Source organism: Actinomyces sp., assembly GCF_030530635.1.
Lineage (GTDB): Bacteria > Actinomycetota > Actinomycetes > Actinomycetales > Actinomycetaceae > Actinomyces.
Map to the genome: position 1 here is coordinate 1 of NZ_JAUMUL010000011.1, position 57,671 is coordinate 57,671.

Genomic DNA, 57,671 nt, shown 5'->3' on the forward strand with positions numbered 1-57,671 from the left:
CCCCGGGGCTGGCACTACCCCCCCCCCAAACCCGGGCCGAGGCCGGGGGGCGGGGGCCGGATTGTGTGGCCCGGCGCCGCCGCCGTCGTTCAGCACCGCTTGTTCAGTGCCGCTTCGCTACCACCCAGTCAGGATTCGGATCCGAAGTACTCGGATGCCGCCTCATTCACAGACGCCCCGCGCGAAGCAATAACGCTCTCATACCAGTAGGAGGAGTCCTTACGTACTCGCCGCAGGTCCTTGAGGTCGAACTCGTCGCGGTTGACATAGATGAACCCGTAGCGCTTGCGGAAGCCCTGATGTGTTGAGACCAGGTCAATGGCCGACCAGGGGCAGTACCCGAGTATCTCCACGCCATCGGCCAGGGCCAGCCGCATCTGCTCAATGTGCCGGCGCAGGTAGTCGATGCGGTAGTCGTCGTGGACGCGGCCGTCATCGGCCAAGGTGTCGAACGCGCCCAGGCCGTTCTCGGTGACCAGCAGCGGAAGATGATAGCGGTCCCAAAGGGCCCGGAAGGTGGTGCGGAAACCGACCGGATCGATCTCCCAGCCGAAGGCGTTGCGGGGCAGGTTGGGGTTGTCCACGCCCTTGTACAGGCCGATCTCCCCACGGATCATCTGCTGGTCTCCCGGCCGTGTGGACTCATCCGAAGCGTCTCCGGTGGGGGCGGCCGCCGTGGCGGTGGTGTAGTAGTTGAAGGCCAGGAAGTCTGGTCTGGCCGCATCCAGGATCTCCATCTCTCCCGCTTGGATCTGAGGCGCCCAGCCCTTCTCCACCAGGTACGCCCACACGGTCGAGTTGTAGCGGCCCCTGACCGCCAGGTCGGTGTAGAGCCAGTTGCGGATGGCGTTGAGGTCGTCAGCGGCCAGAACATCCTCCGGTCTGCAGGAGGCGGGGTAGACGTAGGCGATGTTGGGGGCCGGCCCGATCTTCGCCTCGGGGAGCATCTCGTGGCACAGGATCATGACACGGGCCTGTGCCAGGAACATGCCGTGGTTCTGCTGGTACAGGTCGCGTCGGGCAGCATCGCCGTCCAACTGCGTGGTGCCGAGCATCTTGCCGTGCATGATCATCATGTTCTGCTCGTTGATGGTCAGCCAATAGCGCACCTTGGCCCCGTATTCGCTGAAAAGCACGCGGGCGAACTCGACGAAGCCGGTAACGGTTCTTGGGCTCGCCCAGCCGCCGAACTCCTGAAGAGCCTGTGGCAGGTCGAAGTGATACATGGTGACGATCGGCTCAATACCCGCATCGCGCAAGGCATCGATGAGACGGTGGTAGAAGGCGACCCCCGCCGGATTCACCCGGCCGTCGCCGTCGGGAATGATGCGGGTCCAGGCGATGGAGAAGCGGTAGGCCCGCAACCCCATCTGCTTCATCAGCGCCACGTCCTCCTCCACATGGTGGTAGTGGTCCGCGGTCACCTTGAAGTCGGTGGTGCCCTCGGGGTGTTCAATGACATCCTGTACTGACGGCCCTTTGCCATCCTCATCCCAGGCGCCCTCCACCTGGTAGGCGGAGGTCGAGGCCCCCCACAAGAACGTCTCGGGGAAGGGCGGCGGCTGTCTATACTGCATTCGTACTCCTTAGCTGTTTGTCGGGATTCGTGTCAGGCGGAGGAAGCGCGGCATAGGCGACGCGCGGGCGTCAACGGACCGCCATGAGCAGGGGGTCGCCGGCTTCCACCTGCCCGTCGGCCAGGGGATTAACCTTGGAGAAGGCGGTGGCGTCGGTGACGATGACGATCGTGGTCGGGTCCAATCCGGCGGCCCGGATCGCCTCCATGTCGGCAACGGCCAGGACGTCCCCGGCCTTGACCTGAGAACCCTGAGCTACCACCTGGGTGAAGGGCGCCCCCTCGAGCCTCACGGTGTCCAGGCCGATGTGCACCAGCACCTCGGCACCGGTGAATGCACGGATTCCGAAGGCATGTCCCATGGACACGATGACCTCCCCGCTGATGGGTGCGGTCACGGTGCCGTCAGCGGGGAGCACCGCCAGTCCCTGACCCATGGCGCCGGAGGAGAAGGCCGCATCTGCCACGTCCGACAGGGCCACGGCCCGTCCGGAAACCGGCGCGAGAATCTCCAAGTCCTCAACGATCGGCACGGCTCCGTCGGCAGCAGCCATCACCACTGTCCCCGCCGGTACGGGCTGCTCGTCCTCGGACTCGTCGAGTTCGGCCTCCCAGGCAGCAATGTCCTTGTCGCGCTCGGACTTGGACAAACCGAAGAAGAAGGTGCCGATCACGCCCACCAGGAAGCCGATCACGGTAGACAAGAGCAGCCACCGGAAAGTGGAGGGGCCGCCGTCGACACTGCCGAAGCCGATCGGGAGAGTCAGCACCGACGCCGCACCAGTGCCGTACACCAGCGTGTGGGTGGCACCGGCGAATGCGCCCCCGAGCGCTCCGCCGACACAACCGATGATGAATGGACGCTTGCGGGGCAGGTTGACGCCGTAGATGGCGGGCTCGGTGATGCCGAATATGCCGGCGACGGCGGCGGAACCCGCCAGCGCCTTGGTCCTGGCCGAGCGGGCACGCAGGAACACGCCGAGAGCAGCGCCGGCCTGGGCCAGAACAGGCGCGAAGATCAGGGCCTTGAGCGGGTCGTAGCCCTGAGTGGTCAGATTGTTGATGAACACCGGGGCCAGGCCCCAGTGCGCTCCGAAGATGACCAGGACCTGCCACAGTGCGCCCAGCACAATGCCCGCCAGCCACGGCGCGAAGTTGTAAATCGCCAGTAGTACGGCGGCGATGCCCTCACCGAGCCAGACCCCGGCCGGGCCTAGAGCTATGTGGGTGATCGGGACGATGACCACCAGTACCAGCAGCGGAGTCAGGAAGTTGCGCAGCGACTCGTGGAAGATCCGGTTGCCGAGCCGCTCCACATAACCGGCGAGCCATACTGCGATGATGATGGGGATGACCGTGGAGGTGTAGGACTGCAGATTGACGGGGATGAAGAAGAACTTGATCACGTTTCCCAGTTGCCCCCAGGCACGCAGATTGGTGTCGGCCAACTCGCCGTCGATCGGCATCTGGATGGTGCCGAACTGCGTGTAGAGCATCGCGGCGGCGATGGTGATCGCCGTCATCTGGTTGACGCGGAACTTCCTGGCGGAGGTGACGGCCAGGTAGACCGGCAGAAGCAGGAAGAAGCAGTCGGAGATGCCGTAGAAGATCTGGTAGGTGGTGGACGTGGCGGAGACCCAGTCCAGGGCGACCGTCATCAGCAGCAGGCCCTTGAGGATACCGACCGCGCACAGGGGCCCGAGGATCGGGGTGAACAGGGAGGACAGGATGTCGACGGCCCTGGACAGGATATTCCCACCGGCCCCGCCCACCTCGCCATCGTCGCGTTCGGATTCGCGCAGCGAGGCGGGCAGCCCGGCGAACACCTTGGGTACGGAATTGCCGATGACCACCTGGAACTGCCCACCCGACTCCACCACAGTCACCACGCCGGGCAGGGTGCTGATCGTCTCCCTGTCCGCCTTGGACGTATCCCTGAGATTGAAGCGGAGACGGGTGGCGCAGTGAACGACTTGAGCGACGTTCGCCTCGCCGCCGACCCGGTCCAGGATATCTACGGCCAACGCCTCGTAATCCACGGTTTTGGGCATGAATCCTCCTTGAGTCATGCAGATCCGCCTGCAACAGGTCCAACCGATCTGGTGGGCTGTTAGCGCGGCGGGGCGGGTAGGAGATGCCGAGCACATCACTGGGGCGCGGCCATTCCACGCTAGCAGGTCCGGCCAGGAAAGGGCAGCCCGAGTCTCGCAGACAATTCGTGTGTGGCACCCGGAACTCAGACGGCGGTGACATCCTCGGGACGGATGGGCCCGGGCACGGGCACCCCCAGCACGGCGGCGGTGTCGAGCACGTCCTGGCGCATCTGGGCCAGCAGTGGTTCCAGGCCGTCGAAGGCGAGCATGGGGCGCAGCCTCTCCACCAGCTCGATGACCACGACCTCCCCGTACAGGTTCAGGTCCGCACGACCGAGCACATGCGCCTCAACGGTACGGTCGGGTACGTCGTCGAAGGTTGGATTAGTGCCGATGGAGATGGCGGCCGGCAGCCGCTCCTCCCCCGCCGCCCCACCGACGACACCCGCCTTAGGGGATCGCACCAGCCAACCCGCGTAGACGCCGTCGGGCGGGACCACACCGGCGGTGGCCGCATCCAGGTTGGCCGTGGGGAAGCCGAGTTCGCGGCCACGGCGGTGCCCGTGAATGACCGTTCCCCGCAGGCGGTGAACGTGGCCGAGGACATGCGCGGCGCCGCGCAGATCACCTTCCTGCAGCAGCCGACGCACCCAGGTGGAGGACCAGCGGCGGCCTGAGGGGGCCAGTACATCGGCGACGATCTCCACATCAATGCCGTCGGCCCGCCCGATCTGCCGCAGGGTGTCGGCGTCCCCGCTGTTGCCGCGCCCGAAGCGCACGTCGTCGCCGACCACGATCGCCTTAGCCCCCAGCAGGCCCTCCAACCAGTCGCGCACGAACTCCTCCGGCTCCTGATCGGCGAACTCAAGGGTGTAATGCACCACGAGCACCGCGTCCAGGCCTGTGCCCGCCAGTGACTCCAGCCGGTCCGCGAGGGAGGCGATCATGGACAGCCGGGCCTGCGGACGATGCACCGCGGCCGGGTGCGGATCAAAGGTGACGGCAATGGCCCGAGGGCGCCGGCCCCCGGGACCGGCCGCAAGTCGAGTCCGCTCGACGACGCGAGCGAGAATCGCCTGGTGGCCGCGATGAACGCCGTCGAAGACGCCGACGGTGACCACGCTGCCGGGGCCGCCCGGGTCTTTCAGATCAGCGGGCACTTGCTCCGCGCCGTACCAGATCTCCACCGCGATACCCGTCTCAGTCCGCGGCCTCGAGGCCGTGCCAGGCACGGCCGCATATGGTCTGGTTCAAGGGTGTCTCCTGCAATTGGGCGCTCCGCCGCGTTCACGGCTGGTCATGATCTTATTCGGACGTATTTGTCGACGCTTCGGGAAGTACGAGTACGGGGCGGGTGCTTCCGCGCTTGAGAGTCAACAGTGCCACGAGCCCGCCCGCCGGGTCGAACCCGGCCGCCACGTGGGGCGCGCCCCCTCCCACAGCCTGGGGGCCGGCCGGTTGCTGCGGAACCCGCGCCCGGTCGAGCACCTCGGCGGGAAGCGCCTGCCCGAAGCGCAGTGCCCGGGCCTCATCCGCCTTCAGGGCGACAGCGGAGAAACAGCGCCGCGCAACCTCCACCAAGGGCATTACCGGCAGGCCCTGCCCAGCCCCGACTGTGGCGGCCAGGGACTCCACGGCAGCGGACTCAGCGACCGTGAAGGGCCCGACTCCGGTGCGCCGCAGGACAGTCAGGTGCGCACCGCAGCCCAGGGCGGCCCCGAGATCGCGGGCCAGAGCGCGCACGTAGGTGCCTGAGGAGCAGTGCACCTCCAGGTCGAGATCAACCACCGCGGTGCCGTCTACGGATGTGGCGGGCCGCGGATCACCGGTGCGGATGAGTCCATGGATGGTGACCGGGCGGGCCGGCAGAGTGACGTCCTCGCCGTCACGCACGCGCGCATAAGAACGCACGCCATCGACCTTGATAGCTGATACCGACGAGGGCACCTGCATGATCGGCCCGGTGAGTCCGGACAGGGCCGCATCGATCCGGGCGGTAAGGCCGGACTCGGCCGTGCAGCCGCAAGAACCGGTGATCTCGCCGTCGGCGTCCTCAGTGAGCGTGGTCTGCCCCAGGCGGACGGTGGCTCCATAGGTCTTGTCCGCACCGACCAGGTGAGTCAGGAAGCGGGTGGCACGGCCGATGCCGAGCAGCAGGAGGCCGGTGGCCATGGGGTCCAGGGTGCCGGCATGGCCGACTTTACGGGTGGCGGCCAGGCGCCGGGTCATGGCGACCGCGTCGTGGCTGGTGATGCCGGCCGGCTTGTCGAGTAGAAGCAGTCCGTCGGGGGCTGTGACGAGGCCGCGCGGGACGTCGATGCGGCGTCCTCCGGGACCACCTGCGTGTCGGTTCACGCCCCGGCCTCCTCCTCACCGCTCCCTGCTTCGGTCGGCTCGTGGTTGTCCGGGTCTGCGGTCTGCTCGTCTACATCGTCGTGACGGTAGGGATCGGCCTCGCCGGCGTACTGAGCGCCCGCGTAGGTGCGCGCGATCTCCTCGTCGCGGGCGCGCGCCTTGGTCAGGGCGTCCTCAAGGGCCTGAGCCTGGGCGGGCAGCGAATCCGGCTGGAAGACAATCGCGGGGGTCAGGCGGATGCCGAGCGCACGACCGACCTCAGAACGGATCAGGCCGGTGGCCGAGCGCAGTGCGGCAGCGGTGTCCTCCCGCTCCTCATCGGTGCCGTAGACGGTGTAGAAAACAGTCGCCTGCTGCAGGTCCCCGGTCACGCGCACGTCGGTGATGGTGATGAAACCGATCCTGGGGTCCTTGATCCTGCCCTGCAGAAGACGAGCGACGGTTTCCTGAATGTGGTCGGCGACCTTGCGGACGCGGGCTGCGTCGGCCATGAGGACTCCTTAACACTGAAGACGTACGCGGACGGCTGCCGGCAACGGCTGCGGATGCGGTGCGCCCACACACCTGGAACCGGCGGACGGACCATTGTGCACCACCGGCAGCCCGATCGCCAGGTAGACGCCGAACAAGTGGCCCAAGCGGCAGTCACCGTGCATCGGGTTTATCCTCACACAAGTGCTTGTCCACCCGAGCCACCCGAACAGGACCGCCCCACGTGAACGCCTCCTCCCCCACGCCCAAGCCGCCGCCCGCTGCCACAGCTTCCCGCTCCCCCGCCTGGCACAGGTCTCCCGGCGAGGACGCCTCTGGTGTGGCGATGGTGCTCGGCTGCTACCTGCTGTGGGGCACGTTCCCGCTGTACTTCCATCTTCTGCAGGCCGCCGGCAGCGTGGAGATCATCGGGCATCGGCTGGTATGGACGCTGGTCACCTGCCTGGGATTGACCTCGTTGCGGAGATCCTGGCCCGCGCTGCACGCGGCACTCACCGCACCACGGATCCTCGGCACCCTCGGGCTCGCGGGCCTGCTGGTGTCGGTCAACTGGCTGGTTTACGTCTATGCGGTCAACTCCGATCGCACTGCCGATGCGGCGCTGGGGTACTTCATCAACCCGTTGGTGACGGTGGTACTCGCGGCGGTCTTCCTGGGTGAGCGGCTGCGGCCGGCGCAGGGGGTCGCCGTGGGCATTGCGGTAGTGGCGATCGCCGTGCTGGTGGTGGCACAGGGCTCGCTGCCATGGATCTCCCTGTCGCTCGCCTTCAGCTTCGGGCTGTACGGGCTGGTGAAGAAGCGTGTGGGCGCGCGGGTGGATGCGCTCACCGGCCTGACGGTGGAGAGCGGCTGTATGACGCCGGTGGCCCTGGCCTACTTCGCCTGGCTGTACACGGGCGGGCAGGGCGCCTTGCAGGGGACGACGGCGTCCGGGGCGCTGGCGGCCGGGTTGATGCTGGCCGGCCCGGTGACTGCGGTGCCGCTGCTGCTGTTCGCCGCGGGCACGCGCCGGGTGCCCCTTTCGATCGTGGGGCTGAGCCAGTACATCACCCCGGTCATGCAGTTCCTGCTGGCCTGGGCGGTGTTCCACGAGGAGATCTCGCCGGCACGCTGGATCTCGACCGCGTTGGTGTGGGTGGCGGTGGTCGTATTCGTAAGCGACCTTCTGCGTCAGCTGGCGCGGCGCCCGCACCTGGGCGAGCGCTGAAACCGCGAGTAAAGCGCCCGAACCGGCGGATACGTGATGTGAGGCAACAGCATCGACTGTGGCCCATCTCTCACTATATCCTGTTTACGTTGGCGGGTGTGCCCAGGGAGGCGATCAGATGTCGGTGTTCGTAGACGCCTCCTCTACACGTGGTCAGTTGATCTTCTTCGCCATCACCCGGGTAATGGCGGTGGTGATCGCACTGGTTGCTTGCTACTCGCAACTGATCGCCATCGACTACCCGCTGCAGTGGCTGAGTCGCCCGCTCGGCGTCGCCCTGTCGGTCCTCGCAGTGTCGTATCTGGTCACGATAGTTCCAACATTGTCTGAGCCGGCACGGCGCAGGTGGTGCCTGGCGTGGAGCGTAGTCCTACTGGCTCTCACCGCCTGGACTCTGGGAGCCGTCTTTGCCGCCGCGGTGACCACCGCGGTGCCAGGAGCGCATGTGCTCCTGGCCGACTGCCCCGAACTTACAGGTGCGCTCATAGTGATGCTGTTAGGCGCACTATGGTTCGGATTCCGCGCCAGCGGGCGGCCCGTCTCATCCAAGTCCTCGCCCGAGACCTGAGACCGCGACGCTCAGAAACGGGCGACGCCGGTGCCGCTGCTCCCATGGGGTACAGCGGCACCGGCGCTCAGATCGGGCGACGAGCCGGGCAGTACCGGACCCGCCGATCCGGTTGGATTGTCAGTCGCGGGGCTTCTCGCGCATCTCCCAAGTCTCGATGACGTCGCCCTCGGCGATGTCACGGTAGGAGAGGTTGATACCGCACTCGTAACCCTCGCGGACCTCGGTGACGTCGTCCTTCTCGCGGCGCAGCGTCTCGACCGCGAGGTCGCCGTTCACCACCACGCCGTCGCGCACCAGGCGGGCCTTGGCTCCGCGCTTGATGACGCCCGAGCGGACGATCGAGCCCGCGATCGACCCGAACTTCGAGGAGTGGAAGACCTGGCGGATCTCGGCCGTGCCCAACTCGACCTCCTCGTAGATCGGCTTGAGCATGCCCTTCATGGCCGCCTCAACGTCCTCGATCGCGTTGTAGATGACCGTGTAGAACTTCATGTCCACGCCCTCACGGTCGGCCAGTTCGGCCACCCGTACCGCCGGGCGCACGTTGAAGCCGATGATGACGGCGGAATCGACCGTAGCCAGGTTGACGTCGTTCTGGGTGACAGCACCCACACCGCGGTGGATGACTCGCAGCGCCACCTCGTCGCCGACGTCGATCTTGAGCAGTGAGTCCTCCAGCGCCTCGACCGCACCCGAACTGTCGCCCTTGAGGATGAGGTTGAGGGTGTCGACCTTGCCCTCCTTGAGAACATCGGAGAGGTTCTCAAGCGAGACGCGCTTACGACGCTTGGCCAGTTCCGCGGCACGCCCGGCAGCCTCGCGCCGGTCGGCAATCTGCCGGGCGGTGCGATCGTCGGGAGCAACGATGAAGGAGTCGCCGGCACTGGGTACGTTGGTCAATCCCAGTACCTGGGCGGGCCGGGCGGGCCCGGCCTCCTCCAGCGCGTTGCCGTACTCGTCGAACATGGCCCTAACGCGCCCGTAGGCACTACCGGCGACGATCGGGTCGCCCACGTGCAGCGTGCCGCGCTCCACCAAGACGGTGGCAACAGCACCGCGGCCGCGATCCAGCTTCGCCTCCACGGTGACACCACGGGCATCGGAATCCGGATTGGCACGCAGCTCCAGGGCGGCGTCGGCGGTGAGCAGGACCGCCTCCAGCAGACCGTCGATGTTGGTGCGCTGCTTGGCGGAGATGTCCACGAACATGGTGTCTCCGCCGTATTCCTCAGGGACCAGACCGTACTCGGTGAGCTGACCGCGGATCTTCTCCGGGTTGGCGCCCTCCTTGTCGATCTTGTTGACAGCCACCACGATTGGCACACCGGCCGCCTGGGCGTGGTTGAGGGCCTCCACGGTCTGCGGCATGACCCCGTCATCAGCGGCGACCACCAGGATGGCGATGTCGGTGACCTCCGCACCGCGGGCACGCATGGCGGTGAAGGCCTCGTGACCGGGGGTGTCGATGAAAGTGATCGGACGGGTCTCCTCACCCAGGTGGACGCGCACCTGATAGGCGCCGATGGACTGGGTGATGCCGCCGGCCTCGGCAGCGACTACATCCGTGGAGCGGATCGCGTCCAGCAGTTTGGTCTTACCGTGATCGACGTGACCCATGACGGTGACCACGGGCGGGCGGGGCTCCAGTTCGGCGTCGTCCTCGCCGGCCTCCTCGGCCGCCAGGTCGATATCGAAGGACTCCAGCAGCTCGCGGTCCTCATCCTCGGGAGAGACGATCTGCACGTCATAGCCGAGCTCGGCGCCCAGCAGCGCGAAGGTGTCCTCGTCCAGGGACTGGGTGGCCGTGGCCATTTCACCCAGGTGGAACAGCACGGTCACCAACGCCGCCGGGTTGGCGTTGATCTTCTCGGCCAGGTCCGTCAGCGTGGCACCCTGCCGCACACGCACCGGGGTGGAGCCATCGCCGCGGGGGACGACGACACCGCCGATCGTCGGCGCACTCTGCTGCTCGAATTCCTGGCGCTTGGCCCTACGCGACTTGCGTCCACGAGGCGCACCGCCGCCGCGGCCGAAGGCGCCCTGCGTGGAGCCACGGCCGCCACGGCCCCCACGAGGACCGCCGAAGCCGCCGCGCGGACCGCCGGTGGAGCCACCCCGACCGCCGGAACCCGGACGACCACCACGGCCGCCCTGACCGCCTCGTGCCGGTGCACCGGGGCGTCCAACCGAGGACCGTCCCGGCATCATGCCGGGGTTGGGGCGCGGACCTCCCGAACGCGGCCCCGGGCGGGGACCGCCCTGACCAGAACGGGGGCCCTGCGGACGCCCACCGCCGGAACCACCGGGACGCGGGCCGGGGCGGGGACCGCCCTGACCGGATCGGGAACCCTGCGGGCGCCCACCGCCGGAACCACCGGAGCCGCCGGGCCGCGGCATACCCTGCGAGGTCGCATACGGGTTGTTACCCGGCCGCGGGCCGCCCGAGCGGGAACCCTTGCCTCGACCACGACCGGAGCCGCCGGGCCGCGGCATACCCTGCGAGGTCGCATACGGATTGTTACCCGGCCGCGGGCCGCCGGGACGCGGTCCGGGCGTGGGCGCGCTCGGGCGCGGTCCCGGCGTGGGGGCGGCCGGACGCGCAGACCGATCGGCACTAGGAGCCGGGTCTGGCTGCGGGGCGCGCGGACCGGGACTCGGATGCTCGGGTCTGGGGGCGCCCGGCTTGGGCGTGCCACCGGGCCTCGGCGTGACGGCGGCAGGCTTGGGCGCGGAGCCCGGTTTGGGTGCGGCCGGCTTCGCGGCGGGCTTGGGCGTAGGCGCCGCCTGCTTCGGCGTGGCGGCGGCAGGCTTGGGTACGGAGCCCGGTTTGGGTGCGGCCGGCTTCGCGGCGGGCTTGGGCGTAGGCGCCGCCTGCTTAGGAGCAGCCGGCTTCGGGGACTTGGTCTCGCCGTCCTGCGCGGCGAAATGCTCGCGGACGCGGCGAGCGACGGGAGGCTCGACGGTGGAGGACGCCGCCTTGACGAACTCCCCCTGATCCTTGAGCCAGGCCAGAATCACTTTGGAGGTGATCTTCTTGCCACTGGGGTCGAGCTCCTTCGCGAGCTCATGAACGCGTGGTTTTGCCACTTTTCTCCTGTCCGGTTGCCCACCCCGGACAGGGTGGGCGCTAGTAGAGGCAGCTCATCGCCGGGTACTCATCGGGTGCCCATCAGCTTCCTACCCGCCTTTGCTATCGGTCTGCCGTTCCCCGGTCGGGGACGGTGATTGTGCGCGGCCCCTGTCCGCCCCGTGGAGGCCGACCCAGTCGCGCACCGGGGTCACATCGGGTGAGCCCCGCATGCGCAGCGCGCGCCCGAAGGCGCGCCTGCGCTCGGCGAGATCGACGCATCCCGGGTCCGGATGGATCCATGCGCCACGCCCCGGCATGAGGGCCCGGGCGTCGACGGCCAGCTCGCCACTGTCCGTCAGGGCCAGGCGCAGCAAGTGCACCTGAGGGGCCTTGCCGCGGCAGCCGATGCAGGTGCGTTCGGGCACGTGAGAGGTGTTGACCACCGGCTGGTCGCGTCCTTCCGCTCGTTCTCGACTGTCCGGCCTGTGGTGCGTCGAGCTGGGACCCGGCGCTCACCCACAGGCAGGCCAAGAGAAAGTGTAGCGGGACTGGGCGTCAGTCCTGGGTGCCGGGGGTTGAGGGACCAGTCACGTCGTCGGCGCGGGAATCGCGGCCGGGGGCGATCTCGCCGGACTCGGTGTCCGCGTGGATATCGATCTTCCAGCCCGTGAGCCGTGCAGCCAGACGAGCGTTCTGCCCCTCCTTTCCGATCGCCAGCGACAATTGGAAGTCGGGGACGATCGCGCGGGCGGCGTGCTCATCGGCGTCCAGCACGGTGACGGAGGAGACCCGGGCGGGAGACAGCGAGTTGGCGACGAAACGCGCCGGATCCTCGGAGTAGTCGACGATGTCGATCTTCTCTCCACCCAGCTCGGCCATAACCGCACGCACCCGCTGCCCCATAGGGCCGATACAGGCGCCCTTGGCGTTCACGCCGCGCTGGCGCGCAGTCACAGCCACCTTCGTGCGATGCCCGGCCTCCCGGGCGATGGAGACGATCTCCACGTCCCCGGAGGTGATCTCGGGCACCTCGCGCTCGAATAGCTTGCGCACCAGGCCCGGATGGGTGCGCGACAGGATGATCTGCGCGCCCTTGGGTCCGCGGGAGACCTCGGTGACGTAGGCGCGGATGCGGTCGCCATGCCGGTAGCGCTCGCCGGGCACCTGTTCGTGTGGAGGCATGATGCCCTCGTGCTCTCCGTCCAGGCGCACATAGACCAGACGCGGGTCGCGGCCCTGCTCCACGGTGCCGGAGATGAGCTCACCGGCCTTGTCCTTGAAGGCGCCCAGAACCTCGAAGTCGCGACGGTCCTGAATGCGCTGGACGATCACAGAGCGGGCCGTGGCCTGGGCGATACGGCCGAAGTCGTCGGGGGTGTCGTCGAAGTACTCGCCGGTGGGCTCGTCATTCTCATCGACCTCGGGGGCGAGCACGGTCATGTGCCCACTGCGGCGGTCGATCTCCACGTGAGCGCCGCGGATGGCACCGGGGACCTTGCTGTAGGCACCGAGAATGGCGTCCTCAATGGCCGGCAGCAGGTTGTCCAGATCAATGCCCAACTCATCGGCTGCGCCTCGTAGCTCCGGCATGTTGATGTCCATGATTCCTGAGTTCCTCTGTGTCGTCTCGTCCTATTGGGGGCGGTCGGTGGTGTCCTGCGGGCGCCGGACCATCGCTCAGATGCGCACGACCATGCGAGCGGCGGTCACATCCGCCATCTCGATGGCGTGCGGCACATCATCCACGGTGATGGTGATGGTGGTCCCCTCCGCGGCAGTCAGTTCCCCCTCAAGGGTGGACTCCTGCTCGCCGGCGCCGATGGTGAGCGCGACCCGATGGCCGACGGCGCGGCGGAACTGACGGGGCGAACGCAGCTCCCGCTCGGCTCCGGGGGTGGAGACCTCCAGCGTGTACTGGCCGGACACCGGATCGGCCTCGTCAACGGCGTCAGAGATCACCCGGGTGACATCCCCGAGAGCGTTCAGGTCGAGATCGCCGGGGCCGTCGGGGAGATCGACCACCACCCGCAGGGTGGTGTACCTGCCGGCCCTGACCAGACGCACGTCCTCCAGGTAGAGCCCGACCTCCTCGACGAGAGGGGTCAGCAGCTGCCGCAGATTCTGCTCCCGGTTCCGGTCGGGCGCGTCGGTCATGTCGAGGTTCCTCCCCGTGATGGGCCCGGTGGGGGCTGATTGTGTTTAGTCGCTTAGAGTCGGATCGGTTGATCGGGTCCATGCTACCCGTCCGTGCGAAGATGACCATGTGACACCGACGCCCGCCATTGATTCCGCCGAGCCTGCCGCACATCGCACCAGTCGCGTCCATGCGTCGCCGGCGGCTCGCGGCCGGGTGGCCCCCCGGCGGGCGCTGCTGCGCCGTGCGGGCGCATTCACCCTCGTGGTGGCGGTGGCCGCCACCAGTGCTTGCAGCCTGCGGGTGGGCGAGGGCTCCCCCGCCTCACTGCCGACGGTGCCCGCTCAGCAGGCGGTGCGAGACTCCCTGGCCAGGCAGGCGGCATTGATCGCCTCGACGGCGCAGGTGGTCTCCGCCTCCGCGGCGGTCGAGCAATCCGCGACGATCGAGACGATAGTCGCGAACGCCGCCACCCAGTTGGAGGCTCTGGGCGGAGTGTGGGATCCCTGGGCCACACCGGTGCCCACCACTTACCAGACCGTGGCACCGGTGCCCTCGGCGGCAGCGGATGCCGATACGGCCGACCTAGTGACGGCCCTGACCGATGGGGCGTCCCTCGCACGCGGGGCGGCGGCCGCCTGTGACGAGTCCGCCACGGCCCGCCTCTACGCGGCCCTGGCGGTGGCCTGGTCGCTGGAGGCCGCCCGGTTGGACGGGCAGGCGGTGGTGGCGGCCGGACGCGATGCGGCCGCCCTGCCCGCAGCGCTGCCCGGCGATCTGCTGGCCGCCTACGACGCGGCCCGCTACGCGCTGGAGGAGGTTGGGGCGCGTGCGTCGGATGCAGCCCGCGCCCGCGCCGAGGTTGATGCGGCCTACGCCAAGGCGCTGGTCGGCGCCTCGGTGGCCTTGGGCGGGGAGGACACCCGGTTGGCGGCCTACGCCGCCCCCACCGAGGCCGCGGACCAGGCCACGTCGCTGGACGTCACTTGGGCGCAGCAGGTGTGGCTGCGGGTGGAGGAGACGGAGTTGGCCGGCGTGACGGAGGCCGGCGGCAAAGCCACCGAGACGGCGATTGACGCGGCCCTGGATGCGGCGCTGCGCGCCCGGGCCTGGGGCGCCGCCACTAACGACCCGCTGCCCGGTTACGTCGGCTGAGACAGCTAAGACGGCGGCGTGTTGATCCAGGCGCGTTCACGGGTGGCGTGCACCAATTCGCCGGCCCCCAAAGGTCCCCGCGCCGCCACCAGTGCCCGCAAGTCCCCCTCCTCACGCACTAGGCGCAGACGGCACGGACCGGTCTGCGCACGCCAGGTTTCGACGAAGGCGGTGACCACTCGCCGGGATCGGCCCAGTGTACGCGGCACCGCCAGGTAGAGGCGGTCGCGTCCGCGTGCCCGGTCCAGGGCGTCCAGGCCCCGGGCCAGCAGTCGGCGCAGGCTGCCGGGCGGGGCGGCCGCACGCAGGGTCCAGCGGGGCACCTCAAGCACGAACCGCGGACGGTGCGCGGGCACGGACACCAGTTCGACCAGTGTTTGTGCAGCCAGCCTGCGGTGGGCGTCACCCCCACCGGTGAAGGCGATACGAGCCACACCGGCCTCGGTCAGGTTGAGGGCACGGATATCGGCATCGGCGTCGATGCGCCCGGCGGCGACGAGCCCGGCCAGGACGCTCCAGGCGGCACCGGACCACAGCTCGGCGGGATCCCCGCGCCGCAGCACGACGCCCTCAGCGGCCAGTACCACCGTCTGAGCCTCCTGCCCGACGGCCTCGGGGACCGGGACGCGTCCTGGCACAGTGGTCGCAGACTTTGACGCATTCCAGGCACGTCCCTCCCACTGGCGCGGACCGAGCACTGTGGCGGCATTGAGAGCACCGACGACGTCGTCATCGGCACCGTCGCGGGCGGCGCCGAGCAGGCGGCGCTGGAGTGGGTCCAGGGCGGCGTCCAGCCCTGTACGAATGGCGCCGGCACCGGACTCGGGGGCGGGGACGGCGCTCCACAGGTACTCATGCCGTCGGCGGAGCCGGTCCAGGTCGCCTCCGAGACCTGTTCCCGCTCCGCGGGGCAGCAGGCAGGTGACGGACCAGTTGTGGGCGGTCTTGTCGGGCCAGGCGGGGTCGAGCCGCAGCGTGCGGCCACGCAGCTGTTGAACGGAGGTGGCCGTGGTCACGGTGGTCAGGTCGATCAGGGTGTTGACGGCCGGGCAGTCCCAGCCCTCCCCCAGCAGGCCGCGTGTGCCGACGACCAGCCGCACCGCGCCCTGGTCCACCAGCGCGCTCACGGCACGCACGATCCGAGCGGTGCCCATCTGTGCCCCCTGCACGCGCAAAGTCCAGCCATCGTCGACGGCGGGCAGTTCCAGTCCCGTGTCGGCCCGCAGACGATCGAGCAGTTCGTGATCCGCCGATGCCAGTTGCAGGTGTCGGCCGGTCAGTAGCACGGGGTGCAGTTCACGTACCAGAGCATCGGTCAGGATCGTGGCGTAACAGCGCAGGGCACCGCCACGCGCGGCGCGCTCCCCCGATCCGACCGGCGGGCTGAGGACATCAAGAGCACGATGGGCGGCGGATCGCTCGGCGGCATCGGTGACGACGACGGCTCGCAGCCGCTGCCCGAGGCAGGCGTGTTCGGCGTGCAGGATGTCCACGACGGCCAGGTCCTTGGCCCGGGAGGCCGCGCACACCGCGTCCTGCGGCGAGCGTCCGGCGCGTAGTCCGGAGTCGGTGAGGAGGTAGCCATATCCGGCCAGCAGCTCCTTGACATCCTGCCACTGGCCGCGGCGCCCAGGGTCGGGAAGCAACCGGGTCAGCGCATAGCGGCCGAGCAGCTCCAGGGGCTCGACTACGTCCAGGATGCGGGTAGCCGGCAGCAGGGGCACCAGCGCCGTCGTCTGTTCGGTGGGCACGTAGGCCCCCAGGCGGTCGCGTAGCAGCGCCCCAGCCGCAGCGGCGGCCTGCGGATCGGCATCGAAGCCGGCTACCAGGCGGGCGGTGAGAGAATCGTCGTCGGTGGCCGTCGGGTCGGGCAGATCGTCTACGGCAGGCGCGACGGTGTGAACCAGGAGGTCCACCCCGTCCGGGGCCAGCAGGAACTCGTCGAGCCGGTGGGCCAACTCGGCACCGCAGTCCGCCAGGAATGCCTGTTCCTGCTGATCCGGGAGGGTGAAGCGCACCAGGCTGCGGCTCGGTGCCAGGCAGCCGGCGCGCACCACGGCCGGAACCGGAATCTCGTAGTCGACCTCGCCCAGCAACGCGTGGTAACGACTTCGGGACCGGTCCTCAGGCGAGGGCAGGGTAGCCGTCAGGCCGAGCAGGCAGGGGCGGGCACCCACCCGCCTCGAGCCGGGCCAAAAGGTAATGGACGACGGCCGCCCAATGGGCACGCAGGTGGTGGCACTCATCAACAATGACCGTCGCCACCCCCGCCTCCACCAACGCGTCGATCCGACCCCGGGCGATGGGATGCAGCAGGGAGGCCAGGTGATCGGCGTCCAGTGAGGCCGGCGAGGCGCGAATGGCGGAGGCTCGGCGAGAGACGCCGGAGCGATAGGCCGCTGGGTTCGTCGCCGCCAAATCGTCCAACCAGGCCGCGGCACTGTGCGGAGCCTGTCCACCGTCCGCCAGTTCCTCGAGCCAACGCGCTCGGGCTGCCGCCCGCCAGGGCGCGGCGGTATCGACGGTGGCCAGGGACTGGTAGGTCAGCACCGTCAGATCGGCGACAACCGGGCAGACGCCCCCGGTGCGGGGCTCCTCCTCGCCGTCATCCATGTCCTCACGCACGTCGGGAGGCAGACCGTCGGTGTTGCGAACGTATCCTCTGGCCTGTTCGCACCACTGCCGCCGGATCAGGGTGGTGGGTGTAAGAACCACGGCCCGCCGCCCATTGGTCGCGGCCAGGGCGAGGCCGATCAGGGTCTTGCCGGCTCCCGGTGGCGCCACCAGGTGCAGGCGGGCGCCGTCGGCAGGTTCAACGGCACGCAGCAGATCCTCCTGATAGCCGCGCAGCGGCACCGTCAGAGTCCAGGCAGACAGCGGACGCGGTGGGAGGGCCGCACCTATTGGCGTGAGGCATCTACCTGGTCGAGCGCAGTCAGGACCAGTTCACGCACGTGGGCGGCAGCCTGTTCGACTGGGACGCAGACCCGCTCACCGCTGCGGCGGTCACGGATCTCCACGGTCCCCTCCCTGGCCAGGTCGCGGCCGACCACCACGATGAAGGGCATGCCGAGCAGTTCGGCGTCCTTGAACTTGACTCCGGCACTGACCTTGCGGCGGTCGTCGTACAGGACCTCCACCCCGGCCCCGTCCAGTGCGGCGCAGAGGGAGGCGGCAGCCTCGAAGACGGCGTCGTCCTTGCCGGTGGCCAGCACCTGCACCTGGTAGGGGGCCACCTGGATGGGCCAGGCCAGGCCCTGGTCGTCATGGTTGGACTCGGCCAGGGCGGCCAGGGCGCGGGTGATGCCGATGCCGTAGGAGCCCATGGTGACGATGCGGGACTTGCCGTTCTCATCCAGCACGCTCAGGTCCAGGGCGCGCGCGTACTTGCGGCCCAGGGCGAAGATGTGCCCGAGCTCGATGCCGCGGGCCAGGTGCAGCGGACCCGAGCCGTCGGGGGCGGGGTCGCCCTCGCGGATCTCGGCGGCCTCAATGGTGCCGTCGGCGGTGAAGTCACGGCCGACCACCAGGTCGAGCACGTGCCGCTGGTGGGCGTTGGCACCGGTGACCCAGGCGGTTCCGGGCACCAACCGCGGGTCCAGCAGGTAGCGCACCGAGCCGGTAAGTACTTCATTGCCGTCCGCGTCCCGCTCCACGCGGCGCCTCGGCGAATTGGGGCCGATGGCGGCGGGACCGATGTAGCCGCGCACCAGTTCGGGGTGGGCGGCGAAGTCGGAGTCGGTGGCCATCTCCACCTCGGCGGGGGCGACGGCGGCCTCCAAGCGCCGCATGTCCACATCCCGGTCGCCGGGAATGCCCACCACCAGCAGCTCCCGCTCACCGCCGGGATGAGTGAGGGTGACGACGACGTTCTTAAGCGTGTCCGCGGCGGTCCAGGCGCGGCCGTCGGCGCGCGGATGGGAGGCGTTGAGGAAGCCCACCAGGGTCTCGATGGTGGACGCATCGGGCGTGTCCACCTCGCGGGCGGGACCGACCTCGGAGGCGTCCGCGTCCGCGGGAACGGGTGTGGTGACGGCCTCGGCGTTGGCCGCATAGCCGCCGTCGGTGCGTACGAAGGTGTCCTCCCCGATGGGCGAGGGGTGCAAGAACTCCTCGGAGTGGGAGCCGCCCATGGCGCCGCTCATGGCGTTGACGATCACGTACTCCAGGCCCAGGCGCTTGAAGATGCGCTGGTAAACGGCGCGGTGCGCCCGGTAGGAGGCCTCCAGGCCGACGTCGTCGAGGTCGAAGGAGTATGAGTCCTTCATGACGAATTCGCGGCCGCGGATGACACCGGCACGCGGGCGGGCCTCGTCACGGTACTTCGTCTGGATCTGGTAGATGGAAACCGGCAGGTCCTTGTAGGAGGAGTACAGGTCCTTGACCAGGAGGGTGAACATCTCCTCGTGCGTGGGCGCGAGCAGGTAGTCCGCGTCCTTGCGGTCGGTCAGCTTGAACAGGGTGGGCCCGTAGTCGTCCCAGCGGCCGGTGGCCCGGTAGGGCTCGGCGGGCAGCAGCGCGGGGAAGAGCACCTCCTGGGAGATGGCGTCCATCTCCTCACGGACGATCGCCTCGATCTTGCGCAGGGTGCGCAGCCCCAGTGGCAGCCAGGTGTACACGCCTGGAGCGGCACGGCGGATGTAACCGGCACGCACCAGTAGCCTGTGACTGGCGACCTCGGCGTCGGCGGGGTCCTCGCGCAGGGTTCGGATGAAGGCCTGGGACATGGTCTGAAGCACGTGGCGATCTTACGCGGTGACGGCGGAGGACCAAGCCGAGGCCCGCCCTCCGGCGGCACTGCGGCGGGCGGGTGACACGGGCCGCATCGCCTGCGCACGCCGGGAACGCCGGGGCGAGGAGGCGTCACCCCAGAAGTTTGCGGAACAAACTAGTTGGTGTACACTAGCGTCATCGGTTTGCTTTGCAAACTACTTTGCTCGAACACAGGAGACGCCATGACCCCCATCCCACCCACCTCAACCAACGACGAGACCAGATTCGAACCGGCCGCCGCACTCGCCGTCATCGGCGAGCAAGCCAGCGCCTACCAGCGCCTCATTGAGATTCGCTCCGCCCCCCTCTACACCGTCTGGGGCCTGGCCTGGCTCATCGGTTATGGAGTCTGCGGCCTCAACGTCCGCGCCGACTATACGCTTGCGTTCAGGCCATTCTTGGTCTTCTTGGGCTGCCTCGCCGCCGCCGCAGTCTTCACCTGCGTCTACATCGCCCGGCGCTCCCGCGGACTGTACGGCCGTACCGCGTGGATCGGCACCGTGCAAGGACTGGCCTGGATGGGCGGCATGATTCTGGCCTTCACCACCTCCGGACGGCTGGGCGCCTTCCTGCGCGAACTGGGCACCCCCGAAGCATTTGACATGATCGCAATTCTCTCCAACGCCCTGCCGTGCCTGGTGGTCGGGGTAATGTTCCTCGCCGGAGCCGCCAGCTGGGAGGAGCCCCCGATGGCCGTCACCGGCGGCTGGATACTGGCGGTCACGATTGTCGCCACCATCATCGGTGGGCATGCACTGTGGGCCATCATGTCCCTGGCCGGCGGCGGTGGTCTGCTGCTAGCCGGCGCCGCCTCAGTACTGCTGGAACGCCGCCAAAGCGGCCGCACGGGGGCCTGACAGCGATGAACCGTTCTACCAAACAGCTCGACCCGATCATTCACACCCAGTCCCGCCTGCGGATCATGGCCACCCTGGCCGCGATCCCCCAAGGAGACAGGCTCGTGTTTCCAAGGCTGCGTCAACTGCTGGACATGACGGCCGGCAACCTGTCCACCCATCTGACGAGACTGGAGGAGGCGGGCTATGTGGAGCAGAGCAAGACCTTCTACGGTCGCAGCCCCGCCACCTATGTCTCACTGACTGCCCGCGGCCGCGTCGCCTTCGCCGATTACACCCGGCAGCTACGCGCCCTGCTGGGTGACAAGTAACGCCGACGCCCGCTGTGAGTGCACCAGGCCCCTGGGGCACTCACAGCACATCACCGTATGATGCAGGCATGCGCACCACCGTCGATCTGCCACCCGCCGTACACAGCCAGATCAAACGGCTCGCTGAGGAAAGAAAGACTTCCATATCCTCGCTGGTGGCGGATCTGACGCGTCGCGGCTTAGAACAACTCGAGCCCGAGACACCCCTAGAGATCGATCCGGAGACCAATCTTCCGGTCATGCATGTTGGGCATCGGGTCACCGCGGCAGATGTTGAGGCCTTTCTGGCAGATTCCGAATGACCGCGTATCTCTTGGACGCCAATGTCCTCATAGCTTTGCTGGTTCCGGAGCACGAGCACCACGATCCGGCTCGCACGTGGCTGGTGGCCTGCCCGGATGAGGCGGTGTTCGTACTCAGCCCTATCACCGAAGGGGCATATTGCCGGTACATGGTCCGCTGCGGTTACTCCATGAAGACATCACAAGCCGCCTTGAATCATCTCCATTCGCTGGAACAGTGGGCCTTCTGGCCAGATGACGCATCGTATGCGGACATCAACATGAACGACGTTCATGGGCACAAACAAGTCACGGACACATACCTGGCAGAGCTGGCTCACTCCCATGGCGGGCTACTGGTCACCTGCGATCGCCCTTTGGCACAGGGCCGTCAGAGCACAACCATGCTCATTCCCGGGGCCTAAGCCACTCGACGCCCCCCACCGGGCCCGACCCCGATCACCGCTTGCCGTGCCGCCTCACAGCAACACGGTGGCAAAGGTGCCCACACGGTTGAATCCCAGACCGGCGTACAGACCCAGAGCGGCGGCATTGAAGGAGTTCACATACAGGCTTATCACCCCGTCGGCTCCCACGTGGTCACGCCGCACGGCATCCACCACGGCAGCCAGCGCCACTGAGCCGATGCCGCGTCCCCGCAGGTCCGGGCGGGTCCACACGCCAGTCAGTTGCGCAACCGCACCGCCAGGGGCCGACCAGAGGGCGCCCACATCCGTCTTGAAGGCCACTGCACGCGGCCCGTTCGGTCCCGGCACCGCCCCGGCCCCGTCGTCGAGCAACACATAGCTGCGTCCCGAGGCGACCAGCCAGTTCACGTGACGGGCATAGGAGGACCCGGCTTCGGTCGGATCGTAGCCGAGTTCACCGGTGAACATCGCCACGCTCGCCGGCAGCACCAGCGCCTCCTCCGCGGATGCCGCCCGGTGCACACCCGCCGCCGCCCATGCCAGGCCCGGGCGCCGGTCCAACACCTTGGCAGCCAACGTGCCCCCCGGGTTCCGCGGTGCCACCAGCAGGGGCTGTTCCCAGCGCTCCTCGCGGGCCTGCATGCCTCCGCCTGCCAGGTGCTCCCAAACGGCGGCAACATCCTCAGCGTAGCCGTACACGGAGCCGTGGCTGGTCAGACGCCTGCTGGCATGGTCCGCCAAGACCCGAGCGGCATCGGGCCCAGCACCGGGATGTCCCAATTCCGGTCGGGCGGCCAGGCCCAGGGGCATGAGTGAACCGGTGGCCCACGCGGCAACATTCGGTTGCCACACATCGTCTGCGACGACGTCCCCGCGCGCCCAGCTGGGCCAGCGCAGCACCTGGTGGGCCAGGGAAACACCGACCACCGGGTCCAGGGCGCACAGAGAGAGCAATCCGCTGAGTCGGCTCGGGTCCAGCGGCGTCAGTGGCGACGGCGGGCGGCGACCGAACAGGTTCACGGGCACGTCGGCGGTCGCAGGGCTCAAGCGCTGGTTACGACGCTGGGAGAGGTTCCGGCCAGGGCCTCCTCACCCAGCTCGGCGCGCATCTGCTCCGCCATCATCTGAGCCTGTTCCAGCAGCGTGTCAACCACCTGGTCCTCGGGAACAGTCTTGATGACCTTGCCGCGCACGAAGATCTGTCCCTTGCCGTTGCCGGAGGCGCAGCCGAGGTCCGCCTCCCGGGCCTCGCCGGGACCGTTGACGACGCAGCCCATCACCGCCACCCGCAACGGGGCGGACACGTCCTTGAGTCCCTCCTCCACCGACTCGGCCAACGACCACACGTCCACCTGGGCGCGCCCGCACGACGGGCAGGAGACGATCTCCAGCTTGCGCTCACGCAGCCCCATGAACTCCAGCAGCTTGGTGCCCACCTTGACCTCCTCCACGGGCGGTGCGGACAGTGACACGCGAATGGTGTCGCCGATCCCCTGAGCCATGAGGGTGCCGAAGGCGGCACAGGACTTGATGGTGCCCTGAAAGGCGGGGCCGGCCTCGGTCACGCCCAGGTGCAGCGGCCAATCGCCCCGCTCACTGAGCAACTGGTAGGCCTGCACCATAGTGACCACGTCGTGGTGCTTGACGGAGATCTTGAAATCGCGGAAACCGCACTCCTCGAACAGGCTCGCCTCCCACACGGCGGACTCCACCAGCGCCTCCGGGGTGGCCCTGCCGTACTTCTTGAGCAGACGGGGGTCCAGGGAGCCGGCGTTGACACCGATGCGCAGGGACGTGCCGTGGTCGGCGGCCGCCTTGCAGATATCGGCAACCTTGTCATCGAACTTGCGAATATTGCCGGGATTGACGCGTACGGCCCCGCAGCCGGCCTCAATGGCGGCGAACACGTACTTGGGGTTGAAGTGAATGTCGGCTATCACGGGGATGCGCGACTGCTTGGCGATCACCGGCAGGGCGGCGGCGTCCTTATCCGTGGGGCAGGCCACCCGCACGATGTCGCAGCCCGCGGCGGTCAGTTCGGCGATCTGCTGCAGGGTGGCGCCGATGTCATGAGTCTTGGTGGTAGTCATCGACTGCACGGAGATCGGGGCGTCACCGCCCACCGAGACGTCACCGACACTGATCTTCCGGGTGGGTTTGCGCGGCGCCAGCACCGGGGACTCCTCGCGCACGGTCGGCATGCCAAGAGCGATCGCTTCTGTCACGCCTACAGTATGGCACCGGCGGTGCCCGGGTGCGACGGCGCCCGGATCACATCGGATGCGATTTGTCTCCCAGGCCGGAAGACCTACACGGTCTCAATGGTCTCAACGGTGCCGGCCGAGGACCGGCACCGCGGTTCATATGGGGGCGACTATGTCCGCCCAGATGAGTATCAGGGCCATGGCGACCAGCAGGTAGAAGACCACCTGCCCCACCGGCAGCATTCTCGCGGTGTCTGCATAGCCGGGATCGGGCAGCCCGCGCAGGCGCGCCCATCCCCGCCGCAGACCCTCCCAGCAGGCGCCGGCCACATGGCCTCCATCCAGGGGCAGCAGCGGAATGAGGTTGAAGGCGAACAGAGCCAGGTTCAGGGAGCCGAGCAGACTCAGCATGGAGAACAGGCGCACGGAAAAGGGCAGGCCCGCCCCCGTGCCGGCTCCGGCGCTGGTGACCTCGCCCGCGATGCGCCCCACCCCGACCAGGCTGACCAGACCGTCCGCGCTGCGCTCCTCCACTCCCAGCCCGGCTGCCACGGCGTGGTACAGCCCGACCGGCAGGGTGACGATCGCCTTCAGGGTCTGGGCGACGGCATTGCCCACCACCCGCGGGATATCACTCAACGGCGTGCGGACGGTGCCGAAGGACGGCCCGATGCCCACGTACGGGCGCAGTTGCTTCACCACTTCACCGTCAGAGCCGATGACCGGGTCTCCGGAGTCATCGTAGATGGTGCGGGGAACCTCCACTGCGGTGACGGTCAGAGTCCGTTCCTCCCCGTCCCGAGTGACGACGACGTCTGCCGGCTTCGCGCCGGCGGCGGTGATCGCCGCTTGCACGTCTGCCCATGTGGTGGTGGGAGTTCCCGCCCAGGAGATGATCGTATCGCCCGTCCGCAGGCCGGCGGCGGCTCCCGGGGCGACGGGGTCGGCATCCGTGCAGGCGGCACCGGCATCAATGTCGGATGAGACACATTCGGCGACGGAGGCGAGAGTCGCAGTGCGCGCGGGCTGGCCGATCACCCCGAGCGCGACGGTCAGGCAGATGATTCCCAGAGCCAGGTTGGTGAGGATGCCACCGGCCATGACCACCAGCTTGCGCGGGATGCTGAGCCTGTAGAACGCGCGATCCTGCTCGTTTGTGCCAAGCTCAGCCAGGGACTCCTCACGAGCCTGGGCGATCATGGATCCGGGTTTGTCCGGGTGGTCGGCGCGGGCCGGCGGGAGCATGCCCAGCAGCCGCACGTAGCCGCCCAGCCAGATGGCCTTGACTCCGTACTCGGTCTCTCCACGCCGTGTGGACCACAGCTTGGGTCCGAAGCCGATGAAGTACTCGGGCACCTTCACACCGAAGTGCTTGGCGGGCAGCATATGGCCGAGCTCGTGCAGGGCAACCGAGATGCCGACCCCCACGATAAGGATGACGATGCCCAGAATATAAGCAAGGATGTGGATCAAGAGGGTCTCCTGGTCAGCGGATGCGTGCGGCGATGAGTTCGTCGGCGCGGGCGCGCGCCCAGGCGTCGGCGGCGAGAAGGTCATCGAGTTCGGGGGCGACTTGCCCGGTGTGGGCCTCCAGCACGGCGGCGTCTACGGCGACAATGTCCAGCCAGCGCAAGCGCCCGTCCAGGAAGGCGCTGACGGCCCGCTCATTGGCGGCGTTGAAGACCGCCGGATGGGTCGCGGAGGCGGCCACGGCACCGCGGGCCAGGTCCACGGCCGGGAAGGTTTCGGCCTCCAGCGGCTCGAAGGTCCAGGCGGTGGGAGTCTCCCAGGTCTGCGGGGTCACCAGGCCGGCCAGGTCGGGGCGGTGCGGCCAAGTCAGCCCCAGGGCAATGGGCAGGCGCATGTCCGGCGGGGATGCCTGGGCGATTGTGGCGCCGTCGACGAACTCAACCATGGAATGCACTACCGACTGGGGGTGCACGGCTACGGTGATGTCGGCGGGGTCGACGTCGAACAGCAGGTGCGCCTCGATCAGTTCCAGGCCCTTGTTCACCAGGGTCGAGGAGTTGACGGTGACCACCGGACCCATCTCCCAGGTGGGGTGAGCCAGGGCCTGGGCGGCGGTGACGGCGGCCAAGTCCTCGCGGCACCGGCCGCGGAAGGGCCCGCCGGAGGCGGTCAGGATCAGGCGGCGCACCTCGCTGCGGCCGGTGACGGCGGGACTGGTGAGCCCCTTCTCGTGCAAACCGGAGCGCAGCGCCTGGGCGATGGCCGAATGCTCGGAGTCGACCGGCACTACCTGCCCGGGGCGTTGCAGCGCCCGCTTGACCAGGGCTCCGCCGACCACAAGAGACTCCTTGTTGGCCAGGGCGAGGGTGGCGCCTGAGCGCAGGGCGGCCAAGGTGGGGGTCAGGCCCACCGAACCGGTAATGCCGTTGAGGACCACATCCCCCTCCCCCACCCCGGTGGCCTGAATCAGTTCGGCGGCGGCGGCGGGGCCGGTGAGGATCTGCATCACCGGGTCGGATCTGCCGGCCCGGACGGCGGCGGCGGCGAGGGCGGTGCGCAGCCGGGTCACGACGTTGGTGCCGTTGTTCGAGACGGCCAGCCGAGGGACCTCATGGGCGACGGCCTGCTGCGCAAGCAGTTCCAGGTTGCCGCCGCCGGCGGCCAGGCCGACTACACGCGGGGTCGGCCGCCCGTCTGGGCGGGTGGCCAGATGCTCGATGACTTCGAGCGCCTGGGTGCCTATGGAGCCGGTGGAGCCGAGCAGGACTACGGCGTGCTCACCTGCATCCTCATTAGTAGCGACCATTGACACCTCACTCCACCGACAGCAGAACCTCTACCGCCCGGGCGAGGAACCGGTCGACGCTGGCCTCGTCATAGGCCTTGTCGCCGCGGGCGGCGGGAAAGACGGCGGCGCGCACCTGTGCGGAGGTCAAGGTACCGTCGGAGTCGAAGTAGGCGGCGATGCGGTCCATGAGCGCGTCGACGGCCTCCTTGTCATAGCCCTGCCGGGCGGCGGGGGCGAAGCGCTCGCCCACAGGGCGCAGCAGCCGCGGATACAGGGTGGTGGCCAACTGCGCCACCTGATCCATCCAGGCCTTGCGGCCGTGAGCGGCAACGTACTCGGCGCGGCGGCGCTGCAGGAAGGCGGCCTCGAGCCGATCCAAGGCGGCGTCGACGGCGTCGGGCCGGTAGCCGCCGTGGACGATGTCGAAGGCGACCGTGCGCACGCCCTCGGAGTCCATCTCGGCAAGTTCGCCGGCGTCATATATCTCCCGGGCGGTCTCGAAGTAGCCGTCCACCTGCGAGACCCGGTAGCCCTGCTTGAGGAAGCCGACCTTGGGGAACATATCGCTCATCGGGTGTGCGCCTCCCTTTCTTGGCTGAGCACCTCAGTGGCCAACTGGCCACAGGCGCCGTCGATGTCGCTGCCACGAGTGTCTCGCACCGTGGTGGTGATGCCGGCACGGCGGAGCGTGTCGACGAAGAGGTCCTGCACCTCCGGCTCGGAGCAGGTCCAGATGGAGCCGGGGGTCGGGTTCAGAGGGATGGGATTGACGTGGGCCCAGCCATGACCGCGGCGGTTCAGCTCGTCAGCCAGCAGCTGAGCACGCCAGGCATGGTCGTTCATGTCCTTGATCAACGCGTACTCGATGGACACGCGCCGACCGGTGGCCTCGAAGTAGTCGTGTGCGGCATCCAGCAACTGCCCTACCTTCCATTTGGAGTTGACGGGGATGAGGGCGTCGCGCAGTTCGTCGTCGGGTGCGTGCAGCGACACGGCCAGGGTCACCGGCATGCCCTCGCCGGCGAGTTTGCGGATCAGTGGCACCAGGCCGACGGTGGATACGGTTACGCCGCGGGCCGACAACCCGAAGCCCTGCGGGGCGGGGTCGATGATCCTATGCAGGGCGGCCACCACGTTCTTGTAGTTGACCATGGGTTCGCCCATGCCCATGAAGACGATGTTTGACAGCCGTGCGGGGCCGCCGGTCAGGCCGCCCGCCTCGGACAGTGCGGCCGCGTGACGGATCTGCTCCACGATCTCACCGGTGGTGAGGTTGCGGGTCAGTCCCATCTGGCCGGTGGCGCAGAAGGGGCAGGCCATGCCGCAGCCGGCTTGTGAGGAGACGCACAGGGTGGTGCGGTCCCGGTAGCGCATGAGCACGGACTCCACGCGCACGCCGTCATGGAGGGACCACAGGTGCTTGATGGTGCGGCCGCCGTCGGCACGCAGGGCACGCACCTCCTGGATGAGGTCGGGCAGTAGTTCATCGCACAGCTGCTGGCGCTGGGCGGCCGGCAGGTCCGTCATGTCGGCGGCCTCGCGAGTGAAGCGGGTGAAGTAGTGACGGGAGAGCTGGTCGGCCCGGAAGGCGGGCAGACCGACCTCCCGCAGAGCCCGTTTGCGGCCGGCCAGGTCCAAGTCGGCCAGGTGCCGGGGGGCCTTGCCGCGAACCGGTGGGACGGCGAAGGACAGGCGGGGACGGGCGTCCGGGCTGGTTGCGCCCTCCGGCGGCTGATCGGTGGGCAGCACCTGGACGCCGCCTCGCCGATCGGTACGGTGAGGCGCGCTCAGGCGAAGAGGCTCGGGGCGTCGGCCGCGGGCACGGAGTGCGTCTGGTGTGCTGCTCACTGGGGCCGTGGTCCTCTCGATTGCCTGAGGCCGCGTGTGAGTGCGACCGATCCGGCAGAGTACTCGCGCCTCGTCACCGGTGCCACGGTGTCAGTCACAGTTCGCGCCCGGCGGCGGAATGTCGAGTACATGTGTCTCACCCGACTGTCATCCGACCAGGAGGCTGAAGACGTAGACGACTGGCGCCGCCACCAGAATCGAGTCGAGTCGGTCCATGAGACCGCCGTGACCGGGAAGCAGGGTGCCCATGTCCTTCAGTCCGAGGTCGCGCTTGAGCAGGGACTCGCCCAGGTCGCCGAGAGTGGAGATGACGACGACCGTGGCTCCCAGCACCGCTCCGGCAGCAGGCGGTCCGTCCAGCGCCCACACGCAGGCCGCCCCGGCACCGACGGCGGCGAGAAGCGATCCGACCAGGCCCTCCCAGGACTTCTTCGGAGAGACGCTGGGCGCCATGGGATGCTTGCCGAAGGTGATACCGGCCAGCCAGCCGCCGGTGTCGTTGGCCGCGGGCAGGGCGATCAGCATCAGGACCTTGCCCACTCCGTGGGGTTGGGCGGCCAGCAGCACCGCGAATCCGGCGAGGAAGGGTAGGTAAGTGGCGGCGAACACGGAGGCGGAGGCGTTCACCGAGCGGGAGCGCCGCACGGCATCGTGAGCCTCGGTGCGCAGTACGTCCAGGCCGGCCTCCTCCAGGACGGTACCGGATTCGGCCTCGGCCTGATCCAGGAAGCACCAGACCACGCAGGCACCGGCAGTGGCGATATAGGCACCCAGTGCGGCCTCTGCTCCCGCCTTCCAGGCGCATACCGCCACCCCCAATGTGCCGATCCACAAGGGCGCCAGCGGCAGGCGTATGCCCTTACGGGCGAAGGCGCCGGCGAGTTCCCACAGGGCGCCGCACACGGCCAGGACTACCACGCCGACGAAAACCGTCTTGTTGAACACCAGCGATGCCAGGACGGCACCAACCAGCACGACGGCGACCCCGACGGCAGCCGGAAGGTTGCGCCCGGCCCGGCCGGTGGCGGGCAGAGGCGCGTGATTGCGCGTCGGGGGCGGGGCGAGCAGAGCGGACAGCGGAATCACAGCCAGGATGTTGTTGCGATGCGGGCAGTCAGACCTCGAGGAGCTCGGACTCCTTGGCGGACAGGGCGGAGTCGATCTGCTCGACGTACCGCTTTGTGAGGGCGTCCAGCTCGCTCTCGGCGCGCTTGACGTCGTCCTCGCCGGCCTCGCCGTCGCGCTTGATAGCCTCCAGCTCCTTCTTGGCCTTGGCGCGCACGCCGCGCACCTGCACACGGGACTCCTCGGCGCGGGAACGGGCGAGCTTGACGTAGTCGCGGCGACGCTCCTCGGTTAAAGCGGGAAGAGTGACTCGAATGACGGTCCCGTCGTCGGTGGGATTGACGCCGAGGTCGGACTCGCGGATCGCGGTGGTGATCTCCTTCATGGCACCGCGGTCGTAGGGGCTGACGATCACGGACCGGGCTTCGGGAATGGTGATGGAGGCGAGCTGCTGCAGGGGTGTGGGCGCGCCGTAGTAGTCGACCATGATCCCGTTGAACATGGACGGGTTGGCGCGGCCGGTTCGAATGGCGGCGAGTTCGTGCTTGCCGGCGTCGAGTGCCTTATCCATCTTGTCCTCGGCATCGAGCATGACGTCGTCGATCATGGTGGTTCCTTTGGTTGTTTGCAGTACTGATTGGTGAAGTGTGTGAGCGTGTCGGGGCGCGGGCGTCGGTGCCCGGCAGATCAGTCGAGGGTGACGAGAGTGCCGATTTCCTCCCCCAACAGGGCGCGGGTGATGTTGCCGGGTTCCCCCATGCCGAACACGCGCATGGTCAGGGCGTTGTCGCGGCTGAGGGCGAAGGCGGAGGCATCGGCGACCTGCAGTCCGTCGGCCAGGGCGCGCCCGTAGGTCAGGCGGTCGAGTTTGACGGCGGTGGGGTCGCGCCGCGGATCGGCGGTGTACACGCCGTCGACCCCATTCTTCCCCACCAACAGTTCGTCGCAGTGAGTCTCCAGGGCACGCTGGGCGGCGACGGTGTCGGTGGAGAAGTAGGGCATGCCGGCGCCGGCGCCGAAGACGACCGCGCGGCCCTTCTCCATGTGGCGGATGGCCCGCAGTGGGATGTAGGGCTCGGCCACCTGAGTCATGGTGATGGCGGACTGCACCCGGGCAGGCGCACCGGCCTTCTCAATGAAGTCCTGCAGGGCGAGCGCGTTCATGACGGTTCCGAGCATGCCCATGTAGTCGGCGCGGCCGCGGTCCATGCCGCGGGCGGAGAGTTCGGCGCCGCGGAAGAAGTTACCTCCTCCGACGACGATCGCCACCTGCACTCCCTGTTTGATGGCGGTGGCGATCTGCCCGGCGGCGTCGGCGACGACGTCGGCGTCCAGGCCCACCGATCCGCCGCCGAACACCTCGCCGGAGAGCTTGAGCAGCACCCGACGGGGATGTGTGCCGTGGGCGATGCGGTCGTCGCGTTCCGGGGACTCACTCATGCGTGGTGCCTCCTGGCTCGGGGTCGGATGGTTGTACGGGCGGCTCGCGCGTGGGCGCTCGGCACAGCCTACCCGCACAGGATGGTTTTGCGCCTCAGCCAACGATAGAGTAGGCCCGACAACTCTCACATCCATGGGGTGATTGGCCGTGCCCTGGGTCGGATTCAACGCAGCGTCGACACCGGAGGAAGGGCGACACCTGACCACGAGGGAGCCTCGCCAGGACGGTCGGGCCGAGGCGATCCAGGTGCGTGCACTGGGCAAGAGCTACGGCTGGCACGCAGTTCTTAACGGGGTCACCCTGGATGCCCGTTACGGCGCCATCACCTGCCTCCTCGGCCCCAACGGGGCGGGCAAGTCCACCCTCATGCGGATCCTCATGGGACACGAGGCGATTAGCCGCGGGAGTGCGCGTATTGCGCTGCCGGGCGACGGCACGCTCGCCGACCGCGCTGTGGGCTACGTTCCGGACTCCTCACTGGTCTACCCGCTGTTGACCGTGCGGGAGCATCTGCGGCTGGTGGAAGCGGTCTATGACCTCGGCCGCTTCAGTCGGACGCAGGAGGAGCGGTTCCTTAAGGCTCTGGGCCTGGATGAGCACGCGGATGTGCTGGCCAGCAAGTTGTCGAAGGGCTTGAAGAAGCGGCTGATGCTCGCCTGCGCGGTGCGCCAGGGCGCGCGGGTCCTGATCCTGGACGAGCCCCTTCGACGGCCTCGACCCGGCCGGCCAGGAGATGCTCATGTCCCTGGTAGAGCAGTTGCGCGACCAGGGGCGCTGCGTGCTGGTGTCGACGCATCGACTGGACATCGCCGAACGGGTGGCCGATGAGCTGGTCGTCCTGGACCATGGTCGGCTCGTGTTCTCCGGGACGCCCGCGCAGTTCATGCGGCTCGGCGATACGTCCGACGGGAAGACCGCCTTTGAGGCCGCCTTCGCCGCCGTCAGCCACCGCTCGGCCTCCCGGCCCCGGCTGGCCGAGTTCGACGGGACGAGTCCATGACCGCCGCGACCACCGCCGCGCGCCCCGGCACCCAGCAGCATGCCTCGCGACTGGTCGCGATGCTGCTGGCGGCCCGCTTGCGCAGTCTCCGGCACAAGGTGGGAGGGCTGTTCGCCCACTGGCCGGGTCGGCTGGCCTGCATCGGCGTGGTGCTGGTGAGTGCCCGATTGCTTTGGATTCTGGCAGCACCCCCGTCAGCACGCACGCCGGCGATTCCCGACGGGATTCTGCAAGACGTGCTTGGCGTGTTGCTGATCGGCGCCCTCACGGTCTGGGGTTCTCATTCACTGACCCGAACTCCCGTCATCCTCAACACCGGTGACATCGGCATCGTGGACTCCGGTGCCTTGATTCGAGTATCGCTCACCACGGGCGTTCTAGCCCGCCTGCCAGCTCCCGCAATCGGTGGCCTGTACCTGAGCGCGATACTCGTCGGCATGGCGCCCACGCAATGGGCGAGCCTCGATTCACGCCTGCGCTTGTGGGCGGTGCTCACTGCACTCGGCGCCTGGATGACCAGTGCCCGGCTGGCCTGCGGCTGCGCGGCGTGGGCCTGGCCGCAAACGCGCCCGCTCCTGACCCTGGTGTGGTGGACTCCGGCGGCCGCCGTGCTGTGGATCATGACCTCCCGCGCGCCGGAACAGGGGTTGCGGGCGCTGAAGGTGCTGGGTGATGTCTTCACGGTCCTGACCGGCCGCTGGTGGCCGACCATGCTGCTTGCCGCAGCCGCCGCGTTGACCTACGCGGCGGTGATCGCCCTGGCTCCCCGGCTGACTCCCGTGTGGGCGGCGCCCGCCTACCAGATCGCGGCGATCCTGGACTTGGCCGACAGCCGGGACGCCTCCGCGGCATTGGCGCTCATGCGCCCGGCCCGTACGAGAAGCGGGCGCATGCCCGACTTCGTCCAGGGTGCGGCTGCCTTCGCCGTCCACCAGTGGTGGGAGGCGAAACGCCGCCACACCGGGAGGACCGTCATCTTCGAGGCCCTGGCGGCCTATGCGGTCGGCCACCTGGTCGGTCGGCTGCTGCCGGAGTGGTGGCCGCTCGCCTTCCTGATCGTGGGCGGATTCGCAGCCTCCTCCTGCGCGCTGGACGGTGCCCTGGCCGAAGCGCGTTATCCCTGTTCGCTGCGGCGAGCAGCACTCGCCGCAGCGCCCTGGAAGTGGGCGCGTGGAGCTGCCTCCTACCGGCGTCGCAAGCGGGGGCGATCTGTCTGCTGACCGTCCTCGGTGGCGGTCATGCCCGGGTCTCGGAGCAGACGGTGGGCATCGCACTCGGTTGCGCGTTCATCTGGCCCGTGAGCGCCGCGGCGTGCTCCGTGGCCGCCGCGCTCCTGTCCATACGGGGTGTGTCGAGTCGACTGACCGGCGGCGTCGGCGCCCTCGCCGCCCTGGGCGGGCCACTTACATTCGCCGTCGGGCTGGGCACGGCGGCCCTAGCGCCCGGGTACACGGTATTCGCCGCCCAAGTGGTGGCTGCCGCGCTGGCCTCGTGGGCGCTGCTGCACCTCGCCCTCGCGGGCTGGTCCGCCTCCCGCTACACGGTGCGGACCAACCAGGGCGCAGACCTCACAGACCTCAGCATCACCATTAACAGTCCCGCCGGAACGGAGGAATGATCATGGCAGGAATGGATGAGAGTGCCAAGATGGTGCTCAAGGACGCCCGCGCAGTGGCGAAAGCACGGGGAGCGCGCAACGCCGAAGCCCTGGACGTGTTCGTCGCCGCGCTCCGCACCAACCCGGAGGTGGAGGAGCTCGTCGGCAAACCCCACCAGCTGAGCTGGGAGGAGCTGGTAAAGGAGGCCGCCGACGCGCCCCGACGGGGTCTGGGCGGGCTGCTGCCTCGGCCGGTCGGGTTCGACGACCGCGCCAAGGCGGCCTCGGTGCGAGCGGTGGCGCTAGCCGTCGGCTCCGACGTCTCCGCACGCCATCTGGCGGCGGCCGCCCTGGAGCAGGACGACGCCCGGCTGAACGAGTACCTCGAGGCCCATGGCACCAGCTGGAATCGGCTCGTCGCGATCCTGGTGTCCTAAGCACCGCCGCGCGACGGCTCGGAGCCGGACCGGGTACGACTCCGGGTATGAGGCGGGGTCCCCGCGAGCATGCGCTCACGGGGACCCCGGTGCTGGATCGCGATGGCTCAGGCGCCGACGCGGAAGCGGACGAAGCCGGTCAGCTCGCCGCCGGTGGCCGCGATGACCTTGCCGACCGTGGTCTTGGGGTCCTTGGCGTAGGCCTGGTCCACCAGGCAGTTCTCCTTGTAGAAGCCGTTCATGCGGCCCTCGACGATCTTCGGGATGGCCTTCTCGGGCTTGCCCTCGGCGCGGGTGGTCTCCTCGGCGATGGCACGCTCCTTGTCCACCGTCTCGGCCGGGACGGAGTCGCGGTCCAGGTACAGCGGAGAGTAGGCGGCCACGTGCATGGCGACGTCGTGGGCGACCTCGGCGGCCGCGGCGTCGGTGCCGACCAGCACACCCACCTGCGCGGGCAGGTCCGGGTTGGTGCGGTGCAGGTACAGCTCGACGTGGTCGGCGGCCAGGCGGCCGACGCGGCGCACGACGATCTTCTCGCCGATGACGGCCTGCATGGAGTCGGTCAGCTCCTTGACGGTAGTGCCGTCAACGGCGACCTCCGCCAGGGCCTCGGCGGTCTCGGCACCGGAGTCGATGGCAGCGACGAGGACCTGCTCGGCGAAGTCGAGGAACTTCTCGTTCTTGGCCACGAAGTCGGTCTCGGCGTTGATCTCGACGAGCACGCCCACCTGGGCGCCGTCGACGTCGACCACCTTGGCGGCAATCAGGCCGGCGGAGGCGGAACGGCCCTCGCGCTTGGCGATGCCCTTCAGGCCCTTGACGCGGATGATCTCAATGGCCTTCTCGGCGTCACCGTTCGCCTCGTCGAGCGCCTTTTTGACGTCGAGCATGCCGGCGCCGGTCTTCTCGCGCAGCGCCTTGATGTCAGCGGTGGTGTAGTTGGGCATGGATATCTCCTGAAATTGCTGAGATTTGAGTGAACGTGCGGCTTGCGGACTCAGGCCTGCTCGGCGGGAGCAGGCTCCGTATCCGAGGGAGCCGCAGAGGCGTCACTCTGAGTGGCCTCGGCGGTCGGCTCAGCGACGACCTCGGCCTGCGCGGCCGCCTCAGCGACCGGCTCCTCACTCGCGGCGGCCTCGGCGTTATCGGCGCCGGCCAGCAGCTGCGCCTCCCATTCGGGCAACGGCTCGGCTTCGGCTGCGGGGACCTCCGCCTCCTCACCGGTGCGGGCGCGACCGGCGGAGCGCGCCACCAGGCCCTCGGCGGCGGCGTCGGCAATGATGCGGGTCAGCAGCGCAACAGAGCGGATGGCGTCGTCGTTACCGGGGACGGCGTAGGTGACCTCGTCGGGGTCGCAATTGGTGTCCAGGACGGCGACCACGGGGATACCGAGCTTCTGCGCCTCGGAGATCGCCAGGTGCTCCTTCTTGGTGTCCACCACCCAGATGGCGGCCGGCGGCTTGGCCATGTCACGGATGCCGCCGAGCGTCTTGACGAGCTTGTCCTTCTCGCGGCGCATCATGAGCAGTTCCTTCTTGGTGCGGCCGGAGCCGGCCACATCGTCGAAGTCGATCTGCTCGAGTTCCTTCATGCGGTCCAGGCGGCCACGCACAGTGGCGAAGTTGGTGAGCATGCCGCCCAGCCAGCGCTGGTTGACGTAGGGCATGCCTACGCGCTGGGCCTGCTCGGCCACGGCGGCCTGCGCCTGGGTCTTGGTGCCGACGAACAGGATGTTGCCGCCGCGGGCGACGGTCTCCTTGACGAAGTCGTAGGCGGTGTTGATACCGTCAATCGACTGCTGCAAGTCGATCACGTAGATACCGTTGCGCTCGGTGAGGATGAATCGCTTCATCTTGGGGTTCCAGCGGCGGGTCTGGTGGCCGAAATGCACACCGTTCTCAAGCAGCTGGCGCATGGTGACAATCGCCATGGGGGTCCTTTCAGTCACGTCCGCAGGACGTGCAATCGGGTGGTGCCCGCGGCCTTGGCCGGGGCACCCGGTTATGGGTGGTTGTTCCCCATTGACCGCAATCCCCGTGGGCGGGGCGCGGCTGCCCGGAGGCCGGGCATGGGGCCTGGTGTCCGCAGCGCCGGACCACCCGCTGCACTGGAGCGATGCGGGACCTCGGCCGTGGCGCCCCAAAAGGACGTTCCCGCCCCGCCGATGGCGGAGCGGACGCGGACACGCGAAGTCAGCCGCGCACCGGCTCGGCGGAGGCCGTCGAACCCGCGCAGGGCTGCGGGCGCGACGGTATCACAGCGCCGGCGCGGATCCGTGCGGGTGGTGTCCCCGCCTCCGGCGCCCGGGGCACACGATTCCGGAGACGGCTCCGAGCTGCTCGCAGGGCGAGTGCGTTGCGCGGACGGGCGCACCGGCGTCCACAGGGGCGGTTGGCCGCACCCCGGAGGCCGGCCCGTCCACAGGCCGGGTGCACGCCGCCGCTGGCCGGCGCACGCTGATGTCATGAGTAAACTCACAGCCGCCGACGACGCCTGCGCCCCAGCCGCTTCAACCATCCCCCGCAACACGCCCGCATCTAAGGAGCCGTCGGGCACGCTCCCTGGCGAGCGTGCCCGACATGCAGCAGCTGACCGCTCCCCCGGCGGGTCCTCATCCGACGTCCCGCCCAGACCGGGCTCCGCGGGGCTGCGGCATCGGGTCCGCCACCTGGCCGCGGGCGGCGCCGCACTGGCCGCCTGTACCGCCCTCTCCCTGTTGCCGGCTCCAGTGTCCGGAGCCGCCGCATCGTCGCCGGAGGCCGCAACCGCGCCGCGGCCGGTGGTGATGGCCTGGCGGGGTGGCGACCCGAACCCGGTGCAGGCCTTCGCGGCCGGGTCGGCATTGGATTCAGCCGCTACGCTGCCCGGCGCGGTGACCAGGCGGGTGCGCTACAGCTGGCCCACGGGCATGGCTACGACTGTGCTGGCTGACTTTGATCCTCCGGCGGTGGTCTGGGGCTCCGGGCACCGGGGCGTGGACCTGGCGCTGGCAGCGGGTTCGCGGGTACTGGCCGCCGCCGATGGGACGGTCGCCTTCGCGGGGATGGTGGCCGGACGGCCGGTGGTGTCCATAGACCACGCCGACGGCATACGCACCACCTATGAGCCTGTCGACCCGCAGGTCAAGGCGGGCGACGTCGTGACGCGCGGCCAGGTGATCGGCACGCTGCAATCCGGCCACCGCGCCGACGGCGCCGACGCCCTGCACTGGGGGGCGCGCACCGGCCCCAAGACCTACGTCAACCCGCTGCGCCTGCTCCAGCCCGCGGTGATCCGTCTGAAACCGCTCAACTGAGCGCTCCCGGCCTTTAGCCCAGACCAACAGACTTAGGCGCAGCGGCGCCGTCAGGCCCGGGGAAAGGCCTGGGCGTAGACGGCGCGCAGGCGCTCGGCGGATACATGCGTGTAGCGCTGAGTGGTGGCCAGCGAGGAGTGCCCCAGCAGCTCCTGCACGCTGCGCAGGTCCGCTCCCCCGCTGAGCACGTGGGTGGCGGCCGAGTGGCGCAGCCCGTGGGGGCCCAGGTCGGGCACGCCCGCACGGGCGGCGGCCCGGTGGACGATCTCGCGTACGGCCCGCGGCCCGATGCGGTGCCCGCGCGCACCCAGGAACAGGGCCGTCCCGGCGTCGGGGCCGGCAACGGCGCCGCGCACGGCCAGCCAGTCCTCCAGGGCCGCGGCGGCGGGCCCCCCGTAGGGCACCGTGCGTTCCTTGTTGCCCTTACCCAGCACGCGCATGGTGCGGCGCGTGGCGTCCACGTCCCCCAGGTTCAGGGCGCACAGTTCGGACACGCGCACACCGGTGGCGTACAGGACCTCGAGGATGGCCCGGTCGCGCAGCGCCAGCGCCCTGGCCACGTCGCCGTCGGTGTCGCCATCCGCCGTAGCCCCGGCCGCGGCGACGGCGTCGGCCGCCGCGTCCAGCAAAGCGGCCGCCTGGGCGGGGGTGAGCACAGAGGGCAGGCGTCCGTCCGCGCGGGGCGAGCGCAGCCGGGCGGCGACGTCGGCGTCCAGTAGTCCGCTGCGATGCGCCCAGGTGGAGAAGGTGCGGCAGGCGGCGGCGCGCCGGGCCAGGGTGGCGCGGGCGGCGCCGTCGACGGACATCGCTGCCAGCCAGGCGCGCAGGTCCGGTAGGTCCAGGCTGCCCAGGGCAGGACCCACCGGCTCGTCGTCTTCCTCACCGACGCCGAGGAAGGTCATCAGTTCGGCTACGTCGCCGAGGTAGGCGCGCACCGTGTGCGCGGACAGCCCTCGCTGTAGATCCAGATAGCGGGCAAAGACGTCCAGCAGCCCGGCCCGCGTGACACACCCGGTGGTGTACGACGCTCCCGGAGCCCTCCTATCCGCAGGGGCGGAATCGACCGGCCCGCCCTGAGCTGACATGTGCACGCGGCCAGCTTAGTGGCTGCGCCTCCCGCGAGGGCGCAGGACCGGTGCCCCGTTGATGGTCGTCTTCGTACCCGGGATGATGCACGCCCGGACCGCCTTGAACACGTATTGGCGCCAGGAACACGAGTTTTGGAGGTTTGCATGGGTTGTACACGTGCAAACCTCCAGAAACCCGTGTCTGCGAGCCGAACTCGTGTTCCCGAGGCGAACTCGTGTGTTCGATCCTCGTGGCGGGACCACCTCCGCCAAAGATGATGCGCAGGGCCGGTGCCGAGGGTTCGTCGCTTATGACCGGGCCTCGTGTCTTCCAGCGGCACAGTCCTGCTGCGCCACCTGGCCGAGCTCGGCGGACCGACAGCACCCGGCAGCCATGTCCCGAGTGCGCGCGGTGCTCAGTGAGGTGACCGCGCAGAAGATTCGCGTCGGCCTGGCAGAGCCCGGCATGTTGAGCGATCTACCAATCGAGCCGGCGCCGGGGGAACCAGTTGCGCATTCGGGGGCGTTCCGCCGATGGGCGGACGAGCGCGTCAAGGCCCTGTCACTATTCACAGCTCAGGAACTCACGATCGAAGAGCACGATCTGGAGGAGTCGATCCTCAACCTATACGCTCCGGGACCCCGCATGAGCACTTACCGCCCGCTGGCGACCGGCACGCTAACAGGCCGGAGCGCCTGATCGCTCGGTGCCGGCGCCACGGTGGCCGCGCTCGGCTACGCATTAAACACAGTCGGCGGCATGTCCGCCGATCTGGACTGGCTCGTGCACCCATCATCGTATTACTGGGCTTTCGGCGAGCGCCCTCTGAGCAATGGCTTTGACTGGGGCGACCTGGCGCTGCTACGGGGGCTCAGCTCACTGCTGGTCGCAGTCGCCTGTGTGGCCCTACCACGCCGCGACATCGGGCGGGGTAGACGCACGAACCGTCCACCCCCGAACACGACCACCTGGCGGTCCGGTTCGCGTCGAACAGGGCCCCGAAAACGACCGCCACACAGCAGCCTGGGCCCGCACCCACAAACAAATACGAAGAGGCGAACAATCCCCGCGGGCCGATACGTGCAACCGGCAGAAGATTACCGGACCGCCGCTCGGTGCCCCTCATACTTCATTTCAATGAAGTCGAAGACGCCCCCGTTGGAAGCCTGTTTAAATGATCGCACTCTACGAAATCCGCTCCGACGGCACACCGCAATTGCGCGCCCATTAAAGCAGGCCACCATCAAGCGAATCTCCCGCCCGGGTAGATTCTCTTCCAGCCAAGCCAAGTTACATGCCATGAAGCTCACCCCGAGTCCGCCGCCAGTGAGATCACGATGCATCCCGACCCCAATCTCCAACATGCCTTCACCGTCATCGATGTCGGCGGACAAGAATCCGAACAACTCACCCCTTGAGCGGACCCGCATAAGGACCTCAGGCCATTTCTCGGGAGTCACGAACTCCTCATAGTCCTCTGGATCGGCCGTCATATCGTAGAAGTCATACGGTGGCGGATACTTCCAGCCATCAGCAATCTCGAAAGCGACCTCAGGTGTCATCACACTGTACGACAGATCTAGATGACTCCTACCGCTTCCCTCAAACACCTCTCCCGCCTGGACCACGCCACGATGATACTCCGAACCAATAAGGCTAGCGCGGCAGCGGTGCATACCGGCATCGAGTTCACCGGTGCACGCGAGCACGCCGCCAGGCGGCGCCTCGCTGCTCCACCCGCCCGGCGAGTTCCAGCAGCCCCAGAGCGGCGATGGTCTCGTGCTCGGTGAGCCCAGCGGCGCGCACGATCGACTCAACACCGGCATCGCCGCGCGCGGGCAGCGCATCCAGTACGACGGCCGCGGGGCCGTCCAGGCCATCCAGCAGCCCGGCGCCGGCATTGGCGGGGTCGGCGGCCTTGGCGGCCTCAGGATCGATAGAGCCCAGCGGGGCGATCAGCTCCAGGGCGTCGTCCGCATCGGTGACACAGATGGCGCCCCGCCGCAGCAGCCGGTGGCAGCCCACCGAGGCCATTGATGTCACCGGCCCGGGCACGGCCCCTACCGGCCGCCCCAAATCAAGCGCATGGTGGGCGGTGGACAGGGCTCCGGAGCGCCAGGCGGCCTCTACGACGACGGTGGCGTCGGCCATGGCGGCGATCAGCCGGTTGCGGGTAAGGAACCGGTGCCGTCCGGGCTGGCAGCCGGGAGGCACCTCGGCCACCAGGGCGCCAGTGGCAATCACCTCCTCCAGCACGTCTGCATTGCCGGCCGGATAGAGGCGATCCACTCCCCCAGCGGAAACGGAGATGGTCGCGCCGGTGCGCATGGCGCCGCGATGGGCGACGGCGTCGATACCGAAGGCACCACCGGAAATCACGACGACGCCCTTTGCGGCCAGACCGCTCGCCAAGTCGAAGGTGACGTGCTCGCCGTAGTCGGTGGAGGCGCGCGCGCCGACCAGCGCCAGCGCATGGCCTGCGCCCGGCCCGGCCGGCACCAGCTCCTCCCGGCAACGCCGCTGGGCCTGTGTGTCGGAGTTGCCGCACTCGGCCAGCAAGGCGGGATCGCCGCGCACCCATAGGCAGTGGGGCGGACGCTCCAGATCGTTCAGGCTCGTCGGCCACCCCGGGTCGGTGGGGATGAGCAGGCTGCCGCCGAGGCGCTCCAGCACATCCAGTTCGCGGCGGATGTCCAGGCCTTGCAGGCGCGGGGCCCATCGCCCGGCCGCGGCGGCCCAGTCGGCGGCGGCGCGGGCGGCGTCTCCGTGGGGCGGCAGCGGCGGGCGTGGGGCGGGCCGGGGCTCCCCGTCGGCGTCGAGGGCCTCATGGGTGAGCCAGTCCAGGGCGGCGGTGGCGCCAAGGCGGCCGACCAGGGCGCAGGCGTGGGCGTCCGCGGGCTCGGCCAGCCGCGACCAGGTGGCCCGGGCCAGAGCCTCGGCATCACTCTCGGCAATGGCGTCGACGCCGATATCAGGGGCCGGCTCCAGGTCCGTACGGACGGCGGGAGTACTGGATCCAGCGGTTGGTACGGGCGTGGTCATGGGCGGGCTCCTCTGGTACGCAGCGCCAGCGCGGCGCCGATATCGGTGGGGGTGGGCGCGGGGCGGGCGCCGAGGTCGGCCAGGGTCCAGGCCAGCCGCAGCACCCGGTCGACGCCCCGCAGAGTCAGGTCGCCGCGGTCCAGGGCGGTCATGAGCGGGGCGAGCAGGGAAGGGTCGGTGCCGGAGGCGGACGAGCGGAGCCAGCCCCCGGGAACCTCCCCCATCAGTCTCCAGGGGGTGTCGGCCAGGCGGCGGGCGGCCCGCGCCCGCGCCTCGGCGACGCGGGCGGCGACAACGGCGCTCGGCTCACCTGCGCCCTTGGCGGCCAGGTCGTCGGCGGTGACGGCGGCGACCTCCACTTGAATATCCACCCGGTCCAGCAGGGGGCCGGATAGCCGTGAGAAATAACGGCGTCGCTGCAAAGAGGTGCAGGTGCATTCCAGGCCGCGGCCGGTGCCGCGCCCGCAGGGACAGGGGTTGGCGGCCAAAACCAACTGGAAGGCGGCCGGGTAGGTGGCGCGACCTCCGACCCGATCGATGGTGACGTAACCGGTTTCCAGAGGCTGGCGCAGGCAGTCGAGCACGCCGGCGGGGAACTCGGGCGCCTCGTCCAGGAACAGCACACCACGGTGGGCCAGCGATACGTCACCCGGGCGGGGCGCGCCGGAGCCGCCGCCCACCACCGCGGCGCGGGTGGCAGTGTGGTGGGGGGCCCGCAGCGGCGGGCGGGTGAGCAGGCCGGCGTCGGCGTTGAAGGTTCCCGCCAGGGAATGGATAGAGGTGACGGTGACGGCGTCTTCGGCGCTCAGGGGAGGCAGGATTGAGGGCAGTCTCTCCGCGAGCATGGTCTTGCCGGCGCCCGGAGGACCTACCAGCAGCAGGTGGTGTCCACCGGCCGCGGCAACCTCCAGGGCGTGACGAGCCTGCACCTGCCCGACCACATCAGCCAGGTCGGCCTCCCGCGCTGGTACGGCACCCTCCGTCCGGCGCGGCGCGTGGGCGGCGGCCTCCCGTCTGGCCCGGCGCATGAGTTCACGGGCCCGACCCGGCAGCTTCCCGCCATAGCGCTCCAGCAGCTGACCGATATGGCTGACGGCCGTGACATCCACACCCGGAACCAGCGCCGCCTCCCGGCCGGCACCCGCAGCAACCACCACCTCAGTGACTCCTGCATCGGCGGCAGCACGCACGGCGGGCAGGATGCCGCGCACCGGGTGGACGGTGCCGTCCAGTCCGAGTTCTCCGATGTACACGGTGCGGGCCATGTGGTTGATGGCTCGCTCCGGCAGTTGCCCGCGGGCGCCCAGGACCGCGAGCGCCAGCGCCAGGTCGAAACCGGTGCCGGTCTTGGGCAGGTCGGCCGGCGAGAGGTTGACCGTGAGCCGGTGCTCGCCCCAGGTGACCCCGCAGGTGGACAGGGCGGCGCGGACGCGCTCACGGGACTCGCGCACAGCCGTGTCCGGCAGGCCGACGAGGGTGAACCCGGGCAGCCCGTGCGCGGAGTGCGCCTCGACGTCCACGAGGTGCCCGGCCAGCCCGGTAAGGGTGACGGCGAGGGTGCGTGCCAGTCCCATCAGTCCCCCACCCCCCGGTGGTGCCGCAGCAGGGCCGGTCGGCCGGCGCGCAGCTGCACTGAGACCACGTCCAGGCGCAGGCCGGCATGGGGCACTGGGTGCGCTGCGGCGCAGGGCACCGCGAGCGACCGCAGCCGGAGCAGCTTCAGCGGGCCAACTGCGGCGGCCGGCGGCCCCGCCACCTCGGAGGTGCGGGTCTTGACCTCCACTATCACCAGTACGCCGGGTCCCGACGGCTGCGGTTGCAGGGCGACCAGGTCGACCTCGCCGCGCAGACCAGGACCGGGCCTCCAATTGCGGTCCAGGATGTGCCACCCCAGGTCGCTGAGGTAGCGGGCGGCGATGGCCTCGCCCCGCTGTCCGATCAGGCGGCGGGAATCGGTGGGAGCCTCGTACGATCCGGCCTCCAGGTGCGAGGGGACGGCTTGAAGCGGCGGGGCGGTCGAAATCGTGGGAGCAGCGATGGGATTCACCGTAGAGCTCATACTGCTGACGACGCCGGACTGTGCGGCATGTGGTGCGGTTGACATGGGCTTGACCTCCACCACCAGCGTGCCCGTGGGGGCGTGGCGGGGCCAGCGCGCGATTTGATCTCTGTGGATTAGGGGTGCACGAACGATGCCTGTGGGATCTGGTGAATCCTCCGCGCGGTCATCTCAGGGCCGGCGGCCGGTCAGGAGGGAATATCCATCTCCGGCTTGGTCAGCTCCTCCACGTTGACGTCCTTAAAGGTGACCACGTGCACGGATTTCACGAAGCGGCTGGCTCGGTAGATGTCCCACACCCAGGCATCCTCAAGGGTCAACTCGAAGAACACCTCACCGCCGTTGGTGCGCACCTGCACGTCCACGGCGTTGGCCAGGTAGAAGCGGCGCTCCGTCTCGACGACATAGGAGAACAGGGAGATGACATCGCGGTACTCGCGATACAGGTCGAGCTCCAAGTCGTTCTCATACGACTCCAGATCTTCAGCACTCACTGATCCATCATGCCCAATGGGCGCGTCCTCTTGCAGCAGCTCCCGCGGGCGCGTCGGCCACAGCCGAGGATCGGGTCTGCCCGGCCCCTGGGGCGTCGGCGCAGTTGGCGTCAGCGGGTGCGGCGCTGGATTCGGCAACACTAGCGGTGAAGCGCTCCAGTCCTGGCAGATGCCAGGAGCGGCGGTGGAAGTCGCTGGCGCCGAGCCGGGCCAGTCCGTCGATGTGGGCGGGCGACGCGTACCCCTTGTTGCGCGCCCAGTCGTAGCCGGGGTCGGGCAGGGCCGCCATGAACTCGTCACGCTCCACCTTGGCCAGCACGGAGGCGGCGGCAACAACCGCGCAGTGGGCGTCCGCCTTCACCCGGGCGTGAACCTCCGGGAGGGGTGCCTCCTGCGCGGTTATCGCATCGGCAGCGTCAAACTGGGCGGGTGGGCGCAGCCAGTTAGCGGTACCGTCCAGGATGATGACGCCGGGCAGGTGCCCGCGGGCGGACACCCGGGCGAGCGCCCGCTGCCCGGCCAGCCGCAGGGCGCCGAGAATGCCCAGGGCATCGATCTCCGCAGGTGTGGCGTGGCCGACGGCGTGATCGGTCGCCCAGGCCCGGCAGGGCTCGACGAGGGCCTGTCGACGGCGGGGCGTGAGCCGTTTGGAGTCGGCCAATCCCGCGGGGAATCCGGCAGGCGTGGCCCGGGAGACTATGACCAGGCCGACGCTGACAGGCCCGGCCAGGGAGCCGCGCCCCACCTCGTCCATGCCACCCACCAGTGCGTATTCGGTCAGCAGACGCTTCTCCAACTCGCGGTCGGGGACGATGCGGGCGCGCGTCACAGATCAGACCCGGCCTTAGCAGTCGCGGTGGCGTCGGGGATCGCATTGAAGGCGCCGCCGTCGTCAAGACTCTCTATCCGCGCCAGTGGCCAGAGCACGAACTTGGCCACCCCGACCACGTCCTCCAGGGGTACGAATCCGCCGTTGGCGTCATCCTGGTGGAAGCGGGAGTCGGCCGAATTGGCGCGGTTGTCCCCCATCACCCACACGTAGCCCTCGGGGACGGTGACGTCGAAGGCGACGTCGGAGGCGGAGCGGCCGGACTTCAGGTAGGGCTCATCCACCGCGACGCCGTTAATGGTGAGTAAGCCCTCGCCGTCGGCCACAATGTGGTCCCCACCCACGCCGATGACGCGTTTGATCAGATGGTGTCCGGAATCCTCGGGAAGCAGGTGTAGGACGATGAGCGCTTCCTGCACCAGTCCCCTCAGCCCGGTCGGCTCGGTGACGGTGAGCCAGTTGTCCGGGTCGGTGAAGACCACGATGTCGCCGCGGTCGACGTCGTCGGCGTCGTACATGGTTACTGCCACCCGGTCGCCCTCCAGCAAGGTGTCCTCCATGGATCCGGAGGGAATGCCGAAGGTCTGGACCACGAAGGTCTTCACCAGGGCGACGACCAGCAACACCGCCACCACGATCATCAGGGTGGAGCCGCGACGACGCGGCGGGCCGGAATCGACGGCGTCCTGTTGGGAGGCGGGTCGACGGACCGGCTTGTAGGAGGGCGGCAGTTCACTGGCGCCGGCGGCCACCGCCGAGTCATCGGCGTCCGCAGCCCGGCCGACTTCCTCGAAAGCCGTCGAAGCAGGGGCGCCCACCTCAGGCGGGTCTTCGGCGTCTTCCCGCGTTGCGGTCACCGTTTACCTCTCGGATAGTGGCTGGACGGATTCAGAGTCGGAACGGGGTGTGTCGGTGCCCGGGACCCGCAGGCCCCGGGCACCCGGTCGGGGCGGTGTCCCGGCCGTCAGTTGGTGCGGAACTCCTTGATCTTTGCCGCCTTACCGTGCAGCTTGCGCAGGTAGTACAGCTTGGCGCGACGCACGTCACCGCGGGTGACGACCTCGATCTTATCGATTGTGGGGGTGTGCAACGGGAAGGTGCGCTCGACGCCTACCCCGAAGGAGACCTTGCGAATGGTGAAGGTCTCGGACACACCGCCGCCCTTACGGGCGATGACGACACCCTGGAACACCTGGATGCGGCTGCGCGACCCCTCCACGACCTTGACGTGCACCCGGAGGGTGTCGCCGGCCCGGAAACTGGGGATGTCCTCACGCAGGGAGGCGGCGTCGATCTCATCGATCAGATTAGTCATTGAATTCTCTCCACGTCCGTGCCACTGGTCAGCGGGCGTTCAACGGGCGGCGCCGCCAGACCGGGGTGCCGGACGGGCGGCAGGTGCCGCATTCCTGCGCCGACGGGTCCTGCTCCCGACCGCCTCCCCAGTGGCAGAGGCGGCCCGCGGCCCGCGGCCGATCCAGTCTGCCACAGCCGCCCCGCGAGTGATGCGGACCGGGCGCACTACGTGCTTGATTTCACGCCTCACGGTCGCCCTGTGGCGGTCTGCAGATGCGACCACGTTGTCGGTTTCCCTCCTGCGGGTTCATCACCATGACGACATCGCGGCAGCGGTTGCCACCGACCTCGTAGGTGCGAGTGCCTACCCTGCGGAAGCCGGCGCGCCGGTAGACCTTCTGGGCGCGGCGGTTGGCGGCATTGGTGCCCAGCCACAGGGAGGTGACCCCCATGGCCTCGGCATCACGGGCGGCCGCGGCGAGCAGGGTGGCGGCGAGGCCGGATGAGCGCAGCCGCGCATCGACGTAAACCTTGGACAGCTCTGCCGCCAGTGGATCCGCGCCGCCGGGACCCGGCACGACCGAGACCGCAGGCGGACGCGGGTCAAGACCTACCGGGTGCGCGCCGTCGCCGTCGGGGATCTCGGCGACGACGGCGCTGTAGCCGACCAGGGCGCCCGCAGCCAACGTTTCGGAGCCCGAGCGGCCGGAGGGCGCGGGCAGACCGTCCGGTAACTCGGCGACCGTGAGCACGACACGCGGGTCCTCCAACCAGGTCTTCAGGCGCCGCGAAGAGAGATTGACGGCAATATGAGCGGCGATCTGCTCGGCGGTGAGAAAACTCGGGCAGGCGTCGGGGAAGGTGCGGGCGGCCAGATCGACGAGCGCGGCCAGATCGCATTCCCGAGCCGGGCGCACCACCACCGGCACCGGGTGGGCAGCACCGGCCGCGGCGACCCAGCCGTTGCGAGTCAGAGCGACGCGGTCGCCGGCGTCCAGCCGGCTGGGATCGAGACGGGACACTAGGTCGGGGCGGCGCGCGGCGGTGCGCGCGATGGCCTGGTCACGGCGATGCCGGGCGATGCGGGCGTGGTCGCCGGACAGGAGTATCGGCTGCGTGTCCGCGAGGTCGTACCCCCGCCAGGCGACGGGACGGGTGTAGACCGGATACTCCAGCAAGCCGGCACTGCTGTGGGATTCCTCGACGATGGAGTCGGGGTTGCCCAGCACTCCTGGTCGCAGCCGCACAATCGCCTCAATCATGACCAGGGCGGCCGCTTCCCCGCCGTTTAGCACATAGTCGCCGATCGAGACCTCACGCACCTCCACTCCCCGTGCGGCATAGTGCACGGCCACGCGGGCATCGATGCCCTCGTAGCGGCCGCAGGCGAAAACGAGCTGATCGGCGTCGGCCAGGTCCTCGGCGGTGCGCTGGGTGAATAGCTCGCCGGAAGGGGTGGGGACTATCAGCACGCGGCGAGGCGCGCCCTGCGGATTCGGAGCGGCGACTGCCGACCGGGCGGGCTCCGCGGCCGCCGGGGCAGTAGTCGTGGGCAGAGGCACCGCCAGGACCTCGTCAAGGGCGGCTCCCCACACGTCGGGCTTCATCACCATGCCGGCGCCGCCACCTATGGGGGTGTCGTCGACGGTGCGGTGGCGGTCGTGGGTCCATTCGCGCAGGTCGTGAACGTGCAGGTCGAGCAGGCCATCGGCGTGCGCCCGCCCGATCAGGGACAGGTCGAGCACGCGCAGGTAGTCGGGGAAGATCGTCACCGCATCCAGCCGCAGAGGCGCGGCGGCCCGCGGCACCGGTGAGTGCGCGGTGGGACGGCTCACCGGTCCTCCTCGACTTCGCCCACGCCGGGGAACAGGCCGCCGGGCGGATCGATGATGACGGTGCCGGTCTCGGGGTCGACCTCGGGGACCAGCTCCTCCACGAAGGGCACGGCGATCTCCTGCCCGTCCGGAATGCGTACCAGCAGTCGGTCCTGAGCCACTCCGGGTTCGAGGCCGATCACTTCCCCCAACTGACTCGCGGTGCCGTCGGGCAGTAGCTGAATAGCCCGCAGCCCCACCAGCTCATGGGGGTACCAGGCGTCCTCCTCCGGCTCGTCCGCATCGGTCTCCGCCAGGAGCTCGACCCCGCGCAGGGCCTCCGCAGCGGTTCGGTCCGGGGCCTCGACGAAGGCGGCGAACCAGCGGGCACCGTCGAAGCGCAGGCTGGAAACGGTCAGGTGTCCGGCAGCGGCGGGCCCGGTGGGGGAATCGACGGGTAGCACGCTGCCGGGCGCCAGCCGGCCCTCGGGGTCGTCGGTACGGATATCCAGGCGGACCTCACCCTTGAGAGCGTGGGCGGGGCCGATAACGGCGACAGTGAGCAGCACAGGGTCAAACCTACCGCGCGCGCCTACCACGGGCAGCGCCACCGGTGGACGGGCTCGTAACAAGGCAGAGGGCGCACAAACGCCGCCGCCCGCATCCCGGGGTGGGATGCGGGCGGCGGCGCTGGTGAGACTTCGCGCCGGTGTCAGCGGCGGTCGGTGTCGACGACGTCCACACGCACCGGCGAGTCGGCCAGAGCTCCGACGACCGTGCGCAGGGCGCGCGCTGTACGTCCGGAGCGGCCGATCACCCGCCCGAGGTCGTCGGGGTTGACCCGGACCTCGAGCAGGTCGCCACGGCGCAGTGTCCGGGCGGTGACGGTGACGTCGTCGGGATTGTCGACGATGCCGCGCACGAGGTGTTCGAGTGCGTCGGCGAGCACGTCAGGCCTCCTCGGCGGGGGCCTCGGCCGGCTCCTCGTCCGCGGCGGCCGCCTGGGCCTCGGCCTGCTTGGCGGCAACGTCGGCCTTGCGCTTCTCGGCGTCGTCGGCGACGGCCTTGACGGCGGCCTGCTTCTCGGCGGCCTGAGCCTCGGCGTCCTTGACCTTCAGGCGGGGCGTAACACCCTTCAGGCCCTTGAAGGTGTGGTAATCGCCGGTGATCTTCAGCAGGTTGAACACGGTATTGGAGGGCTGCGCGCCTACACCGAGCCAGTACTGGGCCCGCTCGGAGTCGATGCGGATTAGCGAGGGCTCCTGCATCGGATCGTAAACGCCGATCTCCTCGATGACACGGCCGTCGCGCTTCTTACGGGAATCGACGACGACCACCCGGTAGAAGGGTGCGAACTTCTTGCCGAGGCGCTTGAGGCGAATCTTGACTGCCACTTGCTTGAAACTCCTGGTTCTCGATGGTTTGGCCCATGCCTGCTCCCGGTGGGGTTACAGCAACGGGGCCGGTTGGGGCCGAGACGCGATCGCACCGGGAGAGGGACCGGGAACGGTCGAGTACAGCCGTGCATTCTGCCAGAGCGACGCCGCCGCGTGCCAGCCCGACGCCACCCGGGGCGCGCAGATTCGATGCGAGATCGCCCACAGGACGCACGCCAACGTGGCTGCCCTTCCTCGGAGATGACGCCGCGGCTTCGGTGCCGGGTTCAGATCTCCTCGTCAAGGCTCTCCTGGCGCATGGCCGCGCGCTCCGCGGTCCACACGTCGCCATCGAGCTCACCGGGCAGCAGCGGGTTGCCGGGGGCGACGAATGCCGGCTCGGCCACGCCGTCGCGTCTCTGGGAGTCGTAGTCCTTGAGCGCACTCATCACCCAGCGAGACAGCCACAGCACCGCCACCAGGTTCAGGATCGTCATCAGCGCCAGGGCCACGTCGGCCATCACCCAGGCCAGCTCCAGGGCCGCCAAAGCACCCAGCCCCGTGGCGACCGTCATGGCCAGGCGCAGGACGGTGCCGGCACGGCGGCCGCCGCCGAGGTAACTGACGTTGATCTCTGCGAAGGCGGAGTATCCCAGCACCGAGGAGTAGGCGAAGGTGATAACCACGAAGGTCATGAACCAGATCACCCAGTTGCCGGGAACGGCATCGGCCAGGGCGTGTTGCACCAGTGTGGTCTCCGCCCACTTCGGCTCCACCCCCGGCGTGTAAACCGCCGGCGAGGACAACAGGATGGTCAGTCCGGTGGCGGTGCAGATAAGCAGCGTGTCCACGCACACGCCCAGCGCCTGGATGAGTCCCTGGGTGACCGGGTGCGCGACGTCGGCGGTGGCGGCGCCGTTAGGGGACGAGCCCTGTCCGGCCTCATTGGAGAACAGGCCGCGTTTGGTGCCGTTGAGGAAAGTTGCGAAGATGCCACCGCCGGTGCCGGCCAGGCCCGCGCGCAGATTGAAGGCGCCGGCGAAGATATCGGCAAAGGCTCCGGGGACCCGGTCGATGGACACCAGGATGACCACGAGCACCACCACCAGGTAGGCCAGGGCCATCAGCGGCACCAGCCACTCGGTCACCTTCGCCACCATTCGCATACCGGCCAGGAGGATCGGGGCGGACACCGCCATCAGCAAGATCGCCGTGACGGAGGTGTTCACCCCGTGCGCCTCCGAGAGGGTCACGGCGATGGTGTTGGACTGCACCATCGGGAAGATGAGCCCGTAGGAGAACACCAGCATCACCGCGAACACCACGCCCATGCCCCGGCCCAGGGCTCCCCGTCCGATACCGCGCTGCATGTAGTAGGCGGGGCCGCCGCGGAAGATGCCGTCGCTGTTGCGAACCTTGAACACCTGGGCGAGGGTTGACTCGGCGAAGCTGGTGGCCATGCCGAGGATCGCCACCGCCCACATCCACAGCAGGGCGCCCGGACCTCCTAGGGTGACGGCCAGGGCCACGCCGGCGATGTTGCCGGTGCCCACGCGCCCGCCCAGGCCGATCACGAAGGCCTGAAAGCTGGACAGGGAGCCGCGCTGGTGGCGGGAGTGCGCGACCAGCCGAACGGCGCGTACGAACAGCCGCAGTTGGACGGCGCGGGTACGTATGGTCAGGTACAGGCCCGTACCCAGCAGGATCCAGACCAGGATATTGCCGGAGACGAAGCCCTCGAAGCTGGACAGGACCTCGGTAAGTGCAGCGGACACGGTAGTTTCCGTCCGTCGGGGATAGCGGGGCAGGTGTGAGACTACCCCAGCCGGAGGGTATTCTCCGCCAACAAGAATCTCTGCGTTGCTCCGTTCCTGATCGAGAACTAGATCCAGTGCTTCACATAAGCCACTAGCCCTAGCAACCCGCCGATCACGGCTCCGAATGCAAGCGGCCAGTTACTCGCCTTCAAGCGAGGCGCAACCGTGTCAAGTTCCTCATCAGCCGAAGACTCGTTCAGGTAGACCACGTCCTCCATCTCACTGTGTTACAACTCACGTTAGAGCGGATTCAGAGTAGTGTCATCGGTTGCCTTTGTAAAGGCTCCGACGAGAATCACGGGAGGGACCCACGCAGGTTGACCTCGATCTGGCTCTCAGCCAAGCCCCAGGTGACGGCGCAGGTCCTCCGGCAGGGCAGCCATGGCGTCGGCGACCTCGTCGCCACTCCCCTGGGACTGCTGCGCCGCGTTGTCCTGCGTGGGCATAATGCCGTAGGTGGCGGGCGCCGTGGACCGGCCCAGTCCGAAGGCGGACCCGGCCGGCGCCGGGGTTGCGGGCTCGGCCAGGCCGGCGTCCTTGTGCGCACGCGCGGCGGCGGCCTCACGCGCCTGCCTGGCGGCCTTGGCCGGGTTGCCGGAGCGGCCCTTCTTGCCGCCCTTACGCTTCTTGCCCTTGGGGGCCTGGCGGGCCTTGGCGCGTTTCCCGGTGGACGGCAGCGAGCCCATGCCCGGCATACCGCCAGGCCCTCCCAGGGCTCCCGGTCCGCCGCCGGCTGCCATGGTCTCCATCATCTTCTTGGCCACCTCGAAGCGTTCCACCAGTTCGTTGACGGCCTGCACGGTGGTGCCGGAGCCCTTGGCGATACGGGAACGCCGCGAGCCGTTGAGAATGGACAGGTCGCGGCGCTCCGCCGGGGTCATGGAGCAGACGATCGCCTCGATGCGGTCGACCTCCCGCTCATCGAAGTTCTCCAGGGCCTCACGCATCTGCCCCATGCCAGGCATCATGCCCAGCAGTTTCTTCATCGAACCCATCCTGCGGATCTGGCGCAGCTGGGACAGGAAGTCGTCTAGGGTGAAGGTGCCCGAGGCGAGTTTGGCGGCGGCGTCCTCGGCCTCCTTCTCGTCGAAGGCGCGCTCGGCCTGCTCTATCAGGGTGAGCAGGTCACCCATGTCAAGAATGCGGGAGGCCATCCGGTCGGCGTGGAAGCGCTCGAAGTCGTCCAGGCCCTCGCCGGTGGAGGAGAACAGCACAGGGGCGCCGGTCACGCCGCGCACCGACAGGGCGGCACCGCCACGGGCGTCGCCGTCGAGCTTGGACAGCACCACTCCGGTGAAGCCGACACCGTCGCGGAAGGCGACGGAGGTGTTGACGGCGTCCTGGCCGACCATGGCGTCCAGGACGAACAGGATCTCGTGGGGCGAGACGGCGTCGCGGATGCGGATCGCCTGCTCCATCATCTCCGCGTCCACACCCAGGCGGCCGGCGGTGTCGATGACGACGACGTCGTAACCATTGTTCCGGCCCTGCTCGACGCCGCTACGGGCGACGGCCACCGGGTCGCCCACACCGTTGCCGGGCTCTGGGGCCCACACGTCCACTCCGGCGCGCTCGGCCACCACACTGAGCTGGGTGACCGCGTTGGGGCGCTGCAGGTCTGAGGCGACCAGGAGGGTGCGCTTGTGTTCGTGCTTCAGCCAGCGTCCGAGCTTGCCCGCCAAGGTGGTCTTACCGGCGCCCTGCAGGCCGGCGAGCATAATGACTGTGGGGCCGCGGTCCGCCCAGTGGAGGTCCCGCGACTCGCCTCCCAGCACCTCGACCAGCTCGTCATTGACGATCCGGACCACCTGCTGGGCCGGGTTGAGGGCCTGGGAGCGGGCGGCGTCCTTGGCCTTCTCGCGTACGGCAGCCGTAAAGGAGCGCACCACCGGCAACGCGACGTCGGCCTCGAGTAGGGCCCGCCGGATCTCAGTGACAGTGGCCTCCACGTCCGCTTCGCTCAGGCGGCCCTTGCCGCGCAGCGAGTTGAACGAGGCGGTGAGCCGGTCGGAGAGGTTGCCGAACACGCGGTGTCCTTCCTTGGCGCTTAGGCGCAGATGGTTGGAGGAGTTGGCTGAGTGCCCGCGCCGACGCCGGGTAGGCACTGCGCGATGCAACCTTCAGGATAGCGGTGAGGTCCCGTTCCGTCCCAGCGCCGGGGACGTGCGGGCCCTCACGGCCGGCGAGTAAGGGGGTATGCGCTCAGCTCACATCCGGGGCCCGACCCCGGCAGTCGCGTTTCACCCGAGCAGCGCGTCGACGAAGCCCTCCGGGTCGAAGGGCGCCAGATCGTCCGCGCCCTCACCGAGGCCGACGAGCTTGACGGGGACGCCCAGCTCCTTCTGCACGGTGACGACAATGCCGCCCTTGGCGGTTCCGTCCAGTTTGGTCAACACGATTCCGGTGATGCCGACGGCCTCGGAGAAGACCTGGGCCTGGCGCATGCCGTTCTGGCCGGTGGTGGCGTCCAGTACCAGCAGCACCTCCCCCACTTCGGCGGCCTTCTCCATTACGCGTTTGATCTTGCCGAGTTCGTCCATGAGTCCGGCCTTGTTCTGCAGGCGCCCGGCAGTGTCGACGACAACCACATCCGCGCCCCCGCGAGCTGCTGCACGCACCGCGTCGTAGGCGACCGAGGCCGGGTCCGCACCCTCCCGCTCGGAGCGGACGACCTCGACACCCACCCGCTGCCCCCAGGTGGTCAGCTGCTCGGCGGCGGCGGCACGGAAGGTGTCGGCCGCCCCCATGACGACGCTCTTGTCCTCGGCGACGAGTACGCGCGCCAGCTTCCCGCAGGTGGTGGTCTTGCCGGTGCCGTTGACCCCGACCATGAGGACGGCGGCGGCCGGCTCACCCCCGGAGGTGTCCCAGCCCTCCGCGGGTGCGGGGCGGGTCAGGTTCAGGGAGCGGTCAAGGTCGGGGTCGACCAGTCGCAGCAGTTCCTGGCGCAGCACGTTCCGGATGGCCTGGGGATCGGAGGTGTCCAGAACCTTGGCCTGGGTGCGCAGTTGCTCCATCAGGGAGGTGGTGACCTCTAGGCCCAGGTCCGAGGTCAGCAGCGTGTCCTCTATCTCCTCCCAGTCGGCCTCGGAGAGGTCGCCCCGCGACAGTACGGCCAGAATGGCCCTCCCGAAGCCACCGGCGCCGGCCAGACGGGAGCGCAGACGCTGCATGCGTCCGGGGACGGACTCGGGGCGTTCCAGGGTGGCAACAGCAGCCTCCGGCTCACCCGCCTCGGCAGGGGGAGGCCCGCCGGGGCTCGTCTCCGACGCGCCGGCCTGGTCCTGCGGCGGTGTGAGCAGGACGTCGTCGGCGCTGGTGGGCTTGTGAGGGCTGACCTCCGGCGGCATCTCGCCGCGGTTGCGTCCGGCATAGAACCAGATACCGCCGGCGACAGCGAGTACGACGACGACTATGAGGACGATCAGCAAGGGGTCCATGGCCCCATCATGCCCGATCGCCCGAGGGGATCGGCAAGTACCCGCCCAACAGTGCGGACATCAGCGCTGTGGGGCCGCCTGCCGACCATGACGGGCTGCGGCCGCGGAGTCCCTGGTACGGCGTACATCGGCGGCCTTGGCTTCAGCGGTGTCCATGGCCTTCTCGACCACGTCTACCAGCCCGGAGAAGGACTCGGTGCCGAAATAGACCGCCGAGTCGTCCCGAGTCATCAGATCCTCAAGGTGCGCCTCCTGCGGCACCACGGTCACGGGCTCCTCCTTCTCCCGGGCCACCCCCGCCAACTCACGCAGCCGGTCGCGCCAGGTGGCGACCGGGTAGCGCTCGGCAACGACCAGGCCGAGCACGATCAAGGCCGCGACTAGGACTACGGCGAGTGGAAGGATCATGGAACCCATGGGCATTATTCTGCCTTCCGTTAGTGACGGTTCCGCCAAGGAGGGGCCTCGTGTCGCCCATCCGACAGCACCGTGTTCATCACAGTTCACTCGGTATGGTCCACCGCATCACTGGGGGGCGGGTGAGAGCCGCTGGGAGACCGCCTGAGTGACGCCGTCGCGCATGGTGATGCCGTACAGGGCGTCGGCAACCTCCATGGTGCGCTTCTGGTGGGTGATGATGATGAGCTGGCTGGAGGCACGCAGTTCGGTGAAGATGTCGAGCAACCGCCCGAGGTTGGTGTCGTCCAGGGCCGCCTCCACCTCATCCATGACATAGAAGGGCGAGGGGCGGGCCCGAAAGATCGCCACGAGCAGCGCCACCGCGGCCAGGGACCGCTCACCGCCGGACAGCAGCGACAGGCGCTTGACCTTCTTTCCGGCGGGCCGGGCCTCAATGTCGATGCCGGTGGTGAGCATGTCGTCGGGATCGGTCAGCACCAGCCGTCCCTCACCTCCGGGGAAGAGCCGGTCGAAGACGATGGCGAACTCGCGGGCCGTGTCCGCGTACGCCTGGGTGAACACCTCCTGCACACGGCGGTCCACATCCTCCACGATGCGCAGCAGGTCGGCACGGGAGGCCTTGAGGTCGGCGAGTTGCTCGGCCAGGAAGCGGTGACGCTCCTCCATGGCCGCATGCTCCTCCAGCGCCAACGGGTTGATCTTCCCCAGCCGGGCCAGATCCCGATTCGCCCGCTTCAAGCGCTTCTCCTGCTCGGCGCGCACATAGGGCCGACCGGTCGGCTGCGCTGCGAGAGCTTCGGCACCCTCATCGGCGCTGCCTCCGGAACCGTTCGCGCCTGCGGCCACAGCGGTCTCGGAGGCCTGTCCGGGCACGGTTTGCGCGGCGGGTTCAGCGACCACCGTCTGGGGCACGAGCATATGGGGGCCGTACTCCTCCACCAGCGGATCGATCTCCAAGCCGAGTTCTTTCATCGCCCGCTCGGCCAGATTCGCCAGGCGCATGTTCTGCTCGGCGCGGGCGATCTCATCACGATGCGCGGCATCGGACAGGGCGGCCAGTTCCATACCGAGTGCGTCCAACCGTTCCCGCGCCTCGGCTCCCGCAGCAGTTGCCTCGGCCCGCTCGGCCTCAATGCGGGTCCGTTCGGCCTGGGCCTGCTCGACCCAAGTGCGGGCGGTTTCCGCAGCGGTGCGCGCCTGGTCGCGCACGTGCGTGGCAGTTGCCAGTCGGGTCTTGCGGGCCTGCTCGGCGCGCTCGGCGGCGGCGCGTTGCTCGCGCTCACGGCGGGCTGCCTGGCGCAGGGAGTCGCTGCGGCCGCGACCGCTGCGTTCCCGCTCCTCGGCTGTGCGCAGGGCCAGGCGGGACTCCGTCTCTGCGGTACGGGCCGCGGAGGCGGCCGCGGCGGTGGCCTCGCGCGTCGCACGGGCGGCGTCGATGGCGGCGTCGATGTCCGTCCCCGAAGCGGCGTCCGCAGCATTATCGGCTCCGCTCTCACCCACGGTCAGCGGCCGACTCTCGACGTCCTGCAGAGCGGTCTGGGCGGTGGCGAGTTCGGCGGCGCGCTGAGCGGCCTCCGCCTCGGCCCGCTCCAGGACGCGGCGGGCACGCCCGCTCTCCTCCGCGGCGGCACGGGCGGCGGAGTTCAGGCGCGCCAGGTTCTCTGCCACACGTGCGGCCTCAGCATCGGCGGCACGCAGCCGCTCAAGCGCCGCGGCGACGGCGGCACGGGCGGACGCCTCTCGGACCCGGGCGGCCTCGAGTCCAGCGGCGGCGGTGCGCTCCGTGCGCTCCGCGACGGCGGCCCGGGCAGCGGCCTCCTCGTGGGCAGCCGCCAGGGCCAGGACCGAGGAGGCGTCCTCACCGGCACCGGTGGCCCAACCGGGCGCCAGTACGTCACCGTCACGGGTGGCAACCACGGCTCCGGGAATGCAGGCGCGCAGCACCCGCGCGGTCTCCAGGTCCGGCACCACCCAGGCGTCGGCCAGCAGACCGTTCAGGGTAGAAGTCAGTGCCGGAGAGTCGGTCGTGATGAGTTCGGCAGCCGGCCGCGCACCTTCGGGAGTCGCAGCTGCACTGGACGGAACGGCGCCGTGGTCCCCACCGTCTTCGTCGTGCCCCTGGATGATCAGCCGCAGTCGGCCCCCGTCCCGGTCGCGGGCATGAGCCAGGGCGGCGACGGCGGCGTCGGCGTCGGCGACGACGGCGGCCCCGGCAAGTTCACCGAGAAGGCCGGCCAGGGCATTCTCCCAGCCGGCGGCCACGGCGACGGCCCCCGCGAGCGGGCCGAGTACGCCGGACACACCGACGTCGGCCAGGTCGGCGGTGGCGTCCTGGGCGCTCAGGGACAGGGCCAGCGCATCACGACGGGCCGTCCAGGTGGCCAGCTCGGCTGCGGCCTCACGGCGGGCGTCGGTGGCGGCGGATACTGCGTCACGCGCGGTGTTGAGGGCATCGGTGGCGGCCTCGTGGGCGGCGGCGGCGCGGGCCTGCTCGTCGCCCGTGGCGGCGCCCGGGGCCGAGGCGTGCTTCGGCTCGCCCTGATCGGATCGCTCGACGCCGACGGGGCAGTCCGTGGCCTGTTTCAGGGCGCGGGTGGCGGCGGCGGCGCGTTCCTCTGCGGCTTGCAGTTGTGTGCGCGCCTGCTCGACGGCGGTGCGGGCGGCCTCATGGCGGGAGCGGGCTGAGGCGAGGCGGCCGCCGGCGCGGGCCAGCAGTTCACGATGCTCAGCGCGGCGAGTCAACAGCGTCGCAAGCACCTGTTCCGCCGTAGTAGCGGCGGCCTCGGCGTCCACTCGGTCCCCGGTGGCGTCTGTAAGCGCCACGCGGGCAGATTCGATGGCGGCAGCCAGCTCCGCCTCCTGGGCGGCAGCCTCCTGGGCTCGGCGTTCGAGTTCATCGGGGTCGGTGCCGACGGCGGGACGGGGGGCGCCGGCCAGACCCCGCACCCGCTCGGCGGCCACATCCGCCAGTGCGGCAAGGGACTGGGTCGCGGCGGTGAGCTCCTCCCAGATGGCGATGGCGCGGCTCAGTCGCTGCCCCGAGTTGGCCTCGACTGCGCTCAGCTCCG

54 protein-coding genes and 1 pseudogene (1 of these 55 running past the window's edge) are annotated in these 57,671 nt (G+C 69.2%); 14 read left to right on the forward strand and 41 right to left on the reverse strand.

Features of this window, described 5'->3' with window-relative positions:
* Positions 1-128: 128 nt before the first annotated feature.
* The 5 genes from Q4A20_RS04340 to rbfA form a co-directional block, all read right to left on the reverse strand.
* Positions 129-1,577 carry a glycoside hydrolase family 1 protein gene (locus tag Q4A20_RS04340; RefSeq protein WP_303120733.1) on the reverse strand — a complete coding sequence of 483 codons (1,449 nt, stop codon included), beginning with the start codon at positions 1,575-1,577 and terminating at the stop codon, positions 129-131.
* 70 nt (positions 1,578-1,647) lie between these two features.
* Entirely contained in the window at positions 1,648-3,627 is a 1,980-nt protein-coding gene (locus tag Q4A20_RS04345; protein ID WP_303120735.1) for a beta-glucoside-specific PTS transporter subunit IIABC, read from the reverse strand.
* Between the two features lie 185 nt (positions 3,628-3,812).
* The gene (locus Q4A20_RS04350) at positions 3,813-4,856 is read right to left on the reverse strand and encodes a bifunctional riboflavin kinase/FAD synthetase (RefSeq protein WP_303120810.1); all 1,044 of its coding nucleotides are present in this window, start codon (positions 4,854-4,856) and stop codon (positions 3,813-3,815) included.
* A gap of 118 nt (positions 4,857-4,974) precedes the next feature.
* Complete coding sequence (gene truB / locus Q4A20_RS04355; RefSeq protein ID WP_303120736.1) at positions 4,975-6,024, reverse strand: tRNA pseudouridine(55) synthase TruB; 1,050 nt, start codon at positions 6,022-6,024, stop codon at positions 4,975-4,977.
* Positions 6,021-6,515 carry a 30S ribosome-binding factor RbfA gene (gene rbfA, locus Q4A20_RS04360; protein ID WP_303120737.1) on the reverse strand — a complete coding sequence of 165 codons (495 nt, stop codon included), beginning with the start codon at positions 6,513-6,515 and terminating at the stop codon, positions 6,021-6,023. The genes truB and rbfA overlap by 4 nt, the downstream gene beginning before the upstream one ends.
* A gap of 224 nt (positions 6,516-6,739) precedes the next feature.
* Between rbfA and rarD the strand changes: the two genes are divergently transcribed.
* Together rarD and Q4A20_RS04370 are read left to right on the forward strand one after the other, a co-directional pair.
* On the forward strand, positions 6,740-7,723 hold the full coding sequence (rarD, locus tag Q4A20_RS04365) for an EamA family transporter RarD (protein ID WP_303120738.1): 984 nt from the start codon (positions 6,740-6,742) through the stop codon (positions 7,721-7,723).
* 118 nt (positions 7,724-7,841) lie between these two features.
* A complete protein-coding gene (locus Q4A20_RS04370; protein ID WP_303120739.1) occupies positions 7,842-8,291 on the forward strand; it encodes a hypothetical protein in 450 nt (149 codons plus the stop codon).
* Between the two features lie 120 nt (positions 8,292-8,411).
* Here the strand turns inward: Q4A20_RS04370 and infB are convergent, their stop codons facing one another.
* The 4 genes from infB to rimP all read right to left on the reverse strand — a co-directional run bounded on the left by infB (position 8,412) and on the right by rimP (position 13,518).
* Positions 8,412-11,381 (reverse strand): translation initiation factor IF-2, encoded by a 2,970-nt coding sequence (gene infB, locus Q4A20_RS04375; RefSeq protein WP_303120740.1) that lies wholly within the window; start codon positions 11,379-11,381, stop codon positions 8,412-8,414.
* A gap of 90 nt (positions 11,382-11,471) precedes the next feature.
* The gene (locus Q4A20_RS04380; protein ID WP_303120741.1) at positions 11,472-11,807 is read right to left on the reverse strand and encodes a YlxR family protein; all 336 of its coding nucleotides are present in this window, start codon (positions 11,805-11,807) and stop codon (positions 11,472-11,474) included.
* Between the two features lie 112 nt (positions 11,808-11,919).
* Positions 11,920-12,966 carry a transcription termination factor NusA gene (gene nusA, locus Q4A20_RS04385; protein WP_303120742.1) on the reverse strand — a complete coding sequence of 349 codons (1,047 nt, stop codon included), beginning with the start codon at positions 12,964-12,966 and terminating at the stop codon, positions 11,920-11,922.
* 75 nt (positions 12,967-13,041) lie between these two features.
* Positions 13,042-13,518, reverse strand: a complete 477-nt coding sequence (gene rimP, locus Q4A20_RS04390; protein WP_303120743.1) for a ribosome maturation factor RimP — start codon at positions 13,516-13,518, stop codon at positions 13,042-13,044.
* Positions 13,519-13,627: 109 nt separating this feature from the next.
* On the opposite strand from rimP, the gene Q4A20_RS04395 reads away from it, so the two are divergent.
* Complete coding sequence (locus Q4A20_RS04395; protein ID WP_303120744.1) at positions 13,628-14,653, forward strand: hypothetical protein; 1,026 nt, start codon at positions 13,628-13,630, stop codon at positions 14,651-14,653.
* A 5-nt stretch (positions 14,654-14,658) separates the two neighbouring features.
* On the opposite strand, the gene Q4A20_RS04400 is transcribed toward Q4A20_RS04395, so the two are convergent.
* Genes Q4A20_RS04400 through Q4A20_RS04410 form a run of 3 tightly spaced genes read right to left on the reverse strand, consistent with a single transcriptional unit; the run spans position 14,659 to position 19,392 of the window.
* Positions 14,659-16,830 (reverse strand): DEAD/DEAH box helicase, encoded by a 2,172-nt coding sequence (locus tag Q4A20_RS04400; protein ID WP_303120745.1) that lies wholly within the window; start codon positions 16,828-16,830, stop codon positions 14,659-14,661.
* Positions 16,778-17,509 carry a DEAD/DEAH box helicase family protein gene (locus Q4A20_RS04405; protein ID WP_303120746.1) on the reverse strand — a complete coding sequence of 244 codons (732 nt, stop codon included), beginning with the start codon at positions 17,507-17,509 and terminating at the stop codon, positions 16,778-16,780. Before Q4A20_RS04405 ends, Q4A20_RS04400 begins: the two co-directional genes overlap by 53 nt.
* 44 nt (positions 17,510-17,553) lie before the next feature.
* On the reverse strand, positions 17,554-19,392 hold the full coding sequence (locus Q4A20_RS04410; protein ID WP_303120747.1) for a proline--tRNA ligase: 1,839 nt from the start codon (positions 19,390-19,392) through the stop codon (positions 17,554-17,556).
* A 216-nt stretch (positions 19,393-19,608) separates the two neighbouring features.
* Here Q4A20_RS04410 and Q4A20_RS04415 point away from each other — a divergent pair, with 216 nt between their 5' ends.
* From Q4A20_RS04415 to Q4A20_RS04430, 4 genes are all read left to right on the forward strand, one after another.
* Positions 19,609-20,283 (forward strand): hypothetical protein, encoded by a 675-nt coding sequence (locus Q4A20_RS04415; protein ID WP_303120748.1) that lies wholly within the window; start codon positions 19,609-19,611, stop codon positions 20,281-20,283.
* A 5-nt stretch (positions 20,284-20,288) separates the two neighbouring features.
* Positions 20,289-20,594 carry a transcriptional regulator gene (locus tag Q4A20_RS04420; protein ID WP_136192265.1) on the forward strand — a complete coding sequence of 102 codons (306 nt, stop codon included), beginning with the start codon at positions 20,289-20,291 and terminating at the stop codon, positions 20,592-20,594.
* 68 nt (positions 20,595-20,662) lie between these two features.
* Complete coding sequence (locus tag Q4A20_RS04425) at positions 20,663-20,896, forward strand: CopG family transcriptional regulator (protein WP_303120749.1); 234 nt, start codon at positions 20,663-20,665, stop codon at positions 20,894-20,896.
* Positions 20,893-21,300 carry a TA system VapC family ribonuclease toxin gene (locus Q4A20_RS04430; RefSeq protein WP_303120750.1) on the forward strand — a complete coding sequence of 136 codons (408 nt, stop codon included), beginning with the start codon at positions 20,893-20,895 and terminating at the stop codon, positions 21,298-21,300. The genes Q4A20_RS04425 and Q4A20_RS04430 overlap by 4 nt, the downstream gene beginning before the upstream one ends.
* Positions 21,301-21,354: 54 nt before the next feature.
* Here Q4A20_RS04430 and Q4A20_RS04435 read toward each other — a convergent pair whose 3' ends face one another.
* The 9 genes from Q4A20_RS04435 to pyrH form a co-directional block, all read right to left on the reverse strand.
* Positions 21,355-22,290 (reverse strand): GNAT family N-acetyltransferase, encoded by a 936-nt coding sequence (locus tag Q4A20_RS04435; RefSeq protein ID WP_303120812.1) that lies wholly within the window; start codon positions 22,288-22,290, stop codon positions 21,355-21,357.
* A 56-nt stretch (positions 22,291-22,346) separates the two neighbouring features.
* Positions 22,347-23,528 carry a flavodoxin-dependent (E)-4-hydroxy-3-methylbut-2-enyl-diphosphate synthase gene (gene ispG / locus Q4A20_RS04440; RefSeq protein ID WP_303120751.1) on the reverse strand — a complete coding sequence of 394 codons (1,182 nt, stop codon included), beginning with the start codon at positions 23,526-23,528 and terminating at the stop codon, positions 22,347-22,349.
* Positions 23,529-23,663: 135 nt separating this feature from the next.
* Positions 23,664-24,980 carry an RIP metalloprotease gene (locus Q4A20_RS04445; protein WP_303120752.1) on the reverse strand — a complete coding sequence of 439 codons (1,317 nt, stop codon included), beginning with the start codon at positions 24,978-24,980 and terminating at the stop codon, positions 23,664-23,666.
* 13 nt (positions 24,981-24,993) lie between these two features.
* Positions 24,994-26,283: a 1-deoxy-D-xylulose-5-phosphate reductoisomerase gene (gene dxr, locus Q4A20_RS04450; protein ID WP_303120753.1), complete on the reverse strand. Its 1,290-nt coding sequence runs from the start codon at positions 26,281-26,283 to the stop codon at positions 24,994-24,996.
* A gap of 7 nt (positions 26,284-26,290) precedes the next feature.
* Positions 26,291-26,836 carry a DivIVA domain-containing protein gene (locus Q4A20_RS04455; protein WP_303120754.1) on the reverse strand — a complete coding sequence of 182 codons (546 nt, stop codon included), beginning with the start codon at positions 26,834-26,836 and terminating at the stop codon, positions 26,291-26,293.
* The gene (gene rlmN, locus Q4A20_RS04460; protein ID WP_303120814.1) at positions 26,833-28,056 is read right to left on the reverse strand and encodes a 23S rRNA (adenine(2503)-C(2))-methyltransferase RlmN; all 1,224 of its coding nucleotides are present in this window, start codon (positions 28,054-28,056) and stop codon (positions 26,833-26,835) included. Before rlmN ends, Q4A20_RS04455 begins: the two co-directional genes overlap by 4 nt.
* A gap of 204 nt (positions 28,057-28,260) precedes the next feature.
* Positions 28,261-29,190, reverse strand: a complete 930-nt coding sequence (locus Q4A20_RS04465) for a phosphatidate cytidylyltransferase (protein WP_303120816.1) — start codon at positions 29,188-29,190, stop codon at positions 28,261-28,263.
* 37 nt (positions 29,191-29,227) lie between these two features.
* On the reverse strand, positions 29,228-29,785 hold the full coding sequence (gene frr, locus Q4A20_RS04470) for a ribosome recycling factor (RefSeq protein ID WP_303120756.1): 558 nt from the start codon (positions 29,783-29,785) through the stop codon (positions 29,228-29,230).
* Positions 29,786-29,865: 80 nt separating this feature from the next.
* Positions 29,866-30,618 (reverse strand): UMP kinase, encoded by a 753-nt coding sequence (pyrH, locus tag Q4A20_RS04475; protein WP_303120758.1) that lies wholly within the window; start codon positions 30,616-30,618, stop codon positions 29,866-29,868.
* A gap of 148 nt (positions 30,619-30,766) precedes the next feature.
* On the opposite strand from pyrH, the gene Q4A20_RS04480 reads away from it, so the two are divergent.
* The 5 genes from Q4A20_RS04480 to Q4A20_RS04500 are packed head-to-tail and all read left to right on the forward strand — an operon-like array spanning position 30,767 to position 33,653.
* Positions 30,767-31,447 carry an ATP-binding cassette domain-containing protein gene (locus tag Q4A20_RS04480; RefSeq protein WP_303120760.1) on the forward strand — a complete coding sequence of 227 codons (681 nt, stop codon included), beginning with the start codon at positions 30,767-30,769 and terminating at the stop codon, positions 31,445-31,447.
* Positions 31,398-31,619, forward strand: a complete 222-nt coding sequence (locus Q4A20_RS04485; protein ID WP_303120762.1) for a hypothetical protein — start codon at positions 31,398-31,400, stop codon at positions 31,617-31,619. Before Q4A20_RS04480 ends, Q4A20_RS04485 begins: the two co-directional genes overlap by 50 nt.
* Entirely contained in the window at positions 31,616-32,839 is a 1,224-nt protein-coding gene (locus tag Q4A20_RS04490; RefSeq protein WP_303120764.1) for a hypothetical protein, read from the forward strand. Before Q4A20_RS04485 ends, Q4A20_RS04490 begins: the two co-directional genes overlap by 4 nt.
* A gap of 41 nt (positions 32,840-32,880) precedes the next feature.
* A complete protein-coding gene (locus Q4A20_RS04495; RefSeq protein ID WP_303120765.1) occupies positions 32,881-33,237 on the forward strand; it encodes a hypothetical protein in 357 nt (118 codons plus the stop codon).
* A 2-nt stretch (positions 33,238-33,239) separates the two neighbouring features.
* Positions 33,240-33,653 carry a hypothetical protein gene (locus Q4A20_RS04500; RefSeq protein WP_303120767.1) on the forward strand — a complete coding sequence of 138 codons (414 nt, stop codon included), beginning with the start codon at positions 33,240-33,242 and terminating at the stop codon, positions 33,651-33,653.
* A gap of 107 nt (positions 33,654-33,760) precedes the next feature.
* Here Q4A20_RS04500 and tsf read toward each other — a convergent pair whose 3' ends face one another.
* Positions 33,761-34,600 (reverse strand): translation elongation factor Ts, encoded by an 840-nt coding sequence (gene tsf, locus Q4A20_RS04505; RefSeq protein WP_303120769.1) that lies wholly within the window; start codon positions 34,598-34,600, stop codon positions 33,761-33,763.
* 50 nt (positions 34,601-34,650) lie between these two features.
* On the reverse strand, positions 34,651-35,583 hold the full coding sequence (rpsB, locus tag Q4A20_RS04510; RefSeq protein ID WP_303120771.1) for a 30S ribosomal protein S2: 933 nt from the start codon (positions 35,581-35,583) through the stop codon (positions 34,651-34,653).
* A gap of 534 nt (positions 35,584-36,117) precedes the next feature.
* On the opposite strand from rpsB, the gene Q4A20_RS04515 reads away from it, so the two are divergent.
* The gene (locus Q4A20_RS04515; protein ID WP_303120773.1) at positions 36,118-36,948 is read left to right on the forward strand and encodes a M23 family metallopeptidase; all 831 of its coding nucleotides are present in this window, start codon (positions 36,118-36,120) and stop codon (positions 36,946-36,948) included.
* A 50-nt stretch (positions 36,949-36,998) separates the two neighbouring features.
* On the opposite strand, the gene Q4A20_RS04520 is transcribed toward Q4A20_RS04515, so the two are convergent.
* Complete coding sequence (locus Q4A20_RS04520) at positions 36,999-38,039, reverse strand: tyrosine recombinase XerC (RefSeq protein ID WP_303120775.1); 1,041 nt, start codon at positions 38,037-38,039, stop codon at positions 36,999-37,001.
* A gap of 370 nt (positions 38,040-38,409) precedes the next feature.
* On the opposite strand from Q4A20_RS04520, the gene Q4A20_RS04525 reads away from it, so the two are divergent.
* Positions 38,410-38,715 carry a hypothetical protein gene (locus Q4A20_RS04525; RefSeq protein ID WP_303120777.1) on the forward strand — a complete coding sequence of 102 codons (306 nt, stop codon included), beginning with the start codon at positions 38,410-38,412 and terminating at the stop codon, positions 38,713-38,715.
* 398 nt (positions 38,716-39,113) lie between these two features.
* Here Q4A20_RS04525 and Q4A20_RS04530 read toward each other — a convergent pair whose 3' ends face one another.
* From Q4A20_RS04530 to smc, 17 genes and pseudogenes are all read right to left on the reverse strand, one after another.
* Complete coding sequence (locus Q4A20_RS04530) at positions 39,114-39,644, reverse strand: GNAT family N-acetyltransferase (protein WP_303120779.1); 531 nt, start codon at positions 39,642-39,644, stop codon at positions 39,114-39,116.
* Positions 39,645-39,705: 61 nt separating this feature from the next.
* Positions 39,706-41,058: a DNA-processing protein DprA gene (locus Q4A20_RS04535; RefSeq protein WP_303120780.1), complete on the reverse strand. Its 1,353-nt coding sequence runs from the start codon at positions 41,056-41,058 to the stop codon at positions 39,706-39,708.
* Positions 41,055-42,632 (reverse strand): YifB family Mg chelatase-like AAA ATPase, encoded by a 1,578-nt coding sequence (locus Q4A20_RS04540; RefSeq protein WP_303120781.1) that lies wholly within the window; start codon positions 42,630-42,632, stop codon positions 41,055-41,057. The genes Q4A20_RS04535 and Q4A20_RS04540 overlap by 4 nt, the downstream gene beginning before the upstream one ends.
* Complete coding sequence (locus tag Q4A20_RS04545; RefSeq protein WP_303120783.1) at positions 42,632-43,162, reverse strand: YraN family protein; 531 nt, start codon at positions 43,160-43,162, stop codon at positions 42,632-42,634. Before Q4A20_RS04545 ends, Q4A20_RS04540 begins: the two co-directional genes overlap by 1 nt.
* 143 nt (positions 43,163-43,305) lie before the next feature.
* The gene (locus Q4A20_RS04550; RefSeq protein ID WP_073332911.1) at positions 43,306-43,611 is read right to left on the reverse strand and encodes a DUF2469 domain-containing protein; all 306 of its coding nucleotides are present in this window, start codon (positions 43,609-43,611) and stop codon (positions 43,306-43,308) included.
* Positions 43,612-43,762: 151 nt separating this feature from the next.
* Positions 43,763-44,440: pseudogene (locus Q4A20_RS04555) on the reverse strand (ribonuclease HII); the annotation flags it as partial.
* On the reverse strand, positions 44,437-45,297 hold the full coding sequence (gene lepB / locus Q4A20_RS04560; RefSeq protein ID WP_303120788.1) for a signal peptidase I: 861 nt from the start codon (positions 45,295-45,297) through the stop codon (positions 44,437-44,439). The pseudogene Q4A20_RS04555 and the gene lepB, both read right to left, overlap by 4 nt.
* A gap of 107 nt (positions 45,298-45,404) precedes the next feature.
* Positions 45,405-45,755, reverse strand: coding sequence for a 50S ribosomal protein L19 (rplS, locus tag Q4A20_RS04565; protein WP_303120790.1), 351 nt, complete (start codon positions 45,753-45,755; stop codon positions 45,405-45,407).
* A gap of 220 nt (positions 45,756-45,975) precedes the next feature.
* Positions 45,976-47,523 (reverse strand): tRNA (guanosine(37)-N1)-methyltransferase TrmD, encoded by a 1,548-nt coding sequence (gene trmD / locus Q4A20_RS04570; protein WP_303120818.1) that lies wholly within the window; start codon positions 47,521-47,523, stop codon positions 45,976-45,978.
* Between the two features lie 44 nt (positions 47,524-47,567).
* Positions 47,568-48,119: a ribosome maturation factor RimM gene (rimM, locus tag Q4A20_RS04575; protein ID WP_303120792.1), complete on the reverse strand. Its 552-nt coding sequence runs from the start codon at positions 48,117-48,119 to the stop codon at positions 47,568-47,570.
* A 143-nt stretch (positions 48,120-48,262) separates the two neighbouring features.
* Positions 48,263-48,499: an RNA-binding protein gene (locus Q4A20_RS04580; RefSeq protein ID WP_108967793.1), complete on the reverse strand. Its 237-nt coding sequence runs from the start codon at positions 48,497-48,499 to the stop codon at positions 48,263-48,265.
* 1 nt (position 48,500) lies between these two features.
* Entirely contained in the window at positions 48,501-48,944 is a 444-nt protein-coding gene (rpsP, locus tag Q4A20_RS04585) for a 30S ribosomal protein S16 (protein ID WP_303120797.1), read from the reverse strand.
* Between the two features lie 269 nt (positions 48,945-49,213).
* Positions 49,214-50,701 carry a sodium:alanine symporter family protein gene (locus Q4A20_RS04590; RefSeq protein ID WP_303120799.1) on the reverse strand — a complete coding sequence of 496 codons (1,488 nt, stop codon included), beginning with the start codon at positions 50,699-50,701 and terminating at the stop codon, positions 49,214-49,216.
* A 377-nt stretch (positions 50,702-51,078) separates the two neighbouring features.
* Positions 51,079-52,770 carry a signal recognition particle protein gene (gene ffh / locus Q4A20_RS04595; RefSeq protein WP_303120800.1) on the reverse strand — a complete coding sequence of 564 codons (1,692 nt, stop codon included), beginning with the start codon at positions 52,768-52,770 and terminating at the stop codon, positions 51,079-51,081.
* Between the two features lie 213 nt (positions 52,771-52,983).
* The gene (gene ftsY / locus Q4A20_RS04600) at positions 52,984-54,183 is read right to left on the reverse strand and encodes a signal recognition particle-docking protein FtsY (RefSeq protein WP_303120801.1); all 1,200 of its coding nucleotides are present in this window, start codon (positions 54,181-54,183) and stop codon (positions 52,984-52,986) included.
* Positions 54,184-54,243: 60 nt separating this feature from the next.
* Positions 54,244-54,600 (reverse strand): hypothetical protein, encoded by a 357-nt coding sequence (locus Q4A20_RS04605; protein WP_303120802.1) that lies wholly within the window; start codon positions 54,598-54,600, stop codon positions 54,244-54,246.
* A gap of 108 nt (positions 54,601-54,708) precedes the next feature.
* Positions 54,709-57,671: the 3' portion of a chromosome segregation protein SMC gene (smc, locus tag Q4A20_RS04610; RefSeq protein ID WP_303120803.1), read on the reverse strand. It continues 814 nt past the right edge of the window; only the last 2,963 of its 3,777 coding nucleotides appear in the window; the start codon falls outside the window, past its right edge; the stop codon is at positions 54,709-54,711.

Bases quoted from the DNA above. Each gene is read 5' to 3' on its own strand.
- rplS (WP_303120790.1), bottom strand. From the start codon at position 45,755: ATGACTAATCTGATCGATGAGATCGACGCCGCCTCCCTGCGTGAGGAC.
- Q4A20_RS04420 (WP_136192265.1), top strand. From the start codon at position 20,289: ATGAACCGTTCTACCAAACAGCTCGACCCGATCATTCACACCCAGTCC.
- ftsY (WP_303120801.1), bottom strand. From the start codon at position 54,183: ATGGACCCCTTGCTGATCGTCCTCATAGTCGTCGTCGTACTCGCTGTC.
- Q4A20_RS04430 (WP_303120750.1), top strand. From the start codon at position 20,893: ATGACCGCGTATCTCTTGGACGCCAATGTCCTCATAGCTTTGCTGGTT.
- frr (WP_303120756.1), bottom strand. From the start codon at position 29,785: ATGATCGACGACGTCATGCTCGATGCCGAGGACAAGATGGATAAGGCA.
- rpsB (WP_303120771.1), bottom strand. From the start codon at position 35,583: ATGGCGATTGTCACCATGCGCCAGCTGCTTGAGAACGGTGTGCATTTC.
- Q4A20_RS04525 (WP_303120777.1), top strand. From the start codon at position 38,410: ATGTCCCGAGTGCGCGCGGTGCTCAGTGAGGTGACCGCGCAGAAGATT.
- Q4A20_RS04345 (WP_303120735.1), bottom strand. From the start codon at position 3,627: ATGCCCAAAACCGTGGATTACGAGGCGTTGGCCGTAGATATCCTGGAC.
- Q4A20_RS04515 (WP_303120773.1), top strand. From the start codon at position 36,118: ATGAGTAAACTCACAGCCGCCGACGACGCCTGCGCCCCAGCCGCTTCA.
- nusA (WP_303120742.1), bottom strand. From the start codon at position 12,966: ATGGACATCAACATGCCGGAGCTACGAGGCGCAGCCGATGAGTTGGGC.
- Q4A20_RS04535 (WP_303120780.1), bottom strand. From the start codon at position 41,058: ATGACCACGCCCGTACCAACCGCTGGATCCAGTACTCCCGCCGTCCGT.
- Q4A20_RS04370 (WP_303120739.1), top strand. From the start codon at position 7,842: ATGTCGGTGTTCGTAGACGCCTCCTCTACACGTGGTCAGTTGATCTTC.
- Q4A20_RS04415 (WP_303120748.1), top strand. From the start codon at position 19,609: ATGACCCCCATCCCACCCACCTCAACCAACGACGAGACCAGATTCGAA.
- Q4A20_RS04605 (WP_303120802.1), bottom strand. From the start codon at position 54,600: ATGGGTTCCATGATCCTTCCACTCGCCGTAGTCCTAGTCGCGGCCTTG.
- Q4A20_RS04500 (WP_303120767.1), top strand. From the start codon at position 33,240: ATGGCAGGAATGGATGAGAGTGCCAAGATGGTGCTCAAGGACGCCCGC.
- Q4A20_RS04425 (WP_303120749.1), top strand. From the start codon at position 20,663: ATGCGCACCACCGTCGATCTGCCACCCGCCGTACACAGCCAGATCAAA.
- dxr (WP_303120753.1), bottom strand. From the start codon at position 26,283: ATGGTCGCTACTAATGAGGATGCAGGTGAGCACGCCGTAGTCCTGCTC.
- Q4A20_RS04455 (WP_303120754.1), bottom strand. From the start codon at position 26,836: ATGAGCGATATGTTCCCCAAGGTCGGCTTCCTCAAGCAGGGCTACCGG.
- Q4A20_RS04340 (WP_303120733.1), bottom strand. From the start codon at position 1,577: ATGCAGTATAGACAGCCGCCGCCCTTCCCCGAGACGTTCTTGTGGGGG.
- rimP (WP_303120743.1), bottom strand. From the start codon at position 13,518: ATGACCGACGCGCCCGACCGGAACCGGGAGCAGAATCTGCGGCAGCTG.
- rbfA (WP_303120737.1), bottom strand. From the start codon at position 6,515: ATGGCCGACGCAGCCCGCGTCCGCAAGGTCGCCGACCACATTCAGGAA.
- tsf (WP_303120769.1), bottom strand. From the start codon at position 34,600: ATGCCCAACTACACCACCGCTGACATCAAGGCGCTGCGCGAGAAGACC.
- pyrH (WP_303120758.1), bottom strand. From the start codon at position 30,618: ATGAGTGAGTCCCCGGAACGCGACGACCGCATCGCCCACGGCACACAT.
- Q4A20_RS04490 (WP_303120764.1), top strand. From the start codon at position 31,616: ATGACCGCCGCGACCACCGCCGCGCGCCCCGGCACCCAGCAGCATGCC.
- Q4A20_RS04545 (WP_303120783.1), bottom strand. From the start codon at position 43,162: ATGTCAACCGCACCACATGCCGCACAGTCCGGCGTCGTCAGCAGTATG.
- Q4A20_RS04540 (WP_303120781.1), bottom strand. From the start codon at position 42,632: ATGGGACTGGCACGCACCCTCGCCGTCACCCTTACCGGGCTGGCCGGG.